The sequence below is a fragment of the Thermobifida halotolerans genome (assembly GCF_003574835.2).
Classification (GTDB): Bacteria; Actinomycetota; Actinomycetes; order Streptosporangiales; family Streptosporangiaceae; genus Thermobifida; species Thermobifida halotolerans.
Genome location: NZ_CP063196.1, coordinates 2922004 through 2978891 on the forward strand (window position 1 = coordinate 2922004; position 56888 = coordinate 2978891).

At 71.8% G+C, this 56888-nt stretch carries 49 protein-coding genes and 3 tRNA genes (1 of these 52 running past the window's edge); 24 read left to right on the plus strand and 28 right to left on the minus strand.

The features are described from left to right. The first annotated feature begins 11 nt into the window (after positions 1–11). From NI17_RS13095 to NI17_RS13105, 3 genes are all read left to right on the plus strand, one after another. Positions 12–84 (plus strand) — tRNA-Gly (locus tag NI17_RS13095). Positions 85–126: 42 nt separating this feature from the next. After that, positions 127–197, plus strand: a tRNA-Cys gene (locus tag NI17_RS13100). Positions 198–214: 17 nt separating this feature from the next. Continuing rightward, positions 215–289: transfer RNA gene (locus NI17_RS13105), tRNA-Val, on the plus strand. 291 nt (positions 290–580) lie between these two features. Here the strand turns inward: NI17_RS13105 and NI17_RS13110 are convergent. The 5 genes from NI17_RS13110 to NI17_RS13130 all read right to left on the minus strand — a co-directional run bounded on the left by NI17_RS13110 (position 581) and on the right by NI17_RS13130 (position 5253). Further along, a complete protein-coding gene (locus NI17_RS13110) occupies positions 581–847 on the minus strand; it encodes an Atu4866 domain-containing protein (protein ID WP_234401718.1) in 267 nt (88 codons plus the stop codon). Positions 848–879: 32 nt separating this feature from the next. After that, positions 880–1599, minus strand: coding sequence for an Atu4866 domain-containing protein (locus NI17_RS13115; RefSeq protein WP_243597508.1), 720 nt, complete (start codon positions 1597–1599; stop codon positions 880–882). A 35-nt stretch (positions 1600–1634) separates the two neighbouring features. Further along, positions 1635–3041, minus strand: coding sequence for an amidohydrolase family protein (locus NI17_RS13120; RefSeq protein WP_068688942.1), 1407 nt, complete (start codon positions 3039–3041; stop codon positions 1635–1637). A 114-nt stretch (positions 3042–3155) separates the two neighbouring features. After that, positions 3156–4037, minus strand: coding sequence for a helix-turn-helix transcriptional regulator (locus NI17_RS13125; RefSeq protein ID WP_068688940.1), 882 nt, complete (start codon positions 4035–4037; stop codon positions 3156–3158). Between the two features lie 805 nt (positions 4038–4842). Then, the gene (locus NI17_RS13130; RefSeq protein WP_068688938.1) at positions 4843–5253 is read right to left on the minus strand and encodes a Rid family hydrolase; all 411 of its coding nucleotides are present in this window, start codon (positions 5251–5253) and stop codon (positions 4843–4845) included. A 79-nt stretch (positions 5254–5332) separates the two neighbouring features. Here NI17_RS13130 and NI17_RS13135 point away from each other — a divergent pair, with 79 nt between their 5' ends. The 5 genes from NI17_RS13135 (at position 5333) to NI17_RS13155 (ending at position 8596) form a co-directional block, all read left to right on the plus strand. Then, positions 5333–5704 (plus strand): winged helix-turn-helix transcriptional regulator, encoded by a 372-nt coding sequence (locus NI17_RS13135; protein WP_068688933.1) that lies wholly within the window; start codon positions 5333–5335, stop codon positions 5702–5704. A 330-nt stretch (positions 5705–6034) separates the two neighbouring features. Then, a complete protein-coding gene (locus NI17_RS13140) occupies positions 6035–6571 on the plus strand; it encodes a YbhB/YbcL family Raf kinase inhibitor-like protein (protein ID WP_068688930.1) in 537 nt (178 codons plus the stop codon). Positions 6572–6685: 114 nt separating this feature from the next. Further along, on the plus strand, positions 6686–7321 hold the full coding sequence (locus NI17_RS13145; protein ID WP_068688926.1) for an HAD family hydrolase: 636 nt from the start codon (positions 6686–6688) through the stop codon (positions 7319–7321). Positions 7322–7494: 173 nt separating this feature from the next. Continuing rightward, entirely contained in the window at positions 7495–7938 is a 444-nt protein-coding gene (locus NI17_RS13150) for a DUF1707 SHOCT-like domain-containing protein (RefSeq protein WP_068688924.1), read from the plus strand. Positions 7939–8101: 163 nt separating this feature from the next. Next, a complete protein-coding gene (locus tag NI17_RS13155) occupies positions 8102–8596 on the plus strand; it encodes a DUF1707 SHOCT-like domain-containing protein (protein ID WP_068688922.1) in 495 nt (164 codons plus the stop codon). An 85-nt stretch (positions 8597–8681) separates the two neighbouring features. Here NI17_RS13155 and NI17_RS13160 read toward each other — a convergent pair whose 3' ends face one another. Further along, positions 8682–9176 (minus strand): DUF3145 domain-containing protein, encoded by a 495-nt coding sequence (locus tag NI17_RS13160; RefSeq protein WP_068688920.1) that lies wholly within the window; start codon positions 9174–9176, stop codon positions 8682–8684. A 213-nt stretch (positions 9177–9389) separates the two neighbouring features. Here NI17_RS13160 and NI17_RS13165 point away from each other — a divergent pair, with 213 nt between their 5' ends. The 4 genes from NI17_RS13165 to NI17_RS13180 all read left to right on the plus strand — a co-directional run bounded on the left by NI17_RS13165 (position 9390) and on the right by NI17_RS13180 (position 13485). After that, complete coding sequence (locus NI17_RS13165; RefSeq protein ID WP_084012451.1) at positions 9390–9959, plus strand: RNA polymerase sigma factor; 570 nt, start codon at positions 9390–9392, stop codon at positions 9957–9959. Beyond that, positions 9956–10384: a hypothetical protein gene (locus NI17_RS13170; protein WP_234401716.1), complete on the plus strand. Its 429-nt coding sequence runs from the start codon at positions 9956–9958 to the stop codon at positions 10382–10384. The genes NI17_RS13165 and NI17_RS13170 overlap by 4 nt, the downstream gene beginning before the upstream one ends. A 251-nt stretch (positions 10385–10635) precedes the next feature. Further along, entirely contained in the window at positions 10636–12915 is a 2280-nt protein-coding gene (locus NI17_RS13175) for a CHAT domain-containing protein (RefSeq protein WP_243597509.1), read from the plus strand. Between the two features lie 69 nt (positions 12916–12984). Beyond that, positions 12985–13485, plus strand: a complete 501-nt coding sequence (locus NI17_RS13180; RefSeq protein WP_068688914.1) for a DUF5709 domain-containing protein — start codon at positions 12985–12987, stop codon at positions 13483–13485. A gap of 19 nt (positions 13486–13504) precedes the next feature. Here NI17_RS13180 and NI17_RS13185 read toward each other — a convergent pair whose 3' ends face one another. The 4 genes from NI17_RS13185 to NI17_RS13200 form a co-directional block, all read right to left on the minus strand. Further along, entirely contained in the window at positions 13505–14158 is a 654-nt protein-coding gene (locus tag NI17_RS13185) for an MBL fold metallo-hydrolase (protein WP_068688913.1), read from the minus strand. Positions 14159–14222: 64 nt separating this feature from the next. Continuing rightward, a complete protein-coding gene (locus tag NI17_RS13190) occupies positions 14223–15413 on the minus strand; it encodes an alkaline phosphatase family protein (RefSeq protein ID WP_068688912.1) in 1191 nt (396 codons plus the stop codon). Then, positions 15410–16003 (minus strand): DUF5998 family protein, encoded by a 594-nt coding sequence (locus tag NI17_RS13195; RefSeq protein WP_084012450.1) that lies wholly within the window; start codon positions 16001–16003, stop codon positions 15410–15412. Before NI17_RS13195 ends, NI17_RS13190 begins: the two co-directional genes overlap by 4 nt. 356 nt (positions 16004–16359) lie before the next feature. Continuing rightward, entirely contained in the window at positions 16360–19083 is a 2724-nt protein-coding gene (locus NI17_RS13200; RefSeq protein ID WP_068688909.1) for a bifunctional acetate--CoA ligase family protein/GNAT family N-acetyltransferase, read from the minus strand. 225 nt (positions 19084–19308) lie between these two features. On the opposite strand from NI17_RS13200, the gene NI17_RS13205 reads away from it, so the two are divergent. Then, entirely contained in the window at positions 19309–20205 is an 897-nt protein-coding gene (locus NI17_RS13205) for a carbohydrate kinase family protein (RefSeq protein WP_068688908.1), read from the plus strand. Positions 20206–20225: 20 nt separating this feature from the next. On the opposite strand, the gene NI17_RS13210 is transcribed toward NI17_RS13205, so the two are convergent. Next, the gene (locus tag NI17_RS13210) at positions 20226–22361 is read right to left on the minus strand and encodes a RecQ family ATP-dependent DNA helicase (protein ID WP_119267856.1); all 2136 of its coding nucleotides are present in this window, start codon (positions 22359–22361) and stop codon (positions 20226–20228) included. Positions 22362–22585: 224 nt separating this feature from the next. Between NI17_RS13210 and NI17_RS13215 the strand changes: the two genes are divergently transcribed. Continuing rightward, positions 22586–25414, plus strand: a complete 2829-nt coding sequence (locus NI17_RS13215; protein WP_068688907.1) for a glycosyl hydrolase — start codon at positions 22586–22588, stop codon at positions 25412–25414. A 69-nt stretch (positions 25415–25483) separates the two neighbouring features. Here the strand turns inward: NI17_RS13215 and mnhG are convergent, their stop codons facing one another. From mnhG to mbhE, 7 genes are read right to left on the minus strand one after another with little or no spacing between them, the layout of a single operon-like run. After that, positions 25484–25837 (minus strand): monovalent cation/H(+) antiporter subunit G, encoded by a 354-nt coding sequence (gene mnhG, locus NI17_RS13220; RefSeq protein WP_068688906.1) that lies wholly within the window; start codon positions 25835–25837, stop codon positions 25484–25486. Beyond that, positions 25824–26102, minus strand: a complete 279-nt coding sequence (locus NI17_RS13225; RefSeq protein WP_119267857.1) for an MrpF/PhaF family protein — start codon at positions 26100–26102, stop codon at positions 25824–25826. Before NI17_RS13225 ends, mnhG begins: the two co-directional genes overlap by 14 nt. After that, complete coding sequence (locus NI17_RS13230; protein WP_068688905.1) at positions 26099–26773, minus strand: Na+/H+ antiporter subunit E; 675 nt, start codon at positions 26771–26773, stop codon at positions 26099–26101. The genes NI17_RS13225 and NI17_RS13230 overlap by 4 nt, the downstream gene beginning before the upstream one ends. Then, positions 26770–28296 (minus strand): Na+/H+ antiporter subunit D, encoded by a 1527-nt coding sequence (locus NI17_RS13235; RefSeq protein ID WP_068688904.1) that lies wholly within the window; start codon positions 28294–28296, stop codon positions 26770–26772. The genes NI17_RS13230 and NI17_RS13235 overlap by 4 nt, the downstream gene beginning before the upstream one ends. Next, on the minus strand, positions 28293–28670 hold the full coding sequence (locus NI17_RS13240; protein ID WP_068688903.1) for a sodium:proton antiporter: 378 nt from the start codon (positions 28668–28670) through the stop codon (positions 28293–28295). Before NI17_RS13240 ends, NI17_RS13235 begins: the two co-directional genes overlap by 4 nt. After that, the gene (locus NI17_RS13245; RefSeq protein ID WP_068688902.1) at positions 28667–29347 is read right to left on the minus strand and encodes an MnhB domain-containing protein; all 681 of its coding nucleotides are present in this window, start codon (positions 29345–29347) and stop codon (positions 28667–28669) included. Before NI17_RS13245 ends, NI17_RS13240 begins: the two co-directional genes overlap by 4 nt. Before the next feature lie 2 nt (positions 29348–29349). Further along, positions 29350–31830, minus strand: a complete 2481-nt coding sequence (gene mbhE, locus NI17_RS13250) for a hydrogen gas-evolving membrane-bound hydrogenase subunit E (RefSeq protein WP_084012449.1) — start codon at positions 31828–31830, stop codon at positions 29350–29352. 479 nt (positions 31831–32309) lie between these two features. On the opposite strand from mbhE, the gene NI17_RS13255 reads away from it, so the two are divergent. The 4 genes from NI17_RS13255 to NI17_RS13270 all read left to right on the plus strand — a co-directional run bounded on the left by NI17_RS13255 (position 32310) and on the right by NI17_RS13270 (position 37003). Next, positions 32310–34799, plus strand: a complete 2490-nt coding sequence (locus NI17_RS13255) for a DNA gyrase/topoisomerase IV subunit A (protein ID WP_068689161.1) — start codon at positions 32310–32312, stop codon at positions 34797–34799. A 118-nt stretch (positions 34800–34917) separates the two neighbouring features. Further along, on the plus strand, positions 34918–35421 hold the full coding sequence (locus NI17_RS13260; protein ID WP_068688901.1) for a beta-class carbonic anhydrase: 504 nt from the start codon (positions 34918–34920) through the stop codon (positions 35419–35421). Between the two features lie 84 nt (positions 35422–35505). Continuing rightward, positions 35506–35832 (plus strand): tetratricopeptide repeat protein, encoded by a 327-nt coding sequence (locus NI17_RS13265; protein WP_068688900.1) that lies wholly within the window; start codon positions 35506–35508, stop codon positions 35830–35832. Positions 35833–36190: 358 nt separating this feature from the next. After that, positions 36191–37003 carry a CPBP family intramembrane glutamic endopeptidase gene (locus NI17_RS13270; protein WP_068688898.1) on the plus strand — a complete coding sequence of 271 codons (813 nt, stop codon included), beginning with the start codon at positions 36191–36193 and terminating at the stop codon, positions 37001–37003. Here NI17_RS13270 and NI17_RS13275 read toward each other — a convergent pair. Then, positions 36954–39059, minus strand: coding sequence for a DNA gyrase/topoisomerase IV subunit B (locus tag NI17_RS13275; protein WP_068688897.1), 2106 nt, complete (start codon positions 39057–39059; stop codon positions 36954–36956). The genes NI17_RS13270 and NI17_RS13275 overlap by 50 nt on opposite strands. A gap of 350 nt (positions 39060–39409) precedes the next feature. Here NI17_RS13275 and NI17_RS13280 point away from each other — a divergent pair, with 350 nt between their 5' ends. Beyond that, complete coding sequence (locus NI17_RS13280) at positions 39410–39634, plus strand: DUF7455 domain-containing protein (RefSeq protein WP_068688896.1); 225 nt, start codon at positions 39410–39412, stop codon at positions 39632–39634. A gap of 111 nt (positions 39635–39745) precedes the next feature. Here NI17_RS13280 and NI17_RS13285 read toward each other — a convergent pair whose 3' ends face one another. After that, positions 39746–40453: a GNAT family N-acetyltransferase gene (locus NI17_RS13285; protein ID WP_084012447.1), complete on the minus strand. Its 708-nt coding sequence runs from the start codon at positions 40451–40453 to the stop codon at positions 39746–39748. A gap of 77 nt (positions 40454–40530) precedes the next feature. Here NI17_RS13285 and yaaA point away from each other — a divergent pair, with 77 nt between their 5' ends. After that, the gene (gene yaaA, locus NI17_RS13290) at positions 40531–41328 is read left to right on the plus strand and encodes a peroxide stress protein YaaA (RefSeq protein WP_243597510.1); all 798 of its coding nucleotides are present in this window, start codon (positions 40531–40533) and stop codon (positions 41326–41328) included. Positions 41329–41353: 25 nt separating this feature from the next. Further along, positions 41354–41683, plus strand: a complete 330-nt coding sequence (locus NI17_RS13295) for a hypothetical protein (RefSeq protein ID WP_157129686.1) — start codon at positions 41354–41356, stop codon at positions 41681–41683. 22 nt (positions 41684–41705) lie between these two features. Here NI17_RS13295 and NI17_RS13300 read toward each other — a convergent pair whose 3' ends face one another. From NI17_RS13300 to NI17_RS13310, 3 genes are all read right to left on the minus strand, one after another. Then, a complete protein-coding gene (locus NI17_RS13300) occupies positions 41706–42677 on the minus strand; it encodes a hypothetical protein (RefSeq protein ID WP_199859953.1) in 972 nt (323 codons plus the stop codon). 370 nt (positions 42678–43047) lie between these two features. After that, the gene (locus NI17_RS13305) at positions 43048–44646 is read right to left on the minus strand and encodes an RNA polymerase sigma factor (protein ID WP_068688893.1); all 1599 of its coding nucleotides are present in this window, start codon (positions 44644–44646) and stop codon (positions 43048–43050) included. A gap of 434 nt (positions 44647–45080) precedes the next feature. Next, on the minus strand, positions 45081–47150 hold the full coding sequence (locus NI17_RS13310) for a SpoIIE family protein phosphatase (protein ID WP_068688891.1): 2070 nt from the start codon (positions 47148–47150) through the stop codon (positions 45081–45083). 665 nt (positions 47151–47815) lie between these two features. Here NI17_RS13310 and NI17_RS13315 point away from each other — a divergent pair. Beyond that, positions 47816–48067, plus strand: a complete 252-nt coding sequence (locus NI17_RS13315) for a hypothetical protein (RefSeq protein ID WP_068689154.1) — start codon at positions 47816–47818, stop codon at positions 48065–48067. Positions 48068–48243: 176 nt separating this feature from the next. Continuing rightward, positions 48244–49779: a hypothetical protein gene (locus NI17_RS13320; RefSeq protein WP_068689152.1), complete on the plus strand. Its 1536-nt coding sequence runs from the start codon at positions 48244–48246 to the stop codon at positions 49777–49779. Positions 49780–49842: 63 nt separating this feature from the next. Here NI17_RS13320 and NI17_RS13325 read toward each other — a convergent pair whose 3' ends face one another. From NI17_RS13325 to NI17_RS13335, 3 genes are all read right to left on the minus strand, one after another. Continuing rightward, positions 49843–50568 (minus strand): nucleotidyltransferase family protein, encoded by a 726-nt coding sequence (locus NI17_RS13325; protein ID WP_068688890.1) that lies wholly within the window; start codon positions 50566–50568, stop codon positions 49843–49845. Between the two features lie 76 nt (positions 50569–50644). Further along, positions 50645–53047, minus strand: coding sequence for an AAA family ATPase (locus tag NI17_RS13330; protein WP_243597511.1), 2403 nt, complete (start codon positions 53045–53047; stop codon positions 50645–50647). Between the two features lie 165 nt (positions 53048–53212). Continuing rightward, positions 53213–53908: a ribonuclease HII gene (locus NI17_RS13335; protein WP_068688887.1), complete on the minus strand. Its 696-nt coding sequence runs from the start codon at positions 53906–53908 to the stop codon at positions 53213–53215. A 188-nt stretch (positions 53909–54096) separates the two neighbouring features. On the opposite strand from NI17_RS13335, the gene NI17_RS13340 reads away from it, so the two are divergent. Further along, positions 54097–54786, plus strand: a complete 690-nt coding sequence (locus NI17_RS13340) for a hypothetical protein (RefSeq protein WP_068688886.1) — start codon at positions 54097–54099, stop codon at positions 54784–54786. A gap of 117 nt (positions 54787–54903) precedes the next feature. Here NI17_RS13340 and NI17_RS13345 read toward each other — a convergent pair whose 3' ends face one another. Further along, positions 54904–56286, minus strand: coding sequence for an SPFH domain-containing protein (locus NI17_RS13345; RefSeq protein WP_119268040.1), 1383 nt, complete (start codon positions 56284–56286; stop codon positions 54904–54906). Beyond that, a protein-coding gene (locus NI17_RS13350) for an SPFH domain-containing protein (protein WP_084012445.1) crosses the window boundary here: on the minus strand, positions 56286–56888 show its end. It continues 1053 nt past the right edge of the window; only the last 603 of its 1656 coding nucleotides appear in the window; the start codon falls outside the window, past its right edge; the stop codon is at positions 56286–56288. Before NI17_RS13350 ends, NI17_RS13345 begins: the two co-directional genes overlap by 1 nt.

Here is a 56888-nt window from a genome sequence, read left to right on the forward strand (position 1 = left end):
CCGAACGGCACGCGGACGTGGCTCAGTTGGTAGAGCATCACCTTGCCAAGGTGAGGGTCGCGGGTTCGAATCCCGTCGTCCGCTCGGAGATCGACGGTGAGAGTCATCCCACCGTCTGCTTTATCCGGTGGAGTGGCCGAGAGGCGAGGCAGCGGCCTGCAAAGCCGTCCACACGGGTTCAAATCCCGTCTCCACCTCTGAGTCCTGACGACTCGGGCGATTAGCTCAGTGGGAGAGCGCTACCTTGACACGGTAGAGGTCACTGGTTCAATCCCAGTATCGCCCACCACGATCCACTCGGATCAGAGGCTTCTGGCTTGCAGGGGCCGAGAGGCCATCGGCGAAGCGGGCTCCTGGAGGAGCCCGCTTTCTGCGTCCTCATGGCGATACTCTCCGAGTTCGGACGCCACGGCAAACAGCCGTTTCGGCTTCCCCGGGGCCCTCCGGCGCGCAGCGCGCCGGAGGGCCCCGGGGTCCTGGTCGCCACCGGTGCACGCTGCCGCGCCCGCGGGGCGGGCTGTCCGTCCGCCCGCGCCGTTCCCGGTACCGTAGCCCGCAGCCGTTCGGCACGGGGCACCGGTCAGTCCGGTACCTCCCCCTCCCGGTAGAGCACGAGGTGCTCGTGGTACAGGATGCCGTCACGGACGTCCCCGGTAGCGGTGAAACCGGTGTCGTCGACATAGTCGATGTGGTGGCCCGTGACGGTGTAGCGGCCGGTGTAGGCGCTCCTCCGGTCACCGCGCGCCTCGTCGTAACGGCCGTCGGGCAGCAACTCCTGGCGAATGTGCCCGTCCGCGGTCACCCACATCCCCACGTACGGGTGGGGTGCCGAGGTGCTGTCGTTCACGTCCTCATGTCCTTTCGTCGCCGGACCGTCGGTCAGCGCCGGGTGAACCGGTATCCGGCGTGGTGCAGGACCCCGTCGCGGAACTCCCCGAAGGCCCAGAATCCCAGGTCGTCCAGGTAGTCGATACGGGAACCGCTGATCCAGTAGCGGCCGGTGTAGGCGCTCCTCCGGTCACCGCGCGCCTCGTCGTAACGGCCGTCGGGCAGCAGCTCCTGGCGGACGAACCCGTTCTCGTCGACCCACAGCCCGGTGTAGGGGTGGTCCGGGTCGTGTTCGGGTTCTCTCACCTCGTCGGGCGTGCTGTCGGGGTCCTCGACCTTCCGCCCGTTCCAGAGGCGGACCCGGCCTTCGGTGATCAGCAGGTCGAGGTGGCCTCCTCTGGCCGGAACGGCGCCCTGGGGCGTCTTTGGCGCGTCGGCGATCCGGAGCACCGCGATGTCGGCGCGCTCCCCTGGGGTCAGGGTGCCGCTTCCCCGGCCCCCGGTGAGATCGAGGGATGCGGGCAGGACGACGGTACCGGCACAGTCCAGCACGATCATGCCGTCGTCCTCGGCGGCCGTCAGCAGCCCCGGTCCCACCCCGACGATCAGGTCCCCTCCGATGAGGACATCCGCCTGGTGCCAGTCCCCCATCAGGGGGTCGGCCGTGACGACGGTGCCGCCGGTCAGCAGCAGCGGGCGTCCTCCCGGTTCCCGTACCTGGGCCAGAGTCGCGTCATCACGACGCGGGCGGGTCGGGTCGACGGTGGTCATGGTGGTCCTCTTCTCCTTCGGGTTGCGGGCGGGGTTCACGAGCCGAGCCGGGCGAGAAGCCGGCCGCGGGAGTCGTGGACCTGCTCCCGCAGGGCGGCCAGGTCCACGTCGAGGACCTGGCCGTTCCATTTGCGGGGTTCGCCATCGACCAGGACAGTGGTGATGTTGCGGGCGTCCGCGCCCAGGACCACCGTGCCGACCGGGTCGTTCAGCGGCATGTTGTTCAGGTCCTCGGCGGAGACCACCAGCAGATCGGCCCTCTTGCCCGGGGTGAGGGAACCGGTCAGCTCCTCCAGGCCGTTGGTGCGCGCCCCCTGGAGGGTGGCGAAGTCCAGTACGTCGTGCACGCCGATCCGGGTCGGTACGGCATCGGTGCCGTAGACGGCATTGACCGCGCGCATCCGCTGAACGGTGTGCAGGGCGCGCATCTGGGTGAACATGTCCCCGGCCAGGGCCACCTCCACATCGATACTCAGACCGGGTCGCACCCCGACGGCGAGCGCCTCGTCGACGGCCGGGATCGCGGTCTCCAGACCGATCTGCGCGTCGGAGGTCGGGGCGAGGGAGACCGTGGTTCCGCTGTCGCCCACCAGCCGCCACGCCTCGCCGGTCAGGCCGGTGGCGTGGATCAGGGTCAGGTGCGGCCCCAGCAGCCCCTGCCGGGCCCAGGCCTGCACGGCCCGGGAGGAGGCTGCCCCGAAGACCGCGTCGACGCTGACGCCGATGTCCAGTTCCTTGGCGGCGCGCGCGAGTTCGGGCCCGTAGGCCAGGGCGGGGCCGGCGACCTCGTCCGTGGCCAGGGCCCCGACCCGTAGGGTCAGCATCCGGTGCGAGCCGTCGGCGTACTCCTCCTTGAGGCGGGCCAGGTCCTTGGGCCACTGCTGGTCCCAGGCGCCGAAGTGCGGCCCCATGGACGCGTGCACGCCGCGGACACCGGTGTCGAGCAGGGCCTCGACGGCGGCGTCGGAGTGCTCCCGGGTGCGGGAGTTGTGCGAGAAGTCGAGCATGCAGGTGATACCGCTGTCGATCGCCGACAGCGCGGCCAGCCTGGTCCCGACGTACATGTCCTCGGCGCCGTAGAGCGGAGCGTACCCGGCCAGGGTGACGGTGACGTAGCTCGCCAGATCGTCCACGTCCGGCATGATCCGGCGCAGTTGGGACTGCCAGGCGTGCCGGTGGGTGTCGACGAAACCGGGGATGATGATCGTCCCGGTGGCATCGACGACGACCGCGTCCTCGACCTCCAGGCGCGGTCGCACCGCGGCGATCGTGTCGCCCTCCACCAGGAGGTCCCCGCGGTCCAGGATCCCGATCCCGGGGTCCATGGTGACCACGGTGGCGTTGGTGAACAGAATGCGCCGTCGGGGATCGCGGGACCGGCGCCGGATCTGCTCGAGTGCTTCGGCGGCACCGGGTTCGTGCGTGATGGTTTCGGAGCTCATGGTGTGCTCCCTCGTCGGTGCGGCGCGGTGGAGGTGGCTCCACCGCCTTCACCCGAGAGTCTGGTTCCGCGCCGACGGGGCAACCAGGTCGCCGTTCTCCCTGGTGTGGCACTCCTAGTCAGAACGATCGCGCTCGGGCCTGTTGACGATGCCCGCCGAATCGGCGTGCAACGATCCGAGCAGGGCGAGCGATTCCTCCGAGGAGGTCCCCGGCTCGGCGTGGTAGACGATCAACTGCTGGCCCGGCGCGCCGTTGACGGTGAAGCTGTCGTAGCGCAGGTCCAGGTCGCCCACGCTGGAGTGGTGCAGCGGTTTGGCGGCGCCCGTTTTGCCCCGCACGTCGTGTCGGGCCCACAGGGAACGGAAGTCCGTGCTCTTCAGGGAGAGCTCACCGACGATCTCGTTCAGCCGGGGATCGTCGGAGTCCAGGCCCGCGGCCCGGTGGAGTTCCGCGACGGTCGCCGAGGCCGTCCGCTCCCAGTTGCGGTAGAAGCGGTGGGCGACCGGGTCGAGGAAGACCATACGCGCCAGGTTGTCGTCGAAGGAGAAGTCGGAGTGCAGGGCCTTCGCAAGACGGTTGCGGGCCAGGACGTCCAGAGCGCCGTCCAGTACGAAGGCCGCGGCTTCGCTCCAGCGTTCCAGGAGGCGACACAGGTGCGGGTCGACCCGCCGGGTCCGACGCACACGCCGGGAGCGCCGTCCTCCGGTGTGCGCCAGCCTGCGCAGGTGCTCGGTGGCCTCCTCGTCCAGGTGCAGCGCCCGCGCCAGCGCCTCGACCACCTGGGGAGATGGATGGCGTTCCCTGCCCTGCTCCAAACGCATGTAGTAGTCGGTACTCACTCCGGCCAGGAGCGCCACTTCCTCGCGGCGCAGGCCGGGGACCCGGCGACGGCCGGACGTGAGCAGCCCGATGTCCTCGGGGAGCAGCCGTGAGCGCCTGGCGCTCAGAAACTCCCCCAGACCGGCCTGAGGAACGGAGCCTTCGTCGGTGCCCATGCTCTCAAGGCTAGGTGGCATGGGCCTGCGAGGGCAGTTCCCAGGGTGGGTGGAGCGCACCCACCCTCCCGCTGCGGGAAAGAACCCTCCGACAGAGCGAACGGAACCACAACAACCCGCTGCGATCCTCAGCCCGACGAGTTACCGGTGGTCGAGGGCACCCCGGTGCTGTTGGAGGTGCAGGCGCTCCCCTCCCGGCGGTCCGCTCGCCTCGGGGGCCATGAAAGGGCGGGTGCGCGGACGTCGATCACACACCCGCCCCCTGCGCCGGACCGGTGGACGGGGGATCCGATCAGCCTCGGGGGAACCGGTGTCCGGCTCGGCGCGGCACCCCGTCGCGGAACTCGCCGAGGGCCCGGAAGGGGACGTGTTCGCCCCGGGTGATGCCAAGAAGGAGACCCTCCGAGCAGACGCCGCACCCCGGAGGTCCGGAGCCGCGGCGCCGAACCGGGGTGCGCGGTCGACGCCGCCCGGTACGGCACCCCTGCACGGCAGGAACAACTTCAGCGTCTCCGCTGTCACCCCTCCCCCGCCTCCCGGCCGACCGGAGGTAGGCCGCGCCCAGCGCCGAACTCGCCCGCCTCCGTGTCAGGAAATGCGGGCACCCGCCCTCTCAAGCGTGCCCGCGACGCGGCGAACCGCCACCGCATCGCGGGTGCAGCAGCCCTTCGCACGGTACCCGGTCCTCCTCACCACCTCCCGAGCATCGGGCTGCCGGGCCGCCGGGCGTCGTGCGGACGTTCGTCCGCACGACGCCCGGCGGTTCGAATGGTTGCGGCGCTCGGATCCGCAGGAGGCGGCGCCGTCAATCGAGGACCGCGTAGGCCTCCACCTCGACGAGCACGTCCGGTTCGAAGAGGTAGTCGACGCCGATCGCCGACAGGGGCGGGAGCGGGTCCGGAAGTCCGAGCTCCTCGGCCACCTGCTCGATCCCCTTCAGGAAGTCGGCGTACTTCTCGGGCTGCCAGTCGGTCACGAAGAACCGCAGACGGACGACGTCGGAGAACGTCGCCCCCGCACCGGCCAGTCCTCTGGCGGTGTTCCGCAGCGCATGCGCGAGCTGGCCGGCCAGGTCCCCCGGGGCGACCGGGTTGCCGTCCGCGTCACGGGCGATCTGGCCGGCGACATGGACCTGGCGCGTACCCGTCGCCGCGGAGACATGGTGGTACGGGACGGGTTGGAACATGCCGTCCGGGGTGAACAGTTCGACTGCCATGAGGTTCCCCTCGTCTCGCCAACAAAGGTATCTGATGTCTACTTTGTATCTTTGGGAAACTTCAACGAGACTAAGTAGCATGAACGAAACCAGCAGCGCCCCGACCCCACTTCGGCTCACCGCCGAGCACCGTGCGCTCTTGGACGAGATCCTCGACAAGTGGTCCCTGCAGGTACTGGACGCGCTGTGTGAGAGGCCGCGGCGCTTCAACGAGCTGCGCCGCGCGATTCCCGCCGTCACCCAGAAGTCCCTCACCGCGGCACTGCGGCGGTTGGAACGCAACGGCATGATCGAACGCGTCGTCATCGACACTCGCCCGGTGGCCGTCGAGTACCGGATCTCAGAGTTCGGCAAGACCCTGCAGGACCTCATCGACGGCCTGTGGCACTGGACCGCGGCCGCCCTCCCGGAGGTCCGGCGTGCTCGCGCACGGTTCGACGAAACGGGGTGACCGGCCCTCTGGCGCCGTCGAGGAGCCCGCGTCCCTCGCCTCAGGCTCCTCGCCGCGGCCCCGGGCTCTTCGGCGCTCCCAGGGTGAGCAACGGGTCCACGACGACTTCACCAGTGCTCCTGCGGCCCGGCGAGCCGCCCGGGACCGGGCGGGTCGCACGACCGGTCACGTCCGCCCACGAGCCTCAACCACGCGTCGGGCCCCAGACGGAACAGGAGAGCGTCCGCAGCCGCCGCGGGGGCGGGAAGGCGGCGGACCGCGTCGGTTCCGACCATACTGGCCTGGGTAGAGGGGCACGTGCCCGCCGAACGACCGATCGGGAGGTTTCCCATGGCTCGACCGCCGTCTCCGTACGACTTCCTGCCGCAGGTTTCCGCCTTCACCGTCACCAGCAGCGATGTCTCCGACGGTCAGCCCCTGGCCAAACCGCAGGTCAGCGGGATCATGGGGGCGGGCGGGGAGGACGTCTCCCCGCACCTGGCGTGGAGCGGCTTCCCCGAGGGGACCCGGAGTTTCGCGGTGACGTGCTTCGACCCGGACGCGCCCACGGCCAGCGGGTTCTGGCACTGGGCGGTGTGCGACATCCCCGTCGGGGTCACCGAACTGGCCGCCGGAGCCGGTGACGAGGGCGGCGCCGGTCTTCCTCCGGGAGCGGTCATGCTCCGCAGCGACGCCGGAGTCAAGCGGTACGTCGGCGCGGCCCCGCCGTCCGGGCACGGCCCGCACCGTTACTTCTTCGTCGTGCACGCCGTGGACGTGGAGAGCCTCGGCCTCGACGACTCGACGGCGCCCGCCGTCCTCGGTTTCAACCTGTTCTTCCACACTCTGGGGCGGGGCATGATCGTCCCGACCTACGAGGTGGCCTGACCGCGGCGGTCTCCGGCGCCCCCGGAAGCGGCCCGCTTCCGGGGGCGCCGGAGAAGATGTGGGATATCGTCGGAAGGCCCGTCGAACGACCGCACGGAAACCGGAAGAGGCGACGTGACGCCACTCCCCCGCCAGGAGCCCCCCGCCCCCGTCACCACGGTGATCTTCGACTACGGCGAGGTCATCTCGTCGCCTCCGCCGACCGCCGTCCGCGCCCGGCTGGAGGAGCTGAGCGCCGCACCCCCCGAGAAGTTCTGGGCCGCCTACTGGGACGAGCGCCCCGCCTACGACTCCGGGATCGGTTCCCGCGAGTACTGGGACCGCGTCGGAGACCGTCTCGGCACGACGTGGGACCCCGCCGTGCGGCAGGAACTGTGGGCGACCGACGTGGGCGGCTGGCTGCTGCCCGACCCGCGGACAACCGCCCTGGTCCAGCGGCTCGCCGACGGTCCGACCCGGCTCGCGCTGCTGTCCAACGCCCCCCACGACATCGCCGGCGCGCTGCGCTCCTCGCCGCTGCTGCGCGGCTTCGACGCGCTGTTCTTCAGTTGCGACATCGGGCTGTGCAAACCCGACCCCGCGGTGTACGCGCACGTGCTGGAGGCGCTCGACGCCGTCCCCGGCCAGACGCTCTTCGTCGACGATCGGGAGGAGAACGTGCGTGCCGCCGCGGAGTCGGGGATCCGGACTCACCGCTACACCGGAGCGGTCGAACTCGCCGCGTTCCTCGGCCGTGTCCTCGAGGATTGAACGGCCGACCCACGGGTAGCGCGTTCTCCTGTCGTCCCGGTCGCCGTCCCGACACGGCAACTCCCGGGCCCGGCGTCCAGGGCGACGCGGGGCACCGGCGGCTGCTGTTCTCCCCCGGCATCCCGACGTATCGTGATTGGGACCCCATCGGTCGCGCGAAGGGGGAAAAGGGGATGCAGGACGAAGACCGTGTTCCGCCGAGGCGGATGCGCGCCTCGGACGCCGACCGGGACGCCGTCGCGGAGCGTCTCGCGGTCGCGCTGACCGAAGGCCGCCTCGACCTGGTCGAGTACGACCGCAGGCTGACCCTCGCGATGAACGCCGTGGTCGTCGGCGATCTCACGCCGCTGGTCGCCGACCTGCCCGAGCCCTCCCGCGACGAGGTCGCCACCACCGATTCCCGTGAACCCGTGCCCGCCGCCTCCTCGTGGAGCGAGTGGGTCGACGAGTGGCGGTGGTGGCTGGGCGGCGCGATCATCATGGGCAGTATCTGGGGAGTCACCAGCATCATCGGTGGGGTGTTGCTGCCGTTCTGGCCGCTGATTCCGCTGGGCGTCTGGGCCGCGATCCTCCTGGCCGCCGCCGTGTGGCCGAACGATGAATCCCGCCGCCGCTGAAATCCGTCCGAGTATGAGGGGGCTCCGGCGCGCTCGCCGGGAATGACCGGAGTGCGCCTCCCGGCGCCATCGGATCGTGACCCGCTGCTTTCGGGTTCCTCCGAAGGGAGTTCCCGTTTCCGGCGGTCCCCAAGTTGGTTTACGGATAGGAATGAGGGCGGACATGGACGACGACCACCTTCCCGCGGAGCGGATGCGCGCCTCCGACGCCGACCGGGACGCCACGGCGGAAAGGCTGGCTCATGCCCTTTCGGAGGGCCGTTTGGACCTGACCGAATACGACGAGCGGCTCTCCGCGGCGATGGGCGCCAAGACCATGGGCGAACTCGCTCGGCTGACCGACGACCTGCCCGCCGCCCCCGGTTCCGCGGACGCCCCGGTCGATCTCGCCGAGGTCGGCGCGGCCAACACCCCCGTGCGGGGCTGGCGGGAACGGCTGGAACCGTGGCGCGGATTCGCGGGAATCTCGATCATCCTGATCGGGGTCTGGGCGGTCAGCAGCGTGGGGGCCGGGCAGCTTCTGACCTTCTGGCCCGCATGGCCGCTGTCGTTCATGCTGATCATCACCGCGGTCAACGCCGTCAGCGGATCGGGGGGCAGGGGCCGGGGACGCTCCGCCGAGCGTTCCGGCGACGGGCGCGGCTCCGGCCCGGACTGAGCCCGGGGAGGCTCGGGGCCTGTTCGGCGGGCCTCCGGGGCTGCGGGCGGCCACGGGCCGGGAACGGCCCGCCGAGCGGGCCCGGCTAGCCGGTGGCGTGCAGCCACCGCACCGGGGCGCCGTCGCCCGCGTAGCGGAACGGCTCCAGTTCCTCGTCCCAGGCGCGTCCCAGCAGTTTGTCGAGCTCCTCTGCGAGGTCGAGCCCGTGGGCGGCGGAGCGCTCCATGGCGTCGCGGATGCGGGCCTCGGAGACCAGCACCTCTCCCGAGGCGCTCGTCACGGCGCTGAAGAACCCGAGCGTGGGGGTGTAGCTGTAGCGCACCCCGTCACAACCGGGGGTGGCGTCCTCGGTGATCTCGTAGCGCAACCGCTGCCAGCCCCTGAGGGCCGAGGCGATCGCGCCGGACAGACCGGGCGCTCCCTGCCAGTTGAGTTCTGCGCGATAGGTGCTGGGAGCCGCCGGTTGCGGTTCCCAGTCCAGTTTCACAGGTACGCCAACAACGCCCGCGACCGCCCACTCGACGTGGGGACACAGCGCCGCGGGCGCGGAGTGGACGTACAAGACGCCACGTGCGGACACCGAACCTCCTGATACGAACGAGTGCGCTTCCCCGACGCCCTCGTACCCCCAGAGGAGATGTCCGTGCTGGGTCTTCTCCTCTTCTCATTGTGTCCCATGTACATCAGCAGCACCAGGTTGACGAGGACCGAAAACGCCAAAAGGTCCACATCCCGCGGGCCCGACGGTTACCGTGTTTCTCCAGGCGTGGCCGGATGTGTGATTTTACTGGGGGTGCCCTTGAGTGGCCAGACCCGCAAGGCTGCTTGTGTCAAGGAACTCGTCCGGCGCGCCGCGCAGAACGACGAGGACGCCTGGGACGCGCTCCTGGACCGGTACTCGGGGTTGGTCTGGGGGATCGCGCGTTCATACTCCCTCCCCTTCCACGACGCGCAGGACATAACCCAAACAGTTCTGTGCAATCTCGCCGAGTACCTGACCCGGCTGCGCGACCCCGAACGCCTGGGGTCGTGGCTGGCGACGGTGACTCACAACGAGTGCCGCCGCCACCTGCGGATTCGTGGGCGGGTCCGGCCGTTTCCCGCCGAGGAGCTGGACGCTCCCGACCACCGCACGCCCGAGTCCGTCCGGCTGGTGGCCGAGGATGTCGACCGGGTGCGTTCGGCGCTGGCGCGGCTGGGTTCCCCCGAGAGCGAGGTGGCGCGGCTGGACCTGTACCGTCCCGGTCTGCCGCCGACGGAGGTGGCCCGGCTGGCCGGCGTGCCCGCCAAGGACCTTCCCCGGGTGCGGCGCCGTGTCCGCCGACGCCTCCACCGGTTGCTCAAGCGTGAGGAGGACCGTTGACCGCCGACTCCGTGCCTCCGGAGCCTCCCCCCGAGGAGGTTCTGGCCGCGGCCCGGGCCGCCTACCGGATGCGCCGTCCCGACGCGGCGCCCGCCGCCCTGCTGACCGACTCGGCGACCGATCCGGTCCCCGGGTTGCGCCGGGGGCCCGCGTCGGGGCCGCGCCTGCTCGCCTTCGGCGTGGGCGAACTGGAACTGCACCTGCACGTCACGGTCCGCGGCGACGTCTGCGACCTGGCGGGCCAACTGATCCCCGCGGTCCGGTTCACCGCGGAGCTGCGGCGCGCCGACGGCGTCTCCTCGCACCCCAGCGATCCGGGCGGAGCTTTCGTGGTGCGTTCGGTTCCCCGCGGTCCGGTCAGTCTCGTCTGCTCCCCGGCCGACTCCGCGATCCCTCCGCTGGCGGTGCCCTGGACCGTGCTGTGACCCGGCAGTCCGCAAATCCCCCGTAAAGCGGCATCAGTCCCCATTCCCCTGTTTTCCGGAAAATGCTTCACCGTGCGATGGAACGGGAGTTATTTCGCCACCTCTCGCATTCTGTGGGCGATACTGCTATTACTGGGTGTGCTGTTTTCGAGAAACGCACTCCGCACCCGATGAACGGATGTCCGTGTGGAGTGTCCATATTCGTTGCCCCGTTATTCCTCCGACCGATCCCCCACGGAAGGCGATAACGCATGGCGGACCCGCACCGGCCCTCCAGGAACCTGCCCGTCTCACTGGTAGCACGCGACCCCGCCGAGGCACGGCGGCGGGCCGACCGGCTGCTGAGGAGGCCCGTCGACCCGCGGACGCGGGCGTCCGCCCTCCGGGTGAGCGGGCTCGCCGCCTACGAACTGGGCCTGGTCGACGAGGCCCGGAAGCGGTTGGACTCGGCGGTCTCCGTCGCCGTACGGGCCGGTCTGCCGGACCAGGCCGCGATGGCGCGGGCCTCCCGGCTCGGAGTTGCGGCCCGGCGCGGAGACGAATGCGGCACACTTCCCCCCTCTCCCTTCCGCGTTTCGGCTTTCACCCTGCTGGGCCGTGGCGTGGCGGCCTGCCAGAGCGGCCGTTTCGCCGACGCTCTGGCCGCTTTCGCGGCGGCCGAGCCCGCCTTCCGCTCCTCCTCCGACCCGCGACTGCTTCCCGGACTGCTGTGCAGCCAGGGACTGGCGCTGGTGCACACCGAGCGGTTCGGCGAGGCCGAGGAGGTCCTGCACGAGGGGCTGGCACTGGCCGAGAAGTACTCGCTGCGGCGGCTGGGCGCCGCCATCACCCAGAACCTGGGCTGCCTCGCCGCCTCCCGTGGAGACACCGCGCTGGCCATGGAGCGGTTCGACGCCGCGGCACCGCTGCTGGGCGCGGGAACGCGGCACCCCGCGCTCGTGCTGGACCGCGCCCACGCCCTCGCCGACGCCGGAATGCTCCGCGAGGCGGGGGTTCTGCGTCGCTCCCTCGGTCCGGCGCGCGGCGGCGGAGCCGATCGCGCGCTGACCGAACTGCTGTCGCTGAAGCTGGCGGTGGGGCACGCCGACACCGCGGCGGCCGAGGCCGCGGTCCGGCGGCTCCGGCACCTCTTCGGCGCCGACTCGTCGTGGCTGCGCGCTGCGGAGCAGATCTCACGGCCGCCCGGGAGCGCGCCGGTGGCGCCGCGTCCCGCTCCGGGCCGCCCATCGAGGGCCCCGTCCTCCCGCACCGCCACCCCGCACCTGGAACTGGCCGCGCACGTGGGCTCTCCGGACACGACGCGGGCACTGGGCGACGTCGCCGCGGCGCTGAGGGCGGGCAACGCCGCGGCCGCGCTGCTCTGGTCGGAGCGGTCCCGTGCGCTCACCACCGAGGCCCACACCTGTCAGAACCGGGAGTGGACGGCGCTGTTGGACCGCTACCGCCGCGCGCACGCCGCCTTCGCCGAGTCCGGTTCCGCGGAGGACCACCGCGAGCTGGCCCGTCTGGAGGTCGAACTCGCGGTGGGCCAGTGGCATCCGTGCTGCCGCCGACGGCCTCCCGCTCCTTCCGCGCCGGGCGGGGAGCTGCTGGACCGCCTGGCCCGCGGGCTCGGCTCCCGCGCCCTGGTCCACTACCCGGAACCGGACGGGGTTCCCGCGGCGATCACCCTGGTCGACGGCCGGGCGCGGCTCCACGAGCTTCCCGACGCCCGGACGATCGGCGACGCCGTCGCCGCCTTCGAGCATCTGGCCCGACTGCACGCGGTCACACCACGCCCCCAGACGGCCCGGCTGCTGGCCGAACGGGCCGCGGCCGTGGACCGGCTCCTGGTGGCGCCCGTGGCCGCGGCGGTCGGCGACCGCGACCTGGTGGTGGTTCCCGGACCGAACACCCAGACCCTTCCGTGGGGCCTGCTGCCGGGGCTGCGGGGCCGACCGGTCAGCGTCGCCCCCTCGGGGCGGGCGTGGCTGCGCTGCCGTGACCGGGCACGCCGGACGCGCCGGGAGCGTCCCCGGGTTCTGCTGGTGGCGGGCCCCCGGCTGGCGGCGGCCGAGGCGGAGATCAGGGCGGTGGCCCGCCGTCACCGGGGGGCGCGGACGGTCACCGGGGCCGCGGCGTGCTCCCGCACGGTGCTGCGCCACCTGGCGCGCGCCGACCTCGCGCACATCGGCGCGCACGGCTTCGCGTCGGGCGGCGCACCGATGTGCACCGGACTGTGGCTCGCCGACGGCCCGCTGTTCGCCTACGACGTGGAGCGGGTGCGCCGGCTGCCCTCCCTGGTGGTGCTGTCCTCGTGCGACACGGGACGGTCCGCGCCCACCGCGTCGGGGCTTCCCCTGGGGATGGCGGCGGCCCTGCTGGCCCGCGGCAGCGCCACGGTGCTCGCGAGTGTGCTTCCGGTACCCGACGGGGCCACCGCCGCGGCGATGGTGCGCGCCCACAGCGCGCTGCTGGCGGGGGCCGCGCCCGCCGCCGTGGTCGCCGAGCACCTGGCCGCCACCGGTTTTGTGTGCTTCGGGGCGGGATGACCTCCGGTTTCGGTGGCGGCTTGACGCCCTGGGGGGCATGATCGGCGGAGCCGGTGGTAGGGGTCGGTCATGGCTGAGAACCGTCACGACCGCAGGGAAGACCTGACCACCACGCCGGAGGACATCGACGAAAGCACCACGATGTCGGACGACCAGCCCTCCTCGTTGGAGGAGACCCACCACGACCGCATGGAGGACCCGATCAACGCGCTGGACGCCGACTGGGAGGAGGCCGGTCAGCCCGCGTTGGCGGACACCACCGAGGACATCACCCTGCCCAACGACCGGCCCACCGCGATGAACGAGTTCGGCACCACCGGTACGGAGAAGGAGGCCGGTGAGCCGATGGATGTCGCGCTGTCCCGGGAGGAGCCCGACGTCTGGGAGCGGGAGGGGGAGCCGGAACCCCAGGGGACGGCCGAGGGGGCGCCCTCGGCGGGGCGGCTGGTCGCCGAGGACCGGGGCGCCCACCCCGACCGGGAGGCCGAGTCGACCGCCGACGAGGTGGGGCTGGACCGTGGCGGGCTGAGTCCTGAGGAGCGCGCCGTCCGCGAACACGGGGAGCCGTGACGCGGGGCGACGCCGTCCGCTACCAGCCGCGTTCGCGCCACTCGGGGAGGTTGGGGCGCTCCGCTCCCAGGGTGGTGTCCCTGCCGTGCCCGGGGTAGACCCACGTGTCGTCGTCGAACTGGTCGAAGATGCGGGTCTCCACGTCGGCGAGCAGGCTGCGGAAGTCCGCGTCGCTCCAGGTCCTGCCCACTCCTCCGGGGAAGAGGCTGTCGCCGGTGAACAGGTGGGTGTGGCCGGAGGGGTCGTCGTAGCGCAGGGCGATGGAGCCGGGGGTGTGTCCGCGCAGGTGGATCACTGACAGCGTGCACGCGCCCACCGCGACGGTGTCGCCGTGCTCCACCGGCTCGTCGGTGGACACCGGGAGTTCCTCCGCGTCGGCGGGGTGGGCGACGGTCCGCGCGCCGGTGGCTCCCACGACGTCGGCCAGGGCACGCCAGTGGTCCTGGTGGCGGTGGGTGGTGATCACCCGGGCCAGGCCGCCGCCGTCCACCAGGTCGAGGAGGCGGTCGGCCTCGTCGGCCGCGTCGATGAGCACCCCTTCGCCGGTGCGCCTGCAGCGCAGCAGGTAGGCGTTGTTGTCCATCGGGCCGACCGCGAGTTTGCTGATGGTCAGTTCAGATAGCTGCCGCACGTCGGCGGGGCCCCCGACGTGCGTGTCTCCGGTGTAAGGCACGTTCCCATTGTGCCCGCTGGGGACGGGCGGCCCAACGGTGTGTCCCGTGCCGCGCACGGCGGGGTCAGCCGAGTCCTCCCGCCGGGCCGGTGCGCAGCAGCGGCACGTGCAGTTCCTGGGGGGTGAGCGAGCCGTGGTGTCCGACGAGTCGGGACTCGACGCGCTCCACGGCGGGGGCGACCAGCGCGGTGTCGCCGCGCGCGACGGCCAGGACGTCGCCGACGCGTGGCAGGAGGTCGCGGTTGACGGTGTGCGCCGGTCCGAACCAGCCCGACTCGACCGCCTCGGCCCGGGACACCACGGTGGCGCGGCCCGCGAGCCGTTCCCGCCAGGCCGCGAGCACGTCCGTCTCCGCGCCCGGCCGGGTGTAGACCTGTCGGGCGCGGGGTTCTCCCGCGAGGACCCGGACTCCCTCGGCGAGGTCCGGGTCGCCCTCCACGTCGATCCGGCTGTGGGGACCGGTGTCGACCATGCCGTGGTCGGCGGTGACGTAGAGGACGGCGTCGGCGGGCAGTACGGAGGCCAACTGCTCGGCGAGCCGGTCCACCTGGCCGAGGTGGTGCCGCCAGTGGGGGGAGTCCACCCCGTACAGGTGCCCGAAGAGGTCGAGTTCGGAGTGGTAGACGAACAGGTAGGCGCGTTCGTGGGCGCTCAGGGCGGCCTCGGCCCCGACCACGAGTTCGGTGGCGGTGTCCGCGGGGACGTAGCGGCTGCCGCGTGCGGAGGCCCGGGTGAAGCCGCCGCCCTCGTAGGCTCCGGCCGCGATGTAGGCGGTGGCCACCCCCGCGGCCTCGGCCCGCTGGTAGGTGGTGCGGTGCGGCTGCCAGACCACCGGGTCGACGTCGGCCGACCAGCGCAGGTGGTTGAACACCGTGCCGTCGTGGGGAAGCGCCACCTGGTAACCGAAGACGCCGTGGCCGCCGGGGGCGGCGCCGGTTCCGAACGTGGCGAGGGAGGTGGCGGTGGTGCTGGGGAACCCCGAGGTGATGGGGGTCGCCGCCGCTTCGAGAAGGGAGGCCAGGAAGGGAGCGTGCCCGCGGTTGGCGAGCAGCGCCTCCCATCCCAGGCCGTCGACCAGGAGGACGCAGGCGCGGCGCGCGGGGGCCAGGCCGAGGACGTTGGCCTCGCCGGGAACTCCCAGCGAGGCCAGGACCGACGGGCCGAGGTCGGCCAGCGAGGCCGTCCCGTAGCGGGGGACCCCCAGTGGGCCGTCGGGGGCGGGCTCCTGCTGTCGCGGGCGGTGCGCCGCGGTCATCGGGCGGTGGCCTCCGACAGCGACTGGGCGAAGCCGAGCAGGTTGGCGACCGCGTCGGCGCCGTCGGCGGCCTGGCTCACCCGCAGGGTGAGGGGTTCGGCGGTGACCGCGCCGGTGTAGCCGTGGTCGAGTTCGCAGTTCTCGTCCGCGCACGCGGCGGGTTCGAGGTCGATGTGGGCGATGGAGCCCCAGTTCACGGCGAGGCTGATGCTCAGCACGGCTTCGCTGGGCAGGGTGCCGGGGACGTAGGCGGCGGGGTCGGGGACGATGCGGGTGAGCGCGACGGACTGGATGTTGTCCAGCCTGATGGAGTCCGTGGTGGTGGAGGCGTGCGGCCGACTGTCGGAGGCCGCGGGCGGATGCTCGTCGGTGTGGCAGACGATGAGGCGGGTGCCGGTGAGCAGCAGCACGCTGATGTGTCGGCGGACCTCCATCCCCGGGTCGAAGGTGGCCTCGTGGTGCACCACGAAGGCCTCGGCCGTTTCGGTGCCGAGAGTGGTGGCCACGGCGTCGATCACGAGCCCGGGGTAGTATCCGCTGCGCTCGATCTCCAGACGCCAGTCGGTGGACACAGCACGCGTTTTCCTCATGCATCCATCCTGCCCTCTCGAACCGACCGCACGCACCTCGAATCGAACCTGTGGACGACACCTCAGTGTGTACCGGTGGCCGGGCCGGGCAGTGGTAGGGCTATGAAGGCCACGTTCCCGCCGGTCCCGGAACCGCCGGGACCGGAACCGAAGCCGCAGGAGCCCGGCCCCGTCCCGCCCGAGCCGGAGCCTCCCGCTCCCGGCCCCGTCCCGCCCGAGCCGGAACGTCCGGGCCCCGCTCCGGTCCCGCCGGAGCCGGAGCCTCCCGCTCCCGGACCGGTGCCGCCGGAGCGGCCGATGCCCGATCCCGAGCCGCCACCGCGGCCCGAGCCGATGTGAGGCCGGGCGGTTCGGGGTCAGAACGGCACGCGCAGTCGCCGCGGTCCGGCGTCGGGCCGCATCTCGGGTGCCTCACGCAGCCAGACCCTGGCACCCATGACGTGGGCTCCGGTGTAGTTGACGATGACGGGGTCGAGGTCCACGTGGGCGACGTCGGGAAGCGCGTCGACCATCCGGGAGACCCGGACCAGGACGTCTTCGAGGGCCTCGACGTCGGGCTGTTCGGCCAGGGACGAGGTGCCCGCGGGCAGGCCGAACAGCAGCGTCGAGGAGCGCACGGCGTGGACCAGGTCGGTGGCGTCGGTGTCGGTGAGAGGCGCCAACCGGTAGGCGCGGTCGTCGAGCAGTTCGGCGGTGACGTCGGCCAACCCGAAGGCGACCACCGGCCCGAACGAGGGGTTCTCCCCCGCGCGGATCACCGTGGGCACACCGGGGGCGACCATGCGCTGCACCACGAGCATCGCGTCGCCGCCGAGCCGTTCGTGCAGCGCGGTGTAGGCGACGCGCACCTCCTCCGCGGAGTGCAGTTCCAGGCGGATGCCGCGGCCCCCGGCACGCAGCCGCAGGTCGGGTGAGTTGGCTTTGACGACGACCGGGTAGCCGACCTTCTCGGCCGCGGCCGCCGCCTCCTCCGCGGAGCCGACCGGGATGTACGGCTCGACGTGGATGCCGTAGCAGCCCAGCAGCTCCCTGGCGGTTTCGGCGGGGATCGCGGCTTCCTCGTTGTGCACGGGTTCACTGGTGAACCAGATGGAGTGCGCGGCGGTCCCGGACTTCTCGGCTTCGGCGAGGGCCCTGGTGATCAGGGCGCGGGCGCGGGCGCTGTCGATGTCGGACAGTTCGGGGTGGCGTCCGTGGGGCCGCTTCCGCCACAGCGCGTACCGGGTGGCGTGCGCCAGCGCGCGGACGGCGTCCTCGGGCGCGGGGTAGGACGGCACCGATCCGCGCAGTGTCTCGCCGTCCGCCCCGACCAGCCGCAACTCCTCGGGGATTCCCTGGTACCCCAGGTAGGCGGTGACGATCGGCTTGGTGGAGCGCGCCGACCGCTCGCGCATCACCTCGGCGACGCCGCTGGAGATGGGGGCCAGCGCGGGGATGAACACCACGACCAGCGAGTCGACCGAGTCGTCGGCCAGGGCCGCGTCGAGCGCGTCGGCGAAGTCCTGGTCGGTGGCGTTGGGGCCGAGGTCCACCGGTTCGTTCGGGCGCAGCGAGGCGCGCACGCAGGCGTCCTTGACCAGCAGTTCCAGGGACGCGGAGTTGCCGATGATGCCGACCCGGTGTCCCCGGGGCAGGGGCTGGTAGGCGAACAGTTGCGCCACGTCGAACATCTGGGTGATGTCCTCCACCCGCACGACCCCGGACTGCTCGAACAGGGAGGTCACCGCGTAGTCGGGCAGGGCCAGCGTGCCCGCGGCGTGCCCGGTCGGCACACCGCGCACGGAGCCTCCGCTGCGGACCACGACCACCGGCTTGTTGCGGGCCAGGCGGCGGGCCAGCCGGGTGAACTTGCGGGGGTTGCCCAGGGACTCCAGGTACTGCAGGACGACCTCGGTGGCGGGGTCCTCCTCCCAGTACTGCAGCAGGTCGTTGCCGGAGACGTCGGCGCGGTTGCCCGCGGAGACGAAGGTGGACAGCCCCATGCCGCGCTGGGCGACGCGTTCGAGGATGGCCCGGCCCAGCGCGCCGGACTGGGAGAAGAAGCCGATGCGTCCGCGCGGGGGCAGGTGCGGGGAGAGGGTGGCGTTGAGGGAGACCTTCGGATCGGTGTTGGCCACGCCCAGGCAGTTGGGTCCGACCACGCGCATTCCGGCGGCGCGTGCGGCGAGCACCAACTGCTCCTGGCGCTCCCGCCCCTCGGGGCCCGCCTCGCCGAATCCGGAGCTGACCACGACGAGGCCGTGCACGCCCTTGCGCGCGCACTGGTCGACCACGTCGACGACCGTGTCGGCGCGCACCGCGACGACGGCGAGGTCCACCGGGTCGGGGATGTCCAGGACGCTGGGGTAGGCCCTCACCCCGGCCACGGCCTTGGCCTCGGGGTGGACCGGGAAGACCGGTCCACGGAAGTCTCCGTTGAGGAGGTTGCGCAGCGCGGTCTGTCCGATGGTGTGGGCGGTGCGGCTGGCGCCGATGACCGCGACCGACCGGGGAAACAGCAGTCGGGCGATGGAGCGCGACTCGGCGCGCTGTTCGCGGGCGCGCATCACCCCCAGGGAGACCTCGGTGGGTTCCAGGTCGAGGGTGAGCCGGATGACTCCCTCGTCGAAGGTCTGCTGGGCGGTGTAGCCCGCCTCCCGGAAGACGTTGATCATCCGCCGGTTCTCCGGGAGCACGTCGGCGATGAACCGCCGGACGCCGCGTTCGCGGGCGGCGGCGGCGATGTGTTCGAGCAGCACCGAGGCGATTCCGCGTCCCTGGTGGGCGTCCTCCACGACGAAGGCGACCTCGGCCTCGTCCTGCCCGACCTTGTCGTAGCGCACCACCGCGACCATGGCGTCGCTGATGGTGGCGATCAGGGCCACCCGCTCCTCGTAGTCGACCGTGGTGAACCTGGCCACGTCACGGGAGGAGAGCTTGGGGTAGGGGGCGAAGAACCGGTAGTAGATCGTCTCCGGCGAGAGCCGGGAGTGGAACTCCCTGAGCATGTCGGCGTCGTCGGGAGTGATCGGCCTGATGTGAGCGGTGCCGCCGTCGGTCAGCACGACGTCCGCTTCCCAGTGCTTGGGGTATGACTGCACGATTGCGAGGGTAGACGAGTTGCTCCCCGATATGGGGGATTATCGCCGCGAAACGTCGGATGTCCCCGGGCCGGGCGGGGGGTGCGGTGCGGGCGACCGGAGCGGCTGGGCGGGGTGTCTCTGCCGGTCCTTCGGATTCGTTATCCGCGACGCGCTCTGAACCTGTTAACGTCTCAGAGCGCGTTGAGAACACACGCGCCACCCGGTCGGTAAGGATAGTGACTCATGACGCGAGTAGTCGTAGTCGGCGACCTCATGACCGATTCCGTCGCGCGGGCCTTCTACCCTCTGGCCCGCGGCAGCGACACCCCCGCTTCGGTGGCCACCTACGGGGGCGGCTCAGGCGCGAACGTGGCCGCGTGGCTCGCGGTCGAGGGCACCGACACCGCACTGGTCGGCCGCCGCGGCTCCGACATCACCGGGCGCACCCGTGAGATGGAGCTCATGGGGTACGGCATCGACGCCCGAATGGTCATGGATCCGGAGCGTCCGACCGGTACGTGTGTCGTGATGATCACGCACCGGGGCGACCGCACGATGCTCAGCGACCCGGGGGCCAACGCCGCGCTGCAGCCGGAGGACCTGCCGCGGGACCTGTTCGGCCCGGACGGGCACCTGCACGTGTCCGGTTACACGTTGATCAACGAGGGCTCGCGCCGGGCGGCCCGGGTGGCGCTGCGGCTGGCCCGGGAGAGCGGGATGTCCATTTCGGTGGACGGCGGTTCGCACGCCCCGCTGGAGCGGGCCGGCGCCGAGGCGTTCCTGGACTGGACCGGCGGGGCCCGGCTGCTGTTCGCCAACCAGGAGCAGGCGGCCGTGCTGACCGGACGGGACGATCCGGAGGCCGCGGCGAAGGTGCTGACCGCCTGGTATCCCAACATCGTGATCAAGCTGGGCGGCGAGGGTGCGCTGTGGGCGTCGAAGGCCCGGGAGGGCACGCTGCACGTACCCGCCGAGCCCGTCGAGCCCTCCCCCGGTTCGATCGGCGCGGGCGACGCCTTCATCGCGGGTTTCCTGCCGCCGTGGCTGGCGGGCAAGCACCCCAAGGAGGCGCTGGTCAACGCCCAGCGGTTGGCCGCCCGCGCCCTGCACCAGCCGGGCGCCCGCCCCGACCTGGACTGACCGCCCGCAACCGCCGGGGGTCACGTCCGGCTGGCCAGGGTCAGCGGCAGGACGGCGGAGGCGCCCGCCTCGCGGAGGCGGGCCGCGGCCACTGTGAGGGTCCATCCGGTGTCGACCTGGTCGTCGACCAGCAGGACCGGGCCGTCGAGCGCGGTCAGCCGCTGCCGCAGGGCGGGGTCGAGGGTGAAGGCGTGCCACAGCGACGCGAGTCGCTGGGCGCTGTTGTGGCGCCGGGGACCCGCGCCGTCGGGATCGCGGTAGCCGATCGTGCCGACCGGGACCAGTCTGCCCACCTCGCACAGGCGACGGGCCAGGGCGGTGATCATGCGGGGGCGGCGCCGTGAGGGCATCGCCACCACTCCGGCGGGGCGCCGCTCCCACGGCCAGGCCGCCAGAACGGCGACCACGGCCTGGAACACCTCGTCGCCGACGGGTTCGTCGGGGGCGTCCTCGGCGAGGAGGCGGCGCAGCACGGTGCCCCAGCCGATGTCGGTGAGGCGGGCCAGGGCGCGGCCCTCCGCCGCGCGCTGCTCGGCCGGGATGGCCCCGGAGAGGTCCACGCCCAGCTCGGCCATTCCGGTGGGCCACCGTTTGCGCGGTTCGACCGCCACACCGGGCCGGTCCAGGTGTGCGGTGGCGGCCCGGCGCTGGGCGGTGTCGACGCGGGCGGACCAGGTGTGTCCGGTGCAGTTGTCGCAGCGGCCGCACGGTTCGGCCTCGGGGTCGTCGAGCTGGCGGCGGAGGAACTCCATGCGGCAGCCGTCGGTGGCGATGTAGTCGAGCATGGCGCGCTGCTCGGTCTCCCGTGCGGCGGCGACGGCGGCGTAGCGGGCGGCGTCGTAGGTCCAGGGGCGTCCCGTGGCGGTCCAGCCGCCGCGCTCCCGGCGTACCGCGCCGTCGACGTCGAGGACCTTGAGCATCTGTTCGAGTCTGCCGCGGCCCAGGTCGACCCTGGCCTCCAGGCGCGGCAGGGAGAGGGGGCCCGCGGCGTCGGCGAGCACCCGCAGGGTGTGGCGCACGGTCTCCTCCGCGGGAAACGCCAGGCCCGCGAAGTACCTCCAGATCTCGCGGTCCTCCCTGCCGGGCAGCAGGACCGCCTCGGCGCGGGGCAGGCCGCGTCCGGCGCGGCCGATCTGCTGGTAGTAGGAGACCGGTGACTGCGGTGCCCCCAGGTGCACCACGAATCCCAGGTCGGGTTTGTCGAAGCCCATGCCGAGGGCGCTGGTGGCCACCAGGGCCTTGGTGCGGTTGGCCAGCAGGTCGTCCTCGGCGCGTGCGCGTTCCTGCGGGTCGGTCTGCCCGGTGTAGGCGCGCACGTCGTGTCCGCGTTCGGTGAGGAAGGCGGCGGTCTCGGTGGCCGCGGCGACGGTGAGGGTGTAGACGATCCCCGATCCGGGGAGCCGGTCGAGGTTCTGGGCGAGCCAGCCGAGGCGGTCGGCGTTGTCGGGCAGGCGCACCACGCCCAGGTGCAGGCTCTCGCGGTCGAGGCTGCCGCGCAGCACGAGGGTGGGGTGCTCGTCGCCGGTCTCCAGTTGCTCGGCGACGTCGCGGGTGACCCGCTCGTTGGCGGTGGCGGTGGTGGCCAGCACCGGGACGCCGGGGGGCAGTTCGTCCAGCAGGGTGCGGATGCGCCGGTAGTCGGGACGGAAGTCGTGCCCCCAGTCGGAGACGCAGTGGGCCTCGTCGACGACCACCAGTCCGGCGCCGGCCGCCAGTTCGGGCAGGACGCGGTCGCGGAACTCGGGGTGGTTGAGGCGTTCGGGACTGACGAGGAGCACGTCGACCTCGCCGGAGGCCACGGCGGCGTAGGTGCGCTCCCACTCCTCGGTGTTGGCGCTGTTGATGGTGTGGGCGCGGATTCCGGCGCGTTCGGCCGCGGCGATCTGGTTGCGCATCAGGGCCAGCAGCGGGGAGATGATCACGGTGGGCCCGGCTCCCTCGGCGCGGCGCAGCGCGGTGGCCACGAAGTAGACCGCGGACTTGCCCCAGCCGGTGCGCTGCACCATCAGCACGCGCCGGTGCTGGGCGGCCAGGGCGCGCACGGCGCGCCACTGGTCCTCGCGCAGTCGCGCGTTCGCTCCGGCGAGCGCGCGCAGGTGGGTCTCGGCGGCCTCGCGCAGGGCGGAGTCGGTGTCGGGGAGTGCTGGTGTGGCCATGTCCTCCTGCCTACCAGACCGCGGGCGGTGGGTCTTCGGACGCGGCGGACGGCTGTGGAGAAGCGCTGGGGTCCGATGAGTATCCGGATAACAGAAACGTAACATCGCCGTAGCCGAACGTTGACAGAAAGTAATGAATCCCTGTCTCATGTTTTGGGATCGCTCCCATCAGGTGTCGCCCACAGTCCTTTTTCCGCCCTCTCCCCGGACAAGAAGGCTGTCCCATGTCTCATGCACCCCGATCCCGGTGGTGGCGCGCGACCGCCTCCGCCACAACCGCCGCCCTCGTCTGCGGCGCGGTCCTCACCCTCCAGTCGGCTCCGGCCGCGGCACAGGTCCGACTCGGCGCCGGAAGCTACACCACCACGCTGCCCGCCGGAGAGTCCGGTCCCAGCGACAACACCGGCGCCCCCGTCGCCCCGAAGGTCACCGACGACTTCGACCAGCCGGTCGCCACCAACGACTGGTGGTCCTCGCTGATCTTCCAGCGCTACCCGGACAACCCCTACGGCGAGAACCTGTACGCCCACCCGCTGTCCTTCAAGGCCCGCGCCGGCGGCCTGGAGATCGGCCACCCCGACTCCCCGGAGATCGTCGCCGACGGCCTGAAGTACCAGTACCCCCACTCCCCCGACCTCGTCCTGGGCGTCCAGGGCCTCGACGCCCCCGCGGCCGAGGTCGCCGGATACGGCGACTGGACCGTCACCGCCGACCTGTCCGACGGCTCCCGGCAACTGCGTACCACCATCGGCCAGGGCCTGCCCTTCGTCTACGCCGACGTCTCCGGCGGACCGGTGCGCGTGGAGTTCACCGCCCAGCCCACCGTCTGGCGGCGCTCCGGCAGCGCCGTCGGCGTGACCGTCAACGGCCGCCACTACGCCCTGTTCGCGCCCTCCGGGACGGCCTGGTCGGGGTCGGGCACGGTGCTCACCGCCGACGTCGGCGGTGCGGGATACGCCTCGGTCGCGGCCCTGCCCGACCCCGCCGACTTCGACACCTACGCCCCCTACGCCTACTCCTTCGTCACCGACAGCAGGCTGACCTACGACTACGACCCGGACTCCGCCACCCTGACCAGCAGGTACGGCGTGACCACCGAGGCCAGGGAGGGCTCCGCCCGGGGCACCCTGCTGGCGCTGTACCCGCACCACTGGAAGGAGACCCGCACCCCGCTGACCGACCTGGAGTACGCCTCGCCGCGCGGGCCGATGCGGGTCGTGGAAGGCGACCACTTCACCACGGAACTGACCACGCGGGGCATCCTGCCGAACCTGCCCACCGTGGACTCGGCCGACCACCAGAGGCTGCGCACGCTGATCGACGCCGAACTCGACGCCGCCGACCCGTGGAAGGGGGCGACCGACACCTACTGGACCGGCAAGGCGCTGGGACGCCTGGCCCAACTGGTGCCGATCGCCGACTCGATCGGCTACGACTCGGGCCGAGACGCGCTGCTCGACCTGCTCAGGAGCAGAATGGAGGACTGGCTCACCGCCGAAGGCGCGGGAGACGACGCCCGGTTCTACTACGACGAGCAGTGGAACACCCTGATCGGGTTCCCCTCCAGCTTCGGCGCCGACACCGAGCTCAACGACCACGACTTCCACTACGGCTACTTCGTCACCGCGGCGGCCACGATCGCCCGCTACGACCGCGCCTGGATCGGCGCGGACCGGTGGGGCCCCATGGTCGAGACGGTGCTCCGGGACGCCAACAACCCCGACCGCGACGACGAGCGCTTCCCCTGGATGCGGTCCTTCTCCCCCTACGCCGGGCACGGCTGGGCCTCCGGGCACGCCGGGTTCGCCGCCGGCAACAACCAGGAGTCCTCGTCGGAGGCCATGCACTTCGCCGCCAGCACCGCCCTGCTGGGCTCCCTGCTGGGCGACGAGGAACTGCGCGACGTCGGCGTCTACATGCACACCACGCAGGCCTCGGCGATGAGCCGCTACTGGCAGAACTCCGACGGCGACACCTTCCCCGACGACTACTCCCACGACGTCGTCGGCATGGTCTGGGGCGACGGCGGCGACCACCGGATCTGGTGGGACGGCACCACCGAGGAGCTGTACGGAATCAACTACCTGCCGATCACCGCGGGCTCGCTCTACCTGGGCCACGACACCGACCACGCCGCGGCCATGCACCGGTCCCTGGTGGCCGAACTGGGCCGCCAGCCCGAGACGTGGCGCGACATCCACTGGGCGCACCAGGCGCTGTCCGACCCCGACGCGGCGCTGACCGCCTTCGAGTCCCAGTGGCGCTCCTACGAACCGGAGTCGGGCTCCTCCAAGGCGCACACCTACCAGTGGTTGTCCGCCCTCGCCGAGGTCGGCACGGTCGATGCCTCCGTCACCGCCGACACCCCGCACTACGCGGTGTTCACCGACGGCGGCACGCGCACCTACACGGCCTTCAACGCCACCGACCGGCCGATCACCGTCGCCTTCTCCGACGGCGCGACGCTGACCGTACAGCCGGGGCAGCTGGCCACCGGCCGGGGAGACGGCGGCTCCGACCCCGACCCCGATCCCGGACCCGACCCCGATCCCGGGTCCGGGATCGGCGACGGCGTCCTCCACCTCGGTGACGGCACCCTGTCGACCAGCGCGAACCCCGCTGAGAGCAGTGTGGACATCCCGGCGGCGGGCGGCGCCAACCACGACGGCACCCCGACGAACCCGGCGGTGTTCGAGATCAGCGGGGTCAGCGGGGACTTCACCGGGCAGAGCACCCGCTTCACCCTCCCGGTGGACTCGGGCGCTTCGGTGGCCAACGCCGTACAGGCCCGCGTCTCCTACGACCTGGACGGCGACGGCTCCTTCGACCGGGTCGAGACCTACCACTACTTCGCCACCAACGACCTGCCGGGCTGGGAGACCTACTCCCACACCCAGGGCCTCCGATCCGGCACCGGCGACTTCGGCGACCTCGACGGCGGGACCGTCCGACTGGAACTGTGGAGCGCCCTGGGCCACCAGGCGTCCCAGGTGCGCACCGGCGCCCCCGACGGGGAGCAGGCCGCCGTGTTGACCGTCCCGTTCGAGGACTGACCGGACCCGGTGCCCCGATCCGGAACACGGCCGCCCGCCGCCCCCACCACGGGGGCGGCGGGCGGCCGGTCACTCGGCGTCCTTCCTGGCGCGCTCCACCGCCTCAGCCAGCTCGTCGGTCACCAGGTACTCCTCGTCGGTCTCGCCGCGGCTGTAGGCGACCCGCCCCAGGGTCTGGGTGAGCACGGGGACCGTCACCGCCTGGAACAGCGCCACCAGCGCCAGCGGCGCGGCCGACCGCAGGTCGGGAAGTTGGAAGGCCGCCCCCAGCAGCAGCAGGAACAGGCCGACGGTGTCGGGTTTGGTGGCCGCGTGCATCCGCCCCAGCAGAGTGGGGAAACGCACCAGGCCGACCGTGCCGACCAGCGCGAACAGCGCGCCCAGCGGTAGCAGTACGGCGGTGATCCAGTCAGCCGCGGTCATGGGCGCGCCTCTCCGCGAATCGGGCGGCCGTCAGCGTGCCGACGAACCCCAGCAGCGCGACCGTCACCATCAGCCCGATGTAGGCGGTGTCGCCGCGCACCGCGGCCTCCACCGTGATGGCGCTGACCACCAGCACCGAGACCGCGTTCAGGCAGACGATGCGGTCCAGCACCGACGGCCCCCGCACCAGCCGGTAGAGCACGAGCAACACCCCCACTCCGAGCATGGTGAAGGTCGCGACGTAGGCGTAGTCCAAGACGGTCAACCCTGTTCCCTCCGCGTCCGTTCGTCGTCGGCCTCCCGCTGCGCCGCCCGGCGCGCCGCGGCCGTCCCGGCCTCCTCCTCGGCGGGCAGCCGCGCGAGCCGCCGGAACATCTCCAGGTCCTCCGCCGTGCCGAAGGCGTGGACCAGCAGCTCCTCGGTGCGGCGCACCTGTGCGCGCAGTCCGGCGACCGCGTCCGTGTCGTTGACGGGCAGTCCGTGCACGTAGACCACCCCCCGGTTGCGGTTGAGCTCGATCACCAGGGTCCCCGTCACCATGGACAGCAGCGCGCTGAGCATCGCCAGCAGGAAGTCGGAGTCGGTGCGCATGGGGACCGCGACGATGGCGCCGTGGGTACGTCCGGGCCGCCACAGTCCGTGGAAGGCCACCCGGACGCTGGAGAAGACCAGGTCGTAGCCGACGCGGGCCGCCAGCCGCAGCGCGGGCAGCGGACGGAATCCCAGCCGGACGGGGATGTGCGGCAGTCTGGCCGCCGAGTAGCACAGCGACGCCACGGCCACCCCCGCGAGGACCGTTCCGGGGCTGGGGTCGCCCCACAGCACCACCCACATCACGGTCAGCCAGGCCACCGTGGGCAGCCGTCCGGACAGCCGGTACTGCCACGGCCGCCCCGCGGGGACCACGTTGGAACCCGTCCCCGGACTCCCGGTCATCGCGCCCCCTCTCCGAGCACGGCGGCGACGTAGGCGTCACCGTCCAGCAGTCCCTCGGCGGCGGTGAGGCCGACGCGGGTCAGCGGTCCCGCCATGAGCGCCACCGCCAGACCGACCGCGACCATCGCCCCGGTCGTCGCGGTCATGATCCGCAGTCCGCCCCGGTTGGAGCCGGTGCGCAACTGCTCACGGGCCTCCAGCATGTCGGGGCGCGGGGTGCCCCAGAAGGCCCTGGTCCACACACGGACGACCGCGATGAGCGTGAGCAGGCTGGTCAGTACGCCCGCCGCGACTCCGGCCCACGCCAGTGCGCCGCCCGTGGCGACTCCGGCCTCGAACAGCGCGACCTTGGCGACAAATCCCGACATGGGCGGCAGACCGGCCAGACTGAGCGCGGGCAGGAAGAAGAACACCGCCAGGGCCGGGGACACCGCGGTCAGTCCGCGGATGTCGGTGAGCGAGGTGTGTCCGACGTACTGCCGGATCAGTCCGTTGACCAGGAACAGCGTCGCCTGGACCACGATGTGGTGCACCAGGTAGACCACGGCTCCGGCCAGTCCGGCGACGGTGTTGAGGGCCAGTCCGAAGACCATGAACCCGATGTGGCTGACCAGGGCGAACGACATGATCCGGTTGATGTCGGACTGCACGAGCGCCCCCAGGATGCCGACGACCATCGTGACGACGGCGACCGCCATGAGGACGGCGGAGGTGTCGTCGCGCGCGAACAGCAGGGTCTGGGTGCGGATGATGGCGTACACCGCGACCTTGGTCAGCAGCGCGGCGAAGATCGCGGAGATCCGGGTGAGCGCCACCGGGTAGCTGTCGGGCAGCCAGAAGTGCATGGGCACGATCGCGGCCTTGATGCCGAACACCACCAGAAACAGCAGGGCCAGCACCATGCGCAGGGCGGGCGGGGCCGCGCCGAGCTTCTCCGCGACGTCGGCCATGTTCACGGTTCCGGTCAGGGCGTATACCAGCGCGATGCCGGTCAGGAACAGGATCGAGGAGGTGAGGCTGACGGTGGTGTAGACCATGCTGGCGCGCACCCGCGCGCGGGTGGGGGCCTGGGTGATCAGCGCGTAGCTGGCGGTCAGCATGACCTCGAAGCCGACGAACAGGTTGAACAGGTCGCCCGAGACGAAGCTCAGGTTCACGCCCGCGGTCAGCACCAGGTAGACGGGGTGGAACACCTGGGGAGTGGCGCGGCTCAGTCCGCCGATGTCCTGGCCGATCGCGTACAGCAGCACGATCAGCAGCACCACCGAGGACACCAGGAGCAGCAGCGCGGACACGGGGTCGGCGACCAGGGTGATGCCCAGCGGGGCCTCCCAGGCTCCGGCCTGGGTGGTCACGACGGTTCCGTCGTGGGTGCGCCGCAGCAGCAGGGCGGCGGCGACCACGGCGGCGGCCAGTGTCACCGTGCTGGTGATCCGCTGGGAGCGGGGGTTGCGGCGCAGCAGCAGCGTGACCGCCGCCCCGCTCAGCGGCACGAGCAGGGGCACGGCGAGGAGGACGTTCACGAGGAGTCCTCCGGTTCCCTCAGTCGGCTGATGCGGCGGTCCTCCAGGTCGTCGGGCACCTCGTCGTTCTCGTCGCCCAGCCAGACCCGGTAGGCCAGGGCCAGCAGGAAGGTGGTGACGCCGAAGGTGATGACGATGGCGGTCAGCGCCATCGCGTGCGGCAGGGGGTCGGACAGTTGCGCCCCCGGCTCTCCGCCGAGCAGCGGCGGCAGGGTGATGGCCGTGTCGGTGAGCAGCAGGGAGAGGTTCGCGGCGTGGCCGAGGATGATGATCCCGAACACCACGCGCATGAGGGAGCGCTGCAGCAGCAGGTAGAAGCCACTGGAGTAGAGGACGGCCACGGCGGCGACGAGGAGGAGGCTGGGAGTGCTCATCGCGGCGGCTCCTCCCCGGTGGTCGGGGGCGCGGGCGGGGGCGCCGCGGCCCGCGCGGCGGCGCGGCGGCGCAGGAGCGCGGTCCGTTCCCGCTTCTCGATGCGGGCCTCTTCCTCCTCGGCCTCCATGCGGGCGCCGAGGGCGGCGACCACGGACAGGACCAGGCCGACCACGATCAGGTAGACCCCCGTCTCGAACAGGAGCGCGCTGAGCAGTTTGACCTCGCCGAACACCGGGAGGGTGAACTCCCGTTTGACGCTGTCGAACACGGGGCGGCCCGCCAGCAGCGGCAGTCCCGCCGTCGCGCAGCCCATCAGCGTCCCGATGGCCAGCAGCCCGTTGGGACGCATCGGCAGTCCGGCCAGGAGTTCGTGGCGGCCCCCGGCGATGTAGCGCAGCACGTAGGCCATGCTGGCCACGAGTCCCCCGGCGAATCCGCCGCCCGGCTGGTTGTGGCCCGAGACCAGCAGGAACACCGAGAACAGCAGGATCGGGGGGATCAGCAGGCGGGTGACGACCTCCAGCAGCACCGAGCGCGGACCGAACGCCGGGCGGATCACGGTGCTCAGCCAGCGCTCGCGCGGCGCCTCCCAACTCTCGGGCGGGCCGCTGGAGTCGTCGGGCGCGCCCGGTCCCGCGACGAGGGGGCGGCCGGTTCGGGAAGGGTCGGCGGGCATGGTCAGTCCTCCTTCGGGCCGTGGCCGCGGGAGTCGTCGGGGCGGGAGGCCTCGGGAGCGACGACCGGCGCCGCCGCGCCCGCGCCGGGGGCCGCTTCGGGGATCAGCTCGGCGGCGTCCTCCTCGGCTCCGGCGGCGGACTCGCGCGCGACGCGGTCGCGCCGGTTGAGCAGGACGAGTGAGGCGACCGCGACCGCGGCGGTGGCCAGCACCACGACCTCGCCGAGGGTGTCCAGCGCCCGGAAGTCGGCGAGGATGATGTTGACCAGGTTGTCCCCGCCCGCCTCCGCGGCGCGGCCGGTGTATCCGAGCGAGATCGGTTCGTGGGTGCGGGCGTGCGCCATCAGCCACAGCGAGGCGGCGGCGAAGGTTCCGGCCGCGGCGCACATGAGCACGGTCAGCCGTTTCGGCCAGCCGTTGGGGCGGGTGGTGAAGGTGGCGGGCAGCCGCCGCAGCACGAACACCAGGATGATCGTGGTGAGGGTCTCGACGAGGACCAGTGTCAGCGCCAGGTCGGGGGCGCCGTGCAGCACGAACAGTCCGGCGACGCCGAAGCCCAGGGTGCTGATCAGGATGAGCGAGGGGAAGCGGCGGTGTTCGCGCACCGTGGCCACCGCGGTGACCGTGACGATGAGGGCGACGACCACCTCCAGGGGGTTGTCCCACAGGCGCAGGCCGTCGCCGGCGGTGGGAACCGGCACCTCGCCGCCGACCAGCGCCGTGACCAGCCGGAGGCCGGGCAGTGCCAGCACGGTGGCCAGGATGATGCCGAGGTAGACCGGCAGCGATCCGGTCTGGGTGCGTCCGGTGACGTGGAAGGCCGTCCACCTGACGGCGTCGAGCACGGCGTTGTACCCGGCCTCGGCCTCGTACCAGTTCGGCATGGCGTTCTGGAGGCGGGTCACGGCCCGGCGCCTCCAGAACAGCAGCGCGCCCGCGGCGACCACCAGGGCGGTCAGCGCCAGCGCCGGGGTGGGCCCGTGCCACAGCGCCAGGTGGTGGGGGTGGCCGTCGGGGGCGGTGAACGGTGCGGCGTAGGCCTGGGCGAGCGGGTCGACCGTGCGGGAGGCCGCGGCCCCGAGGAGCAGTCCGGCCGCGGCGAGCGCGACGGGCGCCGCGGTGAAGGCGCGGCCGGGCGGGGAGAAGGGAACCGGTGAGACGGTGTCCTTGTCGGCGAACGCCCCCCACAGGAACCGGGCGCTGTAGGCGAAGGTCAGGAGGGAGCCGAGAACCAGACCGGCGAGTACGGCGACCGCGACCGGAGTGGCCGGTCCGGGCTGGGCTCCGGGGACGAACGCCCCCAGCGCGGCCTCCTTGCCCACGAAGCCCAGCATCGGGGGCAGCCCGGCCATGGAGGCGGCGGCCAGGGCGGCCGCGACGGCCAGCACCGGCATGCGGCGGCCCAGCCCGGTGAGGCGGCTGATACTGCGGGTGCCCACCTGGTGGTCGATGACGCCCACGGTGAGGAACAGCGCGGCCTTGAACAGGCCGTGGGCCAGCAGCACGCCGACGGCCGCGACCGCGGCGGTGTGCGTTCCGGCTCCCGCGAGCACGGTGAGCATGCCGAGTTGGCTGACGGTTCCGTAGGCGAGCAGGAGTTTGAGGTCGTCCTGGCGCAGCGCCCGCCAGCCGCCCAGGATCATGGTGGCCAGTCCGAAGCAGAGGACCAGCGGGCGCCAGGGGTCGACGTCGGCGAATCCGGGGGCCAGACGCGCGACGAGGTAGACGCCGCCCTTGACCATGGCCGCCGCGTGCAGGTAGGCGCTGACCGGTGTGGGCGCCACCATCGCCCCGGGCAGCCAGTAGTGCAGGGGCGCCTGGGCGGACTTGGCGAACGCTCCGGCCAGGATCAGCACCAGGGCCACGGGCAGCCAGGGGCTGTCCGTCGGCGGGGAGGCGACCAGTTCGGAGATGCGGTAGGTGCCGCCGACGTGGCCCAGGAGGAGGAAGCCGACCAGCATGAGCAGGCCGAATCCGGCCGTGGTGACCAGCGCCTGGGTGGCGGCGCGCCGGGCGCTCTCCCGCTGGTCGGCGTGGGCGACCAGCAGGAAAGAGGAGACGGAGGTCAGTTCCCAGAAGACGTAGAGCGCGAAGAGGTTGTCGGCGGTGACCACGCCGAACATGGACCCGGCGAACAGCACGAGGACGCCGACGAGGCGGCCCAGAGCGCGTTCTCCCCGGTGGAAGTAGGCGGCGGCGTAGCAGAAGATCACCGAGCCCACGCCGGACACCAGCAGCACCATGGCCACCGAGAGCGCGTCGACGCGGAAGTCGAGGAGGATGCCCAGGGACGGCGCCCAGGGGACGGAGACCTCGATCGGTCGGCCCCGGATGATGCCGGGCGCCCGCACCAGGGCCCAGACCGCTGTCAGTCCCAGGGGCAGTGCGGCCACCGCGAACGCACGGGGCCCCAGGATGCGGACCAGCGGCGGCGCCACGACGGCGGTGAGCGCGTGGATCGCGATGACGAAGGGCAGCAGCATTGACGTCCATGAACGGTCGGTCCGGAGGCGCGCCTTCCCACCACCGGGCAGCGAACTGGGCGAGTGAAGCGTGGCTGGACGGACGAGATACCCAAAGGTTACCGGTACTACAAGCACCCCGGCTTGACGAAGCGGAAACCGGGTGTACTATTTCCCCTTCGCTTTCACTCCCCGGAGATCGCCACTCTCCGTATTCACAGTGGTGGGAGCGGGAAAACCGGTGCCCCACGGCTCCGGGTGCCCCCGAGCGGAAAGAACCGTGGTGTCTGATCTCACTGGACGCGCGCCGCGGCGTTCCGCGCCCCGGTCGCGCGGACGGGCTCTTCCCGCCGGGACCCGCCCCCGGTCACGCAGCGTCAAGAAGACCGCGGCCGTGACACGGCCCGTCCGGCGCGGAACTCTGCCGGCCCCCGTCCCCGGAGTGTTTCGGTACCCTTCCCGGTTCGCACCTGTCTCACACACAGGTCACAATGGCGGACATGGCCCGTACTACGTCCCCGCCTCCCGAGGAACTCACCGAGACGATCATCGACATCGACGTCTCCGAGGAAATGCGCGGCAGTTTCCTGGAGTACGCCTACTCGGTCATCTACCAGCGCGCGCTGCCCGACGCCCGTGACGGTCTCAAGCCCGTCCAGCGGCGCATCCTCTACCAGATGAGCGAGATGGGGCTGCGCCCCGACCGCGCCCACGTCAAGTGCGCCCGCGTGGTCGGCGAGGTGATGGGCAGGCTGCATCCGCACGGCGACAGCGCGATCTACGACGCGCTGGTGCGCATGAGCCAGTCCTTCGCCATGCGGGTGCCGCTGGTGGACGGGCACGGCAACTTCGGCTCCCTCGGAGGGGACGACGCGCCCGCGGCCATGCGCTACACCGAGGCGCGCCTGACCCGCGCGTCCTCGTTGATGGTGGAGTCCATCGACGAGAACGTGGTGGACTTCCGGCCCAACTACGACGGCCAGGAGACCGAGCCCGAGGTGCTCCCCGCGGCCTTCCCGAACCTGCTGGTCAACGGCGCGTCGGGGATCGCGGTGGGCATGGCCACCAACATGGCCCCGCACAACCTCGGCGAGGTCGTCGCGGCGGCGCGGCACCTGCTCGCGCACCCCGACGCCACCCTCGACGAGCTCATGGAGTTCGTTCCCGGACCGGACCTGCCCACCGGGGGGACCATCACGGGGCTCGACGGCATCCGGGACGCCTACACCAGGGGCCGCGGCACCTTCCGCACCCGCGCCACCGTGTCCATCGAGAAGCTCACCCCGCGCCGCACCGGCCTGATCGTGACCGAACTGCCTTACAACGTCGGTCCCGAGAAGGTCGTCAGCCGCATCAAGGAACTGGTGCAGGCCAAGAAGCTGCAGGGGATCTCGGACCTGAAGGACCTCACCGACCGCAACCAGGGCCTGCGGCTGGTGATCGAACTGAAGAACGGCTTCAACCCCGAGGCCGTGCTGGAGGAGCTCTACCGGCTCACCCCGATGGAGGAGACCTTCGGCATCAACAACGTCGCGCTGGTGGACGGCCAGCCGCAGACCCTGGGACTGCGCGACCTGCTGCTGGTCTACGTCAACCACCGCATCGACGTGGTGCGCCGCCGCTGCGAGCACCGCCGCGCCAAGCGGCAGGAGCGCCTCCACCTGGTGGCGGGCCTGCTCGTCGCGCTGGCCGACATCGACCGGGTCATCGCGCTCATCCGCGACTCCGAGGACTCCACCCAGGCCCGGCGGCGGCTCATGGAGGTCTTCGAGCTGTCCGAGACCCAGGCGCGCTACATCCTGGACACACCGCTGCGCCGCCTCACCAAGTACGACGCGCTGGAGCTGGAGAGCGAGCGCGACACGCTGAACGCCGAGATCGCCGAGCTGACCGCGGTCCTGGAGTCCGACAGGAAGCTGCGCAAGCTCGTCTCCAAGGAGCTGGCCGCGGTGGCCAAGGAGTTCGCCACCCCGCGCCGCACCGTGCTGCGGGAGAGCTCCGGCGCCCCCCGCACCTCCGCGGTCCCCCTGGAGGTCGGCGACGACCCGTGCCACGTACTGCTGAGCACCAGCGGGCTGCTGGGGCGCACCTCCGGCGCGCAGCTTCCGCCGATGTTCGAGGGGCCGCGGGCCCGGCACGACGCCATGGCCGCCAACGTGCGGGCCACCGTGCGCGGCGAGGTCGCCCTGGTCACCGACCTGGGGCGGTTGATCAAGGTGCCGGTGCTGGAGCTGCCCGAACTGCCCGCCGAGGCGGGCGACTCCCCGGCGATCGCCTCGGGGTCGCCCGTCGCCGAGTTCGTGGAACTCGACAGCGACGAGCGGGTCATCGCCCTGGCCGAGATCGGCGGAGACGGTCCGGGACTGGCGGTGGGCACCCGCCAGGGCATCGTCAAACGGGTCGGCGGGGACTACCCGCAGAACAAGGACGACTTCGAGGTCATCAACCTCAGACCGGGCGACCGGCTCGTCGGCGCCACCCAACTCGTCACCGGCGAGGAGGACCTCGTCTTCATCACCTCCGACGCCCAACTGCTGCGCTTCCCCGCCTCCTCGGTGCGCCCCCAGGGGCGCAGCGCGGGCGGTGTGACGGGCATCCGCCTCGGCGAGGACGCGAACGCGCTGTGGTTCGGCGCCGTCACCTCACCGGAGGACTCGGTGGTCGTCACGATCGCGGGAAGCAGCGGTGCGCTGCCCGACACCCAGACCGGGACGGCGAAGGTGACCCCCCTCTCGGTCTTTCCCGCCAAGGGCCGCGCCACCGGAGGGGTGCGCTGCCAGCGCTTCCTCAAGGGCGAGGACCTGCTGCTGTTCGGCTGGGTGGGACGTTCCCCGGCCCGGGCCTTCCGCGCCGACGGCGGTCCCGTCCGGCTGCCCGACCCCGTCCCCCGCAGGGACGGTTCGGGCGAGGCGCTGCCCCGGCCCATCGCCTCGGTGGGCACCGGACAGGTCGACACCGGGACGGTGGCCGCCTCGCTCTCCGGGGGATGATTATCCTGAGTTTTCCCGGGGATGATCTTCCGGAGCCACGGACAGGCCGTGCGGTCGTCACCGGACCGTGCGGCCTCGCTCATGTCATAGGACACTTCACCGCCTTTGGAGGCACCCTGTGAGCACTGCCTTCGACGACGTCCTCGCCGCGAACGAGGACTACGTCCGCGACTTCGGCCTGGCCGGTCTGGAACCGGTGGCCGCACGCGGCCTCGCCCTGGTGACCTGCATGGACTCGCGTATCGAGCCCCTGGACATGCTGGGCCTCAAACCGGGCGACGCCAAGATCCTGCGCAACGCCGGCGCCCGTGTCACCGACGACACCCTGCGCACCCTGGTCCTGGCGGTGTACCTGCTGGGAGTGAACCGGGTCATGGTGCTGCCGCACACCCGGTGCAAGATGGCCTCGGTGTCCGGTGACGCCGAGGTGCACGACATCATCGCCACCCAGTACGGGGTGGACACCCGGAGCCTGGAGTTCCACACCGACAACGACCAGATCGGCGCGCTCCGCCACGACCTCGAGCGAATCCGGCACCATCCGCTGCTGCCCGCCGACCTGGCGGTCATGGGAGCCCTCTACGACGTGGACACCGGGAGGGTGACCCCGGTGCGGGAGTGAGCCGCCTCCCCGGTGTCAGGCGCTGTACCGCCGGGAATGTCCCAGTTGGGAGCACTGTTGTGTTTCCCTGAGGAAGGGAGTGCGATGGCGGAGAACAGTTACGACATCTACCGACGCGGCAGACAGCACTTCGACCTCGGCGACCCGATCGGTGCGGCCCGGGTGCTGGCTCCGCTCGCGGAGGTGGAACCCCGCAACCGGACGGTCCTGGAGTTACTGGGACGCTCCTACTTCCACTCGGCGCAACTCGCCAAGGCCGAACAGACGTTCCGCAGGCTCATCGAACTCAACCCGTGCGATGCCTGGGCGCACATCGCGCTCGCCCGTTCGCTGGAGCGGCAGAACCGGGAATCCGAGGCCGCCCCGCACCGCAGAATGCACGCGATCATGTCGGGCGGTTCCCTCGACTGACCCCCTCCGGGAGCTTCGGGCCGTGCCCCTCGGGGCGCGGCCCGCAACGCGTCGCGGGCCGGGTCGTCCCGCCGGGTGCCTCGGGCACGTCCCGCAACCGGGACCGCCGGGAGGCGCGTCGGAACAGCGACAGCGGACCTCGCCTGAGAGCGACACGGGCGAAGCCCGGATTCTCCCCGAAGGCGGTTCCGATGTCCTCTGCTCCGGTCCCCTCCGACAGCACCGCTGCCGCCGCTCCCCAGGACACGGCACGGTGGGTGCTTCCCGTCCTCGCCACGGTCGGGAGCGCGGTGGTCGTGGTCGCGGCACTCTCCGGCCCGGTACGGGTCCTGGCGGTTCTGGAACGAGCGTCGCCACCGTGGCGCTCCTTCTCGCCGTGCTGTCCCCCCTCGTCCTCGTCGCGGGGCGGGGCCGACCGGGGACCGCGCGGGCACTGTCCGTCGCCGCGGTTCTCCTGCTGGTGAGCCGGGTCTGCCGCAACCTGCCCAGAGTGGGGGTGTTCGCCGGTCTGGAGTGGAACTGGCAGGGCAGGCTCCTCGACCCGGCATGGGTGAGCATCCTGTTCTCGGTGCTGCGCAACTGGGCTCGCCGGGAGGCGGGGCTCCGCCTGGAGACAGAGCCCGGTTCGCTCCGGCGAACGCTGACGTTCACCGCCGCCGCGTTCACCGCGGCGTTCGTCCTGGTGTTGTTCACCTCGGCGTCGGACGGAACCGGTCACGTGTCCGCAGAGCGGCTGCTGTTCGACTCGGCGATTCCCAACCTCACCGAGGAACTGATCTGGCGTGGCGCGATGCTCGCGGTCCTGGACCGGGCCCTGGGCACACCGTGGCGGTTCTTCGGCGCCCGGGTCGGCTGGGGACTGGTGCTGACCTCCGTCGGTTTCGGACTGGGGCACGGGCTGGCGGTCGAGGCGTCCGGGGCCGCCTTCGATCCGGGCGCCGTCCTGCTGACGGGATCGGCCGGTCTGGCGCTGGGGTGGGTGCGCGCGGTCACCGGAAGCGTCTGGCCCGCGTTCGTCGTGCACTGCGCGCCGAACTCGGCATGCTCGCGGCCCTCGCGCTCCGGGGCGCCGTGCCGCTGTGGTCCCCGCCCTCTGCTGTCCCCGGTGTCCGGACCGCGGCTCAGGTGTCGATGCGGGCGAGGTCGAGTTCGCGGGCGCCCTGGGCGATGAACGCGCGGCGCGGCGCGACCTCGTTGCCCATGAGCAGCTCGAACACCGAGGCGGCCTCCTCGGCCTGCTCCACGCGGATACGGCGCAGCATGCGGTGGCGCGGGTCCATCGTGGTCTCGGCCAACTGGTCGGCGTCCATCTCGCCCAGGCCCTTGTACCGCTGGACGGGCTCCTTCCAACTGATGCCCTGCTTCTCCAGCTCCAGCAGTTTGCGGTGCAGTTCGGCGTCGGAGTAGGTGTAGATGTAGCGGTCCCGGGCCCTGGCTCCGCGCTTCCTGCGCACGTTGGTCAGTTCGATGCGGTGCAGCGGCGGCACCGCGGCGAACACGCGGCCCGCCTCCAGCATGGGACGCATGTAGCGGTAGAACAGCGTCAGCAGCAGGCAGCGGATGTGCGCGCCGTCCACGTCGGCGTCGGCCATGAGGATGACCCGGCCGTAGCGGGCGGCGTCCAGGTCGAAGGTGCGCCCCGATCCCGCGCCGATGACCTGGAGGATCGCGGCGCACTCGGCGTTTTTGAGCATGTCGGCCACTGACGCTTTCTGCACGTTGAGGATCTTGCCGCGGATGGGCAGCAGCGCCTGGAACTCCGAGTCGCGGGCGAGTTTGGCGGTGCCCAGCGCGGAGTCCCCCTCGACGATGAACAGTTCGCTGCGGTCCAGGCCCTCGCTGCGGCAGTCCACCAGTTTGGCGGGCAGCGCCGAGTTCTCCAGGGCGTTCTTGCGCCGCTGGGTCTCGCGCTGCTGGCGGGCGGCCAGCCGCGCCTTGGCCGCGTTGACGATCTTCTCCAGCACCGCGCGGGCCTGCTGCTTCTCGGCCCGTTTGGCGGAGGTCAGGAAGGCGCGCAACTCCCGGCCCACGACCTGGGAGACGATCCGGCTGGCCGCGGAGGTGCCGAGGATCTCCTTGGTCTGCCCCTCGAACTGCGGCTCGGGCAGGCGCACCGTGATCACGGCGGTGAGCCCTTCGAGGACGTCCTCCTTGGTGACCGGGTCGTCGTTGGCCTTGAGCAGTTTGGTGGAGCGCAGCTGGTCGTTGACGACCCGCACCAGGGCGCGTTCGAAACCGGCCAGGTGGGTGCCGCCCTTGGGGGTGGCGATGACGTTCACGAAGGAGCGCACAGTGGTGTCGTAGCCGGTGCCCCAGCGCAGCGCGACGTCCACGTCGAGCCGCCGTTCCACGTCGGTGGGGGTCATGTGGCCCTGTTCGTCGAGGACCGGCACGGTCTCGGTGAACTGGCCGCTGCCCTCGAACCGCAGGATCGGGCTGACCGCCTGGTCGGGGGCCAGGTAGGTGCAGAACTCGCTGATCCCGCCGTCGAAACGGAACTCCTCCTCGTAGGGGTCCTCGCCCTCGGTGCGTTCGTCGCGCACCGAGATGGTCAGACCGGGGATGAGGAAGGCGGTCTGGCGGGCGCGGTCGAGCAGCGACTCGCGCGCGACGTCGGCCTCCTTGAGGAAGATCTGCCGGTCGGCCCAGAAGCGCACCCGGGTTCCGGTGACCTTCCTGGCGATTCTGCGCACCTGCTCCAGGCCGGAGCGCGGGGTGAAGTCGGCGTCGGGGCCGGGACCGTCGAAGACCCCGGGAATGCCGCGCCGGAAGCTCATCGCGTGGGTGTGCCCCTGCCGGTCCACCTCGACGTCCAGGCGCGCCGACAGCGCGTTCACCACGGAGGCGCCCACGCCGTGCAGGCCCCCGGAGGCGGTGTAGGAGCCGGAGCCGAACTTGCCGCCGGCGTGCAGTTTGGTCATGACCAACTCCACGCCGCTCAGACCGGTCCGGGGCTCGACGTCGACCGGGATGCCGCGCCCGTTGTCGCGCACCTCGACCGAGCCGTCCGCGTGCAGGACCACGTCGATGCGGGTGCAGTGGCCGGCCAGGGCCTCGTCGACCGAGTTGTCGATGATCTCCCACATGCAGTGGGTGAGGCCGCGGCTGTCCGTGGAGCCGATGTACATGCCCGGCCGTTTACGGACCGCCTCAAGGCCTTCCAGGACCGAAAGGTGCCGAGCGGAGTATTCCTCGGGGTCGTGGAAGTCGGTGGTGAGGGCGGTCACGGGGACTCTCCTGCGGTGTCGGGGTCTGCGGGCGCGACCGTGCCGGGAGCGCACGGGCGAGCGTGGTCGTGGTGGGGCGGACGGGGAACCGCCTGCCCTGTGGGGTGCGACAGCTGCGATAGCACAGTAGTTCGGTTTGAGGGTAGCCGCAGTTGCCGTGGTCCGCATTCTGGACCACTGGGATAACAGGACGTGTCGCAGGGTAGAACCCCGGTCAGACGAGCAAGCAGAGAGATAGGCCACGAACCGGGCCGATTCCGCTGTCGGCGTACAGAAGGGCTGGTCGGGAAGCTCTTCGTCCGGTTAGATGTTGTCCCGAGTGACTAACGCCGAGAACTGAGGAAGGCGAAGTGACTGGAACTCTTGCCCCCACCAGGCCGCTGACAGCTGCTGACCGTTGCGACCGCTGCGGCGCCCAGGCGTACGTCCGAGTGGTTCTCAACTCCGGTGGCGAACTGCTGTTCTGCGCTCACCACATGCGTCAGCACGGCGACTCCGTCCGCAAGATCGCCGTGGAGATTCACGACGAGACCGACCGCCTCCACTCCGCCCAGGCCGGTGCCGGAGAGCGTTAGCCCCTCGAGAGAGAAAGACGTGCGGCGGCGGCCCCCTTCCGGGGGCCGCCGCCGATGTGTGTGCGGGGTCCCGTCGCTCCCGCGGGGCGGCGCGGCGGCCGCCGTATCCGCTCAGACCTCCAGCACCCGGTAGTGGTACCGGGCCGCCTCGGTGAAGCCCGCCTTCTCGTACAGCGCGCGGGCCGCCGTGTTGTCGGCCACGACGAGCAGGTAGGCACGCCGCGCGCCGTGGTCGTGGGCCCAGGCCAGCAGGGAGTCCAGGACCCGGTTCCCGCAGCCGCGCCTGCGGGAGTCGGCGCGGGTGGCCATTCCGTAGACGCCCACCAGGTCCCCGTTCAGCGCGGCGCAGCCGCGGGCCCGGCCGTCGGCGTGCACGGCGTGGACCATTCCGCTTCGGGCCGTGATCCGGGCCTCGACGGCGGCCGCGTGCGTGTCGGCCCCGTCGGGGCGGCGCACCGCCTCCGTCCAACCGGCGGGCGGTGTCCGGCCCACCACGACCTCGGTCGCGGGTTCGGGCCGCTCCGCCAGTTGCCGGGTCAGCACCAGACTCGGGTCCACGATCCGGTAGCCGCGTTCGGCCAGCAGCGCGTCGGTCCTCCGCTGCCCCGGCCACACCTGGACGGTGGACCGCAGTCCCCGCTCCCGGTAGAACCGCGCGGGTTCGTCGGGGTCGGCCGCGGCGTGCAGCGCGACCGCCGAGTTCGCCCTCTTGGACACCCCGTGGCTGTACCCCAGCCGCCATCCGGCGCTCTCGACCGTTTCGAGAGCGGGCCAGTCCCGCGCCACCGCCCGCGCCCATTCACCGCCGTCGTCGACCATGCCGCAGAACCTAACAGCCCGTCGGCGGGTCGGGTACGATCACCCGGGTCGTTGTGCTCCAAGCCCCCGAAGGTCCCATGCTCATCCTGCTTCCCCCCTCCGAAGGCAAGGCGTTCCCGGGCGGCGGTCCCCCGCTGGATCCCGCCTCGCTGACCCTGCCCGAGCTCACTCCGGCGCGGGAGTCCGTCATGGCCGCGTTGGAGCGGGTGTGCGCGCGTCCCGTGGAGCAGGCGCGCACCGTTCTCGGGCTGACCCCGCGACAGGTCGAGGCGGTCCAGCGCAACCGGGAGCTGCGCACCGCCGCAACACTGCGCGCCGCCGAGCTGTACACGGGGGTCCTCTACGACGCGCTGCGGCTTCCGGAACTGCTGGCGGGGCGCTCCGCGGCACTGGTCGAGGAGTCGGTGTTGATCTTCTCGGGGCTGTGGGGGGTGCTCCGCCCCACCGACGCGGTCCCCCCGTACCGGCTGTCCATGGGGGTCTCGCTGCCGCCGCTGGGCGGGCTGGGCGTGTTCTGGCGGTCCCGGCTGGGCGAGGTGCTGACCAAGCTGGCCGAGGGGCGCCTGGTGGTGGACTGCCGCTCCACCGCCTACGCGACCGCGTTCCGGCCGGGGCCCGCCGTCGCGGCACGCACGGTCACCGTCCGGGTGCTGCGGCAGACCGTGGTGGACGGCACGGTCCGGCGGTCGGTGGTGAGCCACATGGCCAAGGCGGCCCGGGGCGCGGTGGCGCACTCCCTGCTGGCCGCGGGGGCGTCTCCGCGGACCCCCGGCGAGCTGGCGACGGCCCTGGCCGACCTCGGCCACCGCGTCGAGCTCACCGCCCCGGCCCGCGGGGGCGGACCGCACGTGCTGAACGTCGTCGTTCCCGGTTGAGCGCCCCACCGGATTGGTGCCCGAGATGTCCGTCCCCCCGTACAACCCCTACAGCGGCGAGCCCAAGCCTCCGCCGCCCGCACGGGAGCCCGCGCCGACGCCCAGGGGAACCGTTCCGCTGTACTTCCTGACCGGGCTGCTCTCGGTGGTGGTCCTGGTGGTGCTGCTGGTCGTCGGAACCGGTGACCCGAACATCGGCCTGGTCCGCTTCCTGTTCTTCGCGCTGTTCGGCCTGGGCTGCGTGCTGGTGGCGGTTCCGGGCGGCAGGGCGCGCAGGGCGCTGGGATGCGGGCTGGTCGCGGGCACGGCGGGGACGGTGGCGGCGGTGGTCGCCGTCCTGGCCGCGCTGGCCTGAGCGGCGGGGCGCCTGTCCTGGCTCAGGCCAGGCCGAACCTGCTGCGCGCCTTGGCGAACTCCCCCGCCGGGTCGCCACCGCTGCCCCAGGGCCACCTGTGGGCCCGGTCACCGACCTGGTGGAGGTGCCAGCGGGCGTGGTCCTCCTCGTAGGCCTCCTTGAAGGACCAGGCGAACAGGTTGTGCGCCTGGAGGTCGCGCGGATGCTCCACGGGTGCGGCGCACCACCTGCGGGCCGCCTCGACGAGTTCCTGTTTCACCTGGTCGCTGTAGTAGGTGACGTTCATCCTGATCGCGGCGACATACCTCCGGCGGGAGGCCAGTTCGCTCATCCGCCCGAGCTGCCGTTCCGCGTGCGCCAGGGCGACCATGGAGGTCAGCGGGTTGCCGGGAGGCGCCGACTCCACCGATCCGCGGGCGAACTCCATCATCTCCTCGTGGGAGCCGCCCCACTTGGCCGACAGCATCTGGAGTCGGCCCCAGTGGGCGGGGTAGAGCGTGGGAAACCGCTCGACGACGCGCTGCCAGATGTAGTCCTTCTCCCCGCGGTCCAGTTGCATGCCGATGGCGAACCACTGGAGGCCGTTCCAGGGGACCGGGTCGTCGGGGTTGATCTCGGCCGCGGCCAGCAGGGGTTCGCGCGCCTCGGTCAGGGTCGCGAAGAACAGTTTGAACCGGTCGGCTCCGACGGTGTCCGCCGCTCCCGCCCCGCGGATCTTCCACGCCTCGCTGATGAGGGTGCCGCCCAGCCACAGCAGGATGTCGGCGGCCTCCTGCCGGTCGGTCTCGGAGGTGAGCAGGGCGCGGATCTGCCCGCTGCGGCCGACCGCCGCCTCGCTCAGCGCGTCCACGTACAGCGCGCGCAGTTCGGGGTCGGTACGCGCCTCCCGGAGCAGGGTGACTCCCGCGTTCAGGGCTCCCTCCTCGACGGCGTCGACCCCCGCGTCCAGGGCCGGGTTCCGCCAGCAGCGGTCGACGGTGATGTCACCGCCCACGGTGTCGTCCTGCTTCCTGGCGCCCGCACGGCCGAAAATCCCCATGGGGATGGAGGTTAGTGCGGTACGGCCGCGGCGGGGGGTGCCGCCCGTTCCTCCCGTCCCACATGGCGAGACGGTGGTCTGTCGGCGCTGTGTCTGCCTGGGAAGACCCGTCGGGTCACGAAGCGGTCTCGGTTTTTATCTCCCTCATACCCGGCCGACGCCATCATCGTAGGCGTCCGGTGACGGGGATCATCAGACGGCTTTCCGGTGGCGCCGACCGCGGGCCTCGCCACACCCGTGTCGACAGGGTGCGACCGCCGGAGCACATCGCGAGCGGGCCGGTCGCCTCACGGGGGGACCGGCCCGGTGACGTGTTTCGACGCCTTCAGTCGAGGTAGTCGCGCAGCACCTGGGAGCGCGACGGGTGGCGCAGCTTGGACATGGTCTTGGACTCGATCTGGCGGATCCGCTCGCGGGTCACGCCGTAGACCTTGCCGATCTCGTCCAGGGTCTTGGGCTGGCCGTCGGTGAGTCCGAAACGCATCGACACCACTCCGGCCTCGCGTTCGGACAGGGTGTCGAGAACCGAGTGGAGCTGCTCCTGCAGCAGGGTGAAGCTGACCGCCTCGCCCGGCTGGATCGCCTCGGAGTCCTCGATGAGGTCACCGAACTCGCTGTCGCCGTCCTCTCCCAGGGGGGTGTGCAGGGAGATCGGCTCGCGACCGTACTTCTGCACCTCGACGACCTTCTCCGGGGTCATGTCGAGTTCCTTGGCGAGCTCCTCCGGGGTGGGTTCGCGCCCCAGATCCTGCAGCATCTGGCGCTGCACGCGGGCGAGCTTGTTGATGACCTCCACCATGTGCACCGGGATGCGGATGGTGCGGGCCTGGTCGGCCATCGCGCGGGTGATGGCCTGGCGGATCCACCAGGTGGCGTAGGTGGAGAACTTGTAGCCCTTGGTGTAGTCGAACTTCTCGACCGCGCGGATCAGGCCGAGGTTGCCCTCCTGGATCAGGTCGAGGAAGAGCATGCCGCGGCCGGTGTAGCGCTTGGCCAGCGACACCACCAGACGCAGGTTCGCCTCCAGCAGGTGCTTCTTGGCGCGGCCGCCGTCCTCGGCGATCCACTCCAGTTCCTCCCGCTCCTCGACGGAGAGCAGGTGGCCCTTCTCGGAGAGCTTCTCCTCGGCGAACAGACCGGCCTCGATGCGCTTGGCGAGCTCCACCTCCTGCTCGGCGTTGAGGAGGGGGACCTTGCCGATCTGCTTGAGGTAGTCCTTGACCGGGTCCGCGGTGGCTCCGGCCGCCACGACCTGCGCCGCCGGTGCGTCGTCATCGTCGTCGTAGAGGACGAAGGACTCGTCCTCGCTGCTGGGTCCAGCCTTCTCCGGAGCCCCCTGTCCGGCCTTGACCACCGGGCCGACAACCGCTTCGGTCGTCTCCTCGGCGGTGTCCTCGACCAGTTCGAGGTCGGCGCCGGTGTCCTCGAACTCCTCCTCGATGAGACCGGTCGACTCCAGTTCGAGCCCCGACTCGCCGCCCGCCTCGGTACCGGCCGTCCCCGCGGTCTTCTTGGTGTCGGGCTTGGCGGCGGGGGACTTGGCGGCGGTCTTCTTCGCGGGCGTCTTGGCCGCGCTCTTCTTCGCGGCGCCGCGTTTGGCGGTCGTCGTCTTGGACTTGGCGGTGGCGGTCTTGACGGCACGCTTCTTGGGTGCGGCCTCGGCCTCGCCCGCGTCCTCCGTGTTGACCACGGCGGTCACGGTCTCGGGCTGCTCCTGTGCTGCCGCCGCGCGCTTGGCCCGAGTGGTGCCGGTCTGAGCCGCCGCCCGGGGGGCGGTGGCCGTCTTGCGCCGTGTGGACTTGCGCCTGGGCGGTGCGGACTCGGCCGCGCCCACGATGAGGGTGACGCCTTCCTTGGTCAGGCTGCGGAGTACCGCCTGGGCCTGAGACATCGGGATTTCGGCCTCTTCAAAGGCACGGCGCACGTCCTCGGGCTCAAGGTACCCCTGGGACCGCCCACGCTCGATCAGCTGCTGGATGACTGGCTCCTGCAGCGCCTCCGGCTGCTGCTTAGAGCGGGTCGAACTGGCAGGTGACACAAACACCTCTCGAACGGACGTGTGGCGAGATTGCTGGACTCGACGATCCGAGGAGTCGGGAAGGAAACGCTGCTCATTCCTGGCTCTGCCCGCTCCCACGGACGCGGGGACCACCGAGTGCGCTGATCCTCTGCGTCTTCTGGCGTTCTGACGCATCGGCCCAGTAAGATTTCCACCGCGGACCCGGCTGGTGCGCGGTTGAAATGTTCGGTGGTCGGGTTCGGATCATCCCCGCTGGTGCGAGGACCGCTTGTGGATCTTCTCCCACTTTAGGTGGGGCGGACGGGTTGTTCGCCGCTGGCTGCTCGCGTGGCCCGGTCTCACGTCGCGGGAACGTGGACGGCAAGCAAGGTTACGTCATCATCCTGCTCATGCCCCGCAAGCATCCTTTCCACAAGGTACTTCAGGATCTTCTGTGGATCGCCCACCACCTCCGCCGGTGCTCGGGAAGCTACGGTGACGAGTTCTTCGAGGCCCGCTCCTGCGGCACGCCTGCGGTTCTCTACTAGTCCATCGGAGTAGAGCACGAGGGTGTTACCGGGTGGGACAAAAAATTTGTGCTGTTCCCGCGGAACGGGGATGCCGAGCGGGGTCGACGGCTCGGTCTCCAGCAGTCTGGGCGCCCCCTCCTCGGCGATGAGCAGCGGTGGCAGGTGCCCGGCGTTGGCGAGGTGGCCGTGGCCGGTCTCCGGTTCCAGGACGAAGTAGACCAGCGTGGTGATCTGGTCGTTGCTCTCGGTGGCGCTGAACAGGTTGTCCAGCCCGGTGAGCACGTCGGCCGGTTCGGGCATGCTGAAGGCCAGCGCGCGCAGCGCGTTGCGGACGCGGCTCATGCCGGTGGCCGCCTTGAGCCCCTTGCCCATGACGTCCCCCAGCACCCCGGCGACCCGGCCGTCGGTGAGCCGGAAGGCGTCGTACCAGTCCCCGCCGACCTGCACGTACTTGGTCCCGGGGTTGTAGAGCTTGCCCAGCCGGATGCCGTGCACCTCGGGCAGCTCCTCGGGCAGCAGGCTCTTCTGCAGCGCCTCGGCGGTGCTGTGCTCCCGCTCGTACAGCGTGGCCCGTTCCAGGGCCAGGGCGCACTGACCGGCCAGGGCCTCGAGGAACGCCCTCTCCTCCTCGGAGATCTCGCGGGGCTCCCGGAAGGAGAAGCGCAGCGCTCCGATGGGGCGTCCCGCACTCATCATGGGCAGCGCGATCCACGCGCGCTCGTCGGTGTGCGCGAGGTAGGCGACGGTGTCCTCGTGGTCCTTCATGACCTCGCGCAGCGCCTCGGGCGACTCCGCGACGACGGCGCGGCCCTCGCGGACCGCGAGGGTCATCATGCTGAGGTACTCCAGCCCCATCTCGCGGGGCGGCGCACCGGGCACGTCGGGGATGCCGTCGGCGTTGAGCAGCTGCAGCCGCAGCCGTTCGCGGTCGAGCTGGGCCACCGCGGTCCGGTACACCCCGACCGCGGTGTTTCCGATCTCGGTCATCACGTGGACGACCTGGTCGACGGTGAGCGCCTCGGCGAGGTCGGAGGTGGCCTTCTGCAGCCGGGCCGTACGCACCGCGGCCTTCTCCAGCTGCTGGGTCAGCCGCTGGCGCACCTCGGCGGTGGTGGTGACGTCGACGTGTGTGCCGACCCACTCGACCACCGTGTCGTCGCGGACCAGGGGGACCGCGCGGGAGCGGTAGTACCGGTACTCGCCGCTGCGGACGCGGACCCGGAAGTCGGCTTCGAAGGTCGTGCCGTCCTCGATCGCGTCCTCCCAGGCCAGCCGGGTGCGTTCGTGGTCGTCGGGGTGCACCGCGGCGAGCCAGCCCTCGGCCAGGTACTCCTCCTCGGACTGGCCGGTCATGGCACGCCACTCGGGGCAGTCCTCGTCGACCCGGCCGTCGCGCGCGGCGGCCCAGACGATCTGGTTGCCGGCCTGCATCAGCGCGCGGTAGCGCTCCTCACTGCGGCGCAGGTCCGTCTCGGCCTTGTGGCGCTCGCTGATGTCCACCGCGATCAGCGCGGCCCCGGTGATCTCGCCCGCCAGGTCGTAGGCGGGGAACCAGGACATCGCCCAGTGCCGCTCGTCGTCGGGCCGGTGCGGTGTCCCGCCGATGAGGTGGTGGTCGCTGTAGACCACGGTCTCACCAGCCAGGACCGCCGTGAGCGCGTTCTCGTGCGCGGTGGCGTCGGAGGCGGTCAGCACCTCCGAGGGGGTGCGGCCGTGGCACTCGTCGGCGGAACGGCCGTAAATGGCCGCCAGGGTGCGGTTGACCCTTTGGAAGCACAGGTCAGGGGTGAAGAAGGCAAAACCGATGGGCGCTTCTTTGAGGAGCGTCTCCAGCAGTGCGGCGTCAACGGGGTTCATGGGGGAAACGCGGAGAAACGGGACGGACGTCTCGGTGCTCATCGGCGACACCTCCGGGACCCTTTCCCCGTGGTCAGAATGGGACTGGTGACTGTCGGGAGCGGCTGGTGCGGCGGGGTTCGACCGCCCGAGCCGAGAATACGGTGCGCGCTCGGCAGGGCAGGGCCGCGGACGGTGTCCACAGCGACCACCCCCTCGCCGCGCGGCCTGCCGGAGAAAAGGTCTCCCTGCTTCCGGAAACCGTACCTGACTGCGATTTCGCCTGTCACCGCACCGCCCCAGCATAGGACACCGCGGCCCGGCCGCACCGGTCCAGCCAAAGGGCTCAACCGGCGACAATCGCAGAGAGTAAATAATATACGTTACCAGAATGAGATGCGGAAAGTTCCGCCGTTTCGGTCATCCTTTTTCGGAGACCCTCGGTAGCCACCGTGGTCGCACCCTCCCGTGACGAAAACGACAGCGACTCGGATACGCCCGAAAACCGAACGTCAAGTTACATCCCGACATCTCACCCGCAGGTCGCGGATAACGGGCTCTCCCAGGAGAGCACATCTTCCTCACCTTCGGGGCACGAATCGTCCCAGACACCTCCAGGACGCCCCAAAACCTGGGCAAGGCCCGGGGCGTCGGGTCTTGACAGCCCGTCCCGACGTTGTGGAATGGAGGTGGTCATCGTCCAGGCCGACGCCATGAGGGGGGCGCGGATGCTCAAGACCGACCAGCCTGCGGCCATGCAGCGGGTCACCGCCCGGCTGCGCACGGAGTTCCGGATTCTGCCACCACGCTCGGTGGAGCGCTGCGTGACCGACGCCTGGCGCTGCGCCGAGCACCTCGGTTTCGAGGCCACGCCCGGCCTCGTCGAACGCGTCGCCCGAGAGCACCTGCGCGCGCTGATCAAGTCCGCTCCCCAGCCCGCGCCCCGTCCCGTCCCCGACGACCGCAGCCCTCTGGGCTGACGCCGGTCGGGCGCCTCCCGACCGGACCGGGACGCGCCCGACCGCCGCGCCGACACCGCCGAACCGGTCGGACCACGCCGAATCCCCTGCCCCTGTCATACTCTCGTGGGGTGTCGATTCCGCCCTCTTCACTCCACTCCGAGCCCGCACCGCCGCCCGACGAGGTGTTCGCGGAGATGCTCCGCGGCGCCCGGGTCCTGCTGGCGATGCGCGACCCCCTCGACGCCGAGCTCACCGTCAGTGAACTGCTCGGCTCCTGGCAGGGGATGCGGGCACGCGGCGTCGACCCGAACCGCCTCGTCGGCGAGGGCCTGCTCGACTACGCACGGCGCGCCGCCACCCCGGCAGCCCTGGCCCTGCTCACCGGGGTCTCCTCCCTGGGCGCCTCCCACCGGCACCGGATGCTGGCCGGACGGAGCGCCCGCGAGCTGGCCGAGCAGGGGATCGCCCGTCCCCGCTGGGCCGCCTCCCCCGCCGCCGTCCGCCCCGTCGGGGCCTACGTGTCCCGGTCGCTGTTCGGCGACGTCGACGAGCTCGTGTGCGTCTACCGCCACGAGGCCGACCCTCCGACCGGGGGCGGCGAGCACGCGCTGGTCACCGTCATCGACCACAACCGCGGGGGCGTTCTCGGCGACGCGTGGGTCAGCACCAAGGTCGAACGGCTGCTGCGCCACTGCTCCGAACAGGCCGATACGGACCCGATGGCGTCCTTCACCACCGTCTCGCCGGGACGGGCGCACACCCTGCTGACCTCGGCGGTCGAACGGACCGCCCGCCTGATGGCCGCCGCACCCGAGGAGTCGCCCGCCCGGTGGCCGAGCCGTTCCGTGACCGCGCTGCTGGGGTTCGTCCGGGCGCGGGCGCGCGCCCTGCCGCCGGAACCGCCCGGCCGGTCGACGGCGTGGCGTCGGGACCGCCGCGCCACCCTGGCCGCGCGGTTCCTGGCCTCCGACGCCGCGGCCGACCTGTCCGACAGCTACGCCGCGGGACGCTGCGCCGAGCACATCATCGACTACGGCTGCGACGCGGACTCCGGCCGTCCGCTGCGGGTCAGTCCGCGCAAGGTGGAGACGTTCCTGCTGGAGTGGCTGCCGCGCAGGGTGGTGCTCCTCCCCGAGGAGCAGGAGGCCATGCCGCACGTGTTGGCGGCGTGGATCCGCTGGGCCGGTCCCTTCCAGGGCCTTCCCGAGGTCGCGCTGCACGCCACCATCGACGCCGTGTGGGAGGCCACGGCCGTGTTCACCGAGTCCTACTGGAATCCGTCGTCCACGTTCGGACTGCGCCGCGAGGTCCTCAACCGGCTCCTGCCCGACGGCGACCTGTCCGCGCTGCCCCGCAGGATGTTCGCCTTCCCGCTGGTGACGGAGTTGGACGAGGAGGAGTTCGACCCGGCGACCGCGGCCGGACGGCGCGCGCTGCTGCGGCTGGACCACTTCGGCTCCTACGACCCGCCCCGGTCGCCCCGGGGGCGGCACAGCGCCGCCCCCGAGGGACCCCGCCGGCCCCTGGACCGCCTGGACGAGGAGGCACTGGCGGCGCACGAGCGGCTGGCCGAACGGCTGTGGAAGGGGGACCCGTCCAACCTGTGGCCCGCGGCGCAGCGACTGCTCGACCGCGGCCTGTCCCGTTCCGCGGTCCTGGAGGCGCTGCTGGTCGCGCTGGGGGAGGCCGAGGACGAGGCGGCGCTGGTCAAGGTCCTGGACGAACTGTGAGGAGCGGGCGACCGGGACCGCCCCCCGCCCTCCGGGAGCCCGGCCACGGCCCCGCCCCGCCGGTCACTCCGGGGAGCCGCCCAGCAGTTCGGGGATCTGCTCGCTGGCCTCCTTGACGTCCTTGACGGTGTCCACCCCCCGCCAAAAGCCCCTGATCCGGTAGCCGAAGAGCCGCCCCTGCCCGGCCAGGTCCGGGAAGGTGGTGGACTCGTGGTCGCCCCTGACCGGGAGCAGCGGGGTGGCGTCCGGTTCGAAGACGTAGACGCCGGCGTTGATCCAGAACGGCAGCAGCGGGCTCTGCGTGAAGCCCTCGATCAGCCCGCTGTCGGTGACGTCCACGATGCCCCAACTGGTGCGGTACTGCGCCAGCGCCAGGGTGATGAGGCCGCCCTTCTCCCGGTGGTAGGCGGTGAACTCGTCCAGGGGGAACCAGGTCAGCACGTCGCCGTTCAGCGCGAAGTAGGGGGCGTCGTCGTCCTTGAGGCCGGACGCCGCGAAGCGCAGCGCACCGCCGCGGCCCAGCGGCTCGTCCTCCACCAGCAGGCTGATCGCGGGACCGTGGTCCCGCCCGGAGAGGTGCTCGCGCAGCACCTCGGCCTTGTAGCCGCAGGAGACCACCACGTGCTCGACTCCGTGCCGGGCGAGCCATTCCAGTTGGTGGTCGATGATGGGCCGGTCGGCGACCTCGACCATGGCCTTGGGACGGGTGTCGGTGTAGGGGCGCAACCGGGTGGCCTGTCCTCCGGCGAGGATCACGGCCTGCCGGATGGGTTCGCTGGAACGACTCATGAGCGGACCATAGCAGGGTCGGCCGCCGTCGCCGCGGGGAGTTCTCCGCGCCGTCCGTCCCGGCGGCTCCGCCCGTTCAGCGCTGGGTGATCTCCGCGTAGGCGGCCCGCAGGTCGGCGCTGGTGATCGTGGTCAGGTCGGCGGCGCTGGCGTTCTCGCCGAGGCTCTCGGCGACCCGCAGGTCGCGCTGGGAGCACGCCTTCTCGAACAGCGACCGCGCGAAGCGGCCGTTGCCCAGCTCGTCGATCCAGCCCTCGTCGCAGACGTAGCCGAAGATGCGGCCGAGGTCGGTGCGCGCGGCGCCGTCGAAGGAGTCGCCGGCGCGCGCGGCCATCCGCTCCGCGATCTCGGTGAGCTCCTCCGGCGTGTAGCTGGGGAAGGCCACCCGCACGTTGAACCGCGAGGACAGCCCGGCGTTGCTGCCGAGGAAGCGGTCCATGTCGGCCGGATAGCCCGCCAGCACGATGACCAGCCGATCGCGGTCGTCCTCGGCCCGCTTGAGCAGGGTCTGGATGGCCTCGGCGCCGAACGCGTCACCGCCGCTGTAGCCGGGGTTGGCCAGCGCGTAGGCCTCGTCGACGAACAGCACGCCGCCCAGCGCCCGGTCCACCAGCTTGTTGGTCTTGACCGCGGTGGCGCCCAGGTGCTCGCCCACCAGGTCGGCGCGGCCGGCCTCGACCACGTCGGCCCGGTTGAGCAGGCCCAGGGCGGCGAAGACCCGGCCGAGGATGCGGGCGACCGTGGTCTTTCCGGTGCCGGGCGGCCCCACGAACACGAAGTGGCGCATCGGCGCCTGTGTGCGCAGTCCCTGCCCCTCGCGCAGCCGTGCCACCTGCAGTTGCGCGGCGATCGCGCGCACCTGCCGCTTGACCGGCGCCAGGCCGATCATCGCGTCCAGCTCGGCCAGCGCCTCGGTGACGTCGGGTGTCCTGGCGAACCCGGGCAGCCGCTCGGTCAGCGCGTCGCAGGCGGTGGCGATGTCGGCGGCGCGCACCGTGACCAGTTCCGCGGGCTCGGGCCGCTTCCCCGAGGAGCCGCGGGTGACCACCCGCACGTCGCGGGCCTCGGCGGCCTTCTCCACCAGGGACCGGGCGAAGCGGCCGTTGCCGAGCTCGTCGACGGCCCCGCGCTGGACCACCTGCTCCAGTCGGGTGCGCAGCTCCGCGGCGGCTCCCGCCTCCAGGACGTCACCGCGCCGGGCGAACAGCGACTCGGCGATGCGCCGCAGCTCGTCGGCGGTGTAGCTGGGGAAGCTGATGCGGGTGGCGAACCGGGAGGCCAGCCCCGGGTTGGAGGCCAGGAAGCGGTCCATCTCGGCCTCGTATCCGGCGAGGATGACGACCAGCCGGTCGCGGTCGTCCTCGGCCCGCTTGAGCAGGGTCTGCACGGCTTCGCTGCCGAACCGGTCGGGCTGCCCGTCGCCCTCGTTGACCAGGGAGTAGGCCTCGTCGACGAACAGCACGCCGCCCAGCGCCCGGTCGACCAGCTCGTTGGTCTTGATGGCCGTGGCGCCCAGGTACTCCCCCACCAGGTCGGCGCGCTGGGCCTCCACCACGCGCGCCGTGGGCAGCAGCCCGAAGGAGTGGAAGATCGTGGCGAGAGTGCGCGCCACACTGGTCTTGCCGGTGCCGGGGGGACCGGAGAACACCAGGTGACGCAGTGGCCTGTCCACGCTGTAGCCGGCGTCGGCGCGCAGCCGCGCCGCCTCGATGGCCGCGGCGATCGCGCGGACCTGCTGTTTGACCGGGTCCAGGCCGATCATGCGCTCCAGTTCGGCCAGCGCCTCGGTCACCGGGATCGGCTCCTCCGCGGCGGGTTCGGCCCGGGACGCGGCGCCGCTGCCGCCGCGGGCGCGCGACCGGTTCGCCCGGGACGGGGGGGTCGCGGCGGACGCGGTGCGCTCCGGCAGGTAGCGGCTCATCTCCTTGGTCAGTCGGCGCGCGGCCACGACCCGCCACAGCAGCGCCGCTCCGGCGGCCAGAACCATCGCCGCGACCCCCGCTCCCGCGGGGACCGCGGGAGCGATCATGTGGGCCAGCGCGACGCCGAATCCGACGATCAGCCCGCCCAGCAGGGTCAGCAGGGTGGTGTGCCACACCGGGAAGGCGGTGATCCGGGACGCGGCGAGTGCGGCCAGCGGCGGCAGCAGCGGGAGCAGCAGCAGGACCGGTTCGCCGTGCAGCGGGATGGACAGCAGCGTGTAGGCCAGGACCGTCCAGCCCACGCAGACCGCGGCGGTGGCGACCGCCGCGGCGGAGTGCATCAGCGCGGCGAACAGTCCCAGGAGCAGGACCGCGGTGGTGACGGCCGCCCACACCGGGACGCCCGTGAGGAAGGCCGCGACCGCGGCGGCGGTGACCGTGCCGAGCCCGGCCAGCAGGCGGGTGCGCACGGGGATGCGGCGGTAGGCGGAACGGAGGCGTTCCATGGAGGTCGCCGTGGGTCGCTGCGCGGCTCGCGGTTCGGTCTGGCGCCCCATCGCTGCCCCTTTCGCGCTATGCCCCCGTGCGCCCTGCTTCGCGGGCACTCGTACCGGGTCGCGTTCCATACTGCCGCTTACGGCGGGTATTTCGTAAGGAACACCGCGCGTGTCGCGTCCCGACGGCGGGCGCCCGCTCCCGGTCCGGGCCGCCGCGGCCGGGAGTCAGTCGATGAGGCTCAACTGGTCGCCCCCGGCGGTGGGCCGGGCCACCCGCAGGTGCCGCCACCGGGGCAGGTTGTCGAGGTAGGACCAGGACATCCGGTGGTGCGGGGTGGGGCCGTGCTCGGCGAGCGCGGCCCGGTGCGTCGGCGAGGGGTAGCCCGCGGCGGTGGCGAAGCCGTAGCCGGGGTGCCGGGCGTCCAGCTCGGCCATCATCGCGTCCCTGCGCACCTTGGCCAGCACCGACGCCGCGGCGACGCTGACGCAGGTCAGGTCCGCCTTGACCTGGGTGCGCACCCTCCAGGGCGAGCCGAGGTAGTCGTGCCTGCCGTCCAGGACGACCGCGTCGGGTGGCGTGGCCAGGGCGGTCAGCGCCCGGTGGGCCGCCAGCCGGAGTGCCTCGGTCATGCCCAGTTCGTCGATCTCCGCGGGCTCGGCCTGGCCGAAGGCGTGGTCACGTACCCAGGAGCGGATCTTCTCCGCCATCGCGACCCGGCGTTTGGGGCTGAGCCTCTTGGAGTCGGTGAGCCCCTCGGGAGGCGGGGAGCCGTCGGTGACCGCCGCGCAGACCAGCACCGGACCGGCCCAGGCTCCCCTACCCACCTCGTCGACACCCGCGACCACCTCCGCGCCGCCCGCGGCGAGTTCGCGCTCCAGGTCGTAGGTGGGCGGGGGGACGGTTGCCGATGCCTTCGCCATTCGGCCAGAGTACCGGGATTCCGCCCTACCACGCGGTATCGCGCCACGGACGCCTCCGACTCCCCTATCCTGATGTGCGGGCCGCTGCCGTGCGAAGCCCGCCGCCATCGGACGCGGCGCACGCGCCGGAGCCGTCGGCCGCACATCCGTTTCCGAGCATCTCTTCGTCTGTTGGGGGCTGCCTCCTCATGTCCGCCGCCACTCCCGAGCCCGTCGGATCCTCACCGCACGGTGGACCGTCGGTGACCGGGGAGGAATCGGTCGCCAAGCTGATCTCCATCGCGTCCAAGCCGACTCTCGCGCAGCGGCTCATCTCCTGGGCCTCCCGTCCCCCGGGAACCCTCTACCTGCCCAGCTGCGTCATCGTCGCCCTTGTGCTGCTGTACGAGGACAGCGTCCCCGGCGGCCATCTCACCAGCTTCGTCCTCGGTCTGGGCGGCGGCGCGTTCCTGGCCGCGATGGGCGCGCTGCGTCTGGGGATCGCGATGACCGTGGCGCGGCCCATGATCCGCTACTACTGGCTGCGCTGGATCACTCCGCCGCTGATCGCGCTCGCGGCCGTCGTCCTGTCGCTCGCCAACCTCCCCCTGCAGGCCCGTGTCGACGCCTCGGCCTCCGACCTGCTGCGACTGCGGGAGACCTCGGACTCCTCCGCCGTCGTCTCCCCCGAGGAGAGGTGGACGGGTTTCTACCCGATCAGCGAGGTCTCCGAGCGCGAGGGCGTCACCCTCTTCACCGTCGAGGGCGCCGGGGTCCTCAAGAGGTCGGGGCTGGCCTACAGTCCCAAGGAGCTGCCGACCGACGTGTTCGTTCCCGGTCACGGCAACCTGGTCTACGAGCACATCGCGGGCGACTGGTACTCCTGGACCGACCACTGATCCCACCCTCGGGTCCGGTCGCCGGGAGCCCCCCGGACCACCGCCCGACCCGCCGGAGCAGCAGACACGGAGGGGGCCGTCCGCGACCGGACGGCCCCCTCCGCCTGTCGCGGCGGGTCAGGAGTCCCGCCGCTGCTCCTGGAGCCGCTGCTGGTGCCGGGCCGCGTCGGCGAGCGATCCCCGCAGCTGCTGGGCGGTCTCCTGGCTTCCGGTCCGGGGGGCCGACGCTCCGCCGTCCAGGCCGCGCGGACGCCGCTCCCCGATTCCCGGGAGGAGTTGGGCGAGCAGCAGCGTGGACAGCGCCGAGGTGTCCCCGGAGCCGGGGTCGGTGCGCACCACCACCGGCTGCGGGGCCCGCTCGGCGAGCTTGGCTCCCACGTCCAGGCGGCGGCGGGCCAGCTCGTACTGGAGCATCGCCCGGTTGTCCCGGTAGGCGGTGGCCAGCCGCCGCTGGGCGGTGGCCTCGTTGGTGGCGGCCACCAGGTTGGTCCGACCGCGGGTCTCGATCTCGTAGCGCACGCGCTGCGCCTCGGTCTCCTGCTCCTCCAACATCTGCGCCACGTCCTTGCGGGCCTGGTTGAGAGCCGCGTTGACCTCGACGATCTTGGCGTCGCGGGTCTTCTTGGAGCGTTCGATGTCCATCAGGAGCGTGTCGATGCGGCGCTTGCGGGTCAGCTCCCACTCCTGCTCGTAGGCGACCAGTTCCTTGGCGACCCGCTCACGGGTGGACAGGTGCTGCTGGTACTGGTTGGGCAACTGCACGTCGGGGATGTTGCACCCCATGATCTGCACGCCGTACCGGCTGAGCTGGCGGTTCAGCAGGTCCTGCATGTCCGCGACGTCGGAGCCCCGCAGGTCGTAGGCGTTCTCGGTCTGCACCTGGCGGCTGCGCTGGCGGATGGCGTCCTGCACCGCGTTGGACAGCACCAGGTCGAAGTTGCTGGCGCCGATGGTGCGCACGAAGTCGACCGCGTTGGTGATGCGGAACTTCAGGAAGAACTCGATCGACTTGAGCGGCACGTTCTCCTTGGTGGGGCAGGCCAGAACGGGAGCGTTGTAGGGGATCTCGGTGGAGGTGTCCACGACGAAGTCCACCCGGGTCCACGGATGCCACAGGTAGTGGCGCCCCGGTCCCAACTCCGAGACGATGGCTCCGAACTTGGTGAGCACCCCGGTGGTGCCCTGCTCGATCTCCACGATGGACGAGCGCCACCACCACAGCAGCGCGAGGACGACCGCGACGACGCCGAGGAGCAGGGCCGGAACCGCGACGAGGGCCCCGACCACCCCTCCGAAGGCCAGCGCCGCCACGAGTGCGGCCAGGATCAGGTAGAGCCCGATCCAGACCAGGGTCATCCACTTCAGGCCCCGGCTGTCCCGGGGGATGACGACGGGGACCAGGGCTCCCTGGTCGCCGCCGCGCAGCAGTCGGGCGATGTCGCCCCACGACGCGAGCGACTCCTTGATGGTGGAGGTGCCGCGGCCGATCGGCTGGCTCATCACTGGCCTCCCCACTGGTCGGGCCCGGCTTCGGGCTCGGACTGTCCTACCGCCTGGTCCGGCTCCTGGTCGACGGCCGATTCGGAGACGGACTGGCGGATCTCCTCGACCCGGTCGGCTCCGGGGTCCTCACCCGTCGGCGGGGTGGGACCGGCGACCGCGGGCTCCTCCCCCGCCCCCAGGAGTGCGGCGATCTCGGGTTCCCGCGAGGCGATGCGCTCCTCGATCTCGGCGAGCCGGGTGCGGATGGCCGCGATGTCGCCGTCGGAGAACAGCGCCTGGTCGGCGCCGCCGATGAGCTGCTGGGCCACCCGGAGGAAGTCGATGGCCGTGTCGCCGTCCCCGATCTGCACCAACTGCGGCAGGCTGTCGGCCACCGCCTCCAGCTTGTCCAGCAGGTCCTGCTGGAAGCGGTAGTTGAGGATCTCGGGGGCCTCGGCCGCACTGACCGCCCGGATGTCCAGGGCCTGGGCCTCCAGCAGCGCGGCGTTGGCCTGCGCGGTGCTCTCGGCCTCGACGAACCGCTGACGGGCCTGGGCCCGGGCGCGGTTGGTCTCGCGCTCCAGCGCGGTGTCCATCTGTGCCTGGTACTGGGCGATGTC

Excerpts from the sequence above, each read along its gene's own strand:
- yaaA (WP_243597510.1), top strand. The coding sequence starts at position 40,531 with ATGCTCATCCTGCTTCCCCCCTCCGAAGGCAAGGCGTTCCCGGGCGGC.
- mnhG (WP_068688906.1), bottom strand. The coding sequence starts at position 25,837 with ATGACCGCGGCTGACTGGATCACCGCCGTACTGCTACCGCTGGGCGCG.
- NI17_RS13335 (WP_068688887.1), bottom strand. The coding sequence starts at position 53,908 with ATGGCGAAGGCATCGGCAACCGTCCCCCCGCCCACCTACGACCTGGAG.
- NI17_RS13345 (WP_119268040.1), bottom strand. The coding sequence starts at position 56,286 with ATGAGCCAGCCGATCGGCCGCGGCACCTCCACCATCAAGGAGTCGCTC.
- NI17_RS13310 (WP_068688891.1), bottom strand. The coding sequence starts at position 47,150 with ATGAGCACCGAGACGTCCGTCCCGTTTCTCCGCGTTTCCCCCATGAAC.
- NI17_RS13320 (WP_068689152.1), top strand. The coding sequence starts at position 48,244 with ATGCTCCGCGGCGCCCGGGTCCTGCTGGCGATGCGCGACCCCCTCGAC.
- NI17_RS13125 (WP_068688940.1), bottom strand. The coding sequence starts at position 4,037 with ATGGGCACCGACGAAGGCTCCGTTCCTCAGGCCGGTCTGGGGGAGTTT.
- NI17_RS13285 (WP_084012447.1), bottom strand. The coding sequence starts at position 40,453 with ATGGTCGACGACGGCGGTGAATGGGCGCGGGCGGTGGCGCGGGACTGG.
- NI17_RS13205 (WP_068688908.1), top strand. The coding sequence starts at position 19,309 with ATGACGCGAGTAGTCGTAGTCGGCGACCTCATGACCGATTCCGTCGCG.
- mbhE (WP_084012449.1), bottom strand. The coding sequence starts at position 31,830 with ATGCTGCTGCCCTTCGTCATCGCGATCCACGCGCTCACCGCCGTCGTG.
- NI17_RS13150 (WP_068688924.1), top strand. The coding sequence starts at position 7,495 with ATGCAGGACGAAGACCGTGTTCCGCCGAGGCGGATGCGCGCCTCGGAC.
- NI17_RS13175 (WP_243597509.1), top strand. The coding sequence starts at position 10,636 with ATGGCGGACCCGCACCGGCCCTCCAGGAACCTGCCCGTCTCACTGGTA.
- NI17_RS13215 (WP_068688907.1), top strand. The coding sequence starts at position 22,586 with ATGTCTCATGCACCCCGATCCCGGTGGTGGCGCGCGACCGCCTCCGCC.
- NI17_RS13210 (WP_119267856.1), bottom strand. The coding sequence starts at position 22,361 with ATGGCCACACCAGCACTCCCCGACACCGACTCCGCCCTGCGCGAGGCC.
- NI17_RS13295 (WP_157129686.1), top strand. The coding sequence starts at position 41,354 with ATGTCCGTCCCCCCGTACAACCCCTACAGCGGCGAGCCCAAGCCTCCG.
- NI17_RS13155 (WP_068688922.1), top strand. The coding sequence starts at position 8,102 with ATGGACGACGACCACCTTCCCGCGGAGCGGATGCGCGCCTCCGACGCC.
- NI17_RS13325 (WP_068688890.1), bottom strand. The coding sequence starts at position 50,568 with ATGAGTCGTTCCAGCGAACCCATCCGGCAGGCCGTGATCCTCGCCGGA.
- NI17_RS13255 (WP_068689161.1), top strand. The coding sequence starts at position 32,310 with ATGGCCCGTACTACGTCCCCGCCTCCCGAGGAACTCACCGAGACGATC.
- NI17_RS13240 (WP_068688903.1), bottom strand. The coding sequence starts at position 28,670 with ATGAGCACTCCCAGCCTCCTCCTCGTCGCCGCCGTGGCCGTCCTCTAC.
- NI17_RS13195 (WP_084012450.1), bottom strand. The coding sequence starts at position 16,003 with ATGAGGAAAACGCGTGCTGTGTCCACCGACTGGCGTCTGGAGATCGAG.
- NI17_RS13140 (WP_068688930.1), top strand. The coding sequence starts at position 6,035 with ATGGCTCGACCGCCGTCTCCGTACGACTTCCTGCCGCAGGTTTCCGCC.
- NI17_RS13340 (WP_068688886.1), top strand. The coding sequence starts at position 54,097 with ATGTCCGCCGCCACTCCCGAGCCCGTCGGATCCTCACCGCACGGTGGA.
- NI17_RS13315 (WP_068689154.1), top strand. The coding sequence starts at position 47,816 with ATGCTCAAGACCGACCAGCCTGCGGCCATGCAGCGGGTCACCGCCCGG.
- NI17_RS13135 (WP_068688933.1), top strand. The coding sequence starts at position 5,333 with ATGAACGAAACCAGCAGCGCCCCGACCCCACTTCGGCTCACCGCCGAG.
- NI17_RS13115 (WP_243597508.1), bottom strand. The coding sequence starts at position 1,599 with ATGACCACCGTCGACCCGACCCGCCCGCGTCGTGATGACGCGACTCTG.
- NI17_RS13265 (WP_068688900.1), top strand. The coding sequence starts at position 35,506 with ATGGCGGAGAACAGTTACGACATCTACCGACGCGGCAGACAGCACTTC.
- NI17_RS13230 (WP_068688905.1), bottom strand. The coding sequence starts at position 26,773 with ATGACCGGGAGTCCGGGGACGGGTTCCAACGTGGTCCCCGCGGGGCGG.
- NI17_RS13330 (WP_243597511.1), bottom strand. The coding sequence starts at position 53,047 with ATGGGGCGCCAGACCGAACCGCGAGCCGCGCAGCGACCCACGGCGACC.
- NI17_RS13180 (WP_068688914.1), top strand. The coding sequence starts at position 12,985 with ATGGCTGAGAACCGTCACGACCGCAGGGAAGACCTGACCACCACGCCG.
- NI17_RS13245 (WP_068688902.1), bottom strand. The coding sequence starts at position 29,347 with ATGCCCGCCGACCCTTCCCGAACCGGCCGCCCCCTCGTCGCGGGACCG.
- NI17_RS13190 (WP_068688912.1), bottom strand. The coding sequence starts at position 15,413 with ATGACCGCGGCGCACCGCCCGCGACAGCAGGAGCCCGCCCCCGACGGC.
- NI17_RS13120 (WP_068688942.1), bottom strand. The coding sequence starts at position 3,041 with ATGAGCTCCGAAACCATCACGCACGAACCCGGTGCCGCCGAAGCACTC.
- NI17_RS13130 (WP_068688938.1), bottom strand. The coding sequence starts at position 5,253 with ATGGCAGTCGAACTGTTCACCCCGGACGGCATGTTCCAACCCGTCCCG.